The 57,671-nt window shown below is 62.7% G+C and carries 40 protein-coding genes and 1 tRNA gene (2 of these 41 cut by a window edge); 26 read left to right on the forward strand and 15 right to left on the reverse strand.

The genetic code is table 11. From position 1 onward, the window contains the following. Positions 1 to 296, forward strand: the final stretch of a protein-coding gene (locus BV071_RS27130; RefSeq protein WP_265594958.1) for a hypothetical protein. The gene continues 2,347 nt to the left of window position 1, outside the view; the window shows 296 of its 2,643 coding nt (coding positions 2,348–2,643); its start codon lies beyond the left edge, outside the window; its stop codon occupies positions 294 to 296. A 269-nt stretch (positions 297 to 565) separates the two neighbouring features. On the opposite strand, the gene BV071_RS27135 is transcribed toward BV071_RS27130, so the two are convergent. From BV071_RS27135 to BV071_RS27145, 3 genes are read right to left on the reverse strand one after another with little or no spacing between them, the layout of a single operon-like run. Beyond that, positions 566 to 2,113, reverse strand: a complete 1,548-nt coding sequence (locus tag BV071_RS27135) for a LamG domain-containing protein (RefSeq protein WP_081886261.1) — start codon at positions 2,111 to 2,113, stop codon at positions 566 to 568. After that, positions 2,110 to 2,661, reverse strand: coding sequence for a sigma-70 family RNA polymerase sigma factor (locus BV071_RS27140; RefSeq protein ID WP_035614087.1), 552 nt, complete (start codon positions 2,659 to 2,661; stop codon positions 2,110 to 2,112). Before BV071_RS27140 ends, BV071_RS27135 begins: the two co-directional genes overlap by 4 nt. 59 nt (positions 2,662 to 2,720) lie before the next feature. After that, positions 2,721 to 3,890 carry a substrate-binding domain-containing protein gene (locus BV071_RS27145; RefSeq protein WP_052573940.1) on the reverse strand — a complete coding sequence of 390 codons (1,170 nt, stop codon included), beginning with the start codon at positions 3,888 to 3,890 and terminating at the stop codon, positions 2,721 to 2,723. Between the two features lie 178 nt (positions 3,891 to 4,068). Here BV071_RS27145 and BV071_RS36100 point away from each other — a divergent pair, with 178 nt between their 5' ends. The 5 genes from BV071_RS36100 to BV071_RS27170 all read left to right on the forward strand — a co-directional run bounded on the left by BV071_RS36100 (position 4,069) and on the right by BV071_RS27170 (position 16,871). Continuing rightward, positions 4,069 to 6,963 (forward strand): glycoside hydrolase family 32 protein, encoded by a 2,895-nt coding sequence (locus BV071_RS36100; RefSeq protein WP_052573941.1) that lies wholly within the window; start codon positions 4,069 to 4,071, stop codon positions 6,961 to 6,963. A gap of 231 nt (positions 6,964 to 7,194) precedes the next feature. Beyond that, positions 7,195 to 10,638: a PQQ-dependent sugar dehydrogenase gene (locus BV071_RS27155; protein ID WP_035614089.1), complete on the forward strand. Its 3,444-nt coding sequence runs from the start codon at positions 7,195 to 7,197 to the stop codon at positions 10,636 to 10,638. 695 nt (positions 10,639 to 11,333) lie between these two features. Beyond that, positions 11,334 to 11,870, forward strand: a complete 537-nt coding sequence (locus BV071_RS27160) for a hypothetical protein (protein WP_052573942.1) — start codon at positions 11,334 to 11,336, stop codon at positions 11,868 to 11,870. A gap of 132 nt (positions 11,871 to 12,002) precedes the next feature. Further along, the gene (locus BV071_RS27165; RefSeq protein ID WP_052573943.1) at positions 12,003 to 15,404 is read left to right on the forward strand and encodes a hypothetical protein; all 3,402 of its coding nucleotides are present in this window, start codon (positions 12,003 to 12,005) and stop codon (positions 15,402 to 15,404) included. Positions 15,405 to 15,440: 36 nt separating this feature from the next. Next, a complete protein-coding gene (locus tag BV071_RS27170) occupies positions 15,441 to 16,871 on the forward strand; it encodes an MFS transporter (RefSeq protein ID WP_035614091.1) in 1,431 nt (476 codons plus the stop codon). A 362-nt stretch (positions 16,872 to 17,233) separates the two neighbouring features. On the opposite strand, the gene BV071_RS35875 is transcribed toward BV071_RS27170, so the two are convergent. The 3 genes from BV071_RS35875 to BV071_RS27185 form a co-directional block, all read right to left on the reverse strand. After that, entirely contained in the window at positions 17,234 to 17,389 is a 156-nt protein-coding gene (locus BV071_RS35875) for a hypothetical protein (RefSeq protein WP_265594959.1), read from the reverse strand. 61 nt (positions 17,390 to 17,450) lie between these two features. Then, positions 17,451 to 18,149, reverse strand: coding sequence for a response regulator transcription factor (locus BV071_RS27180; RefSeq protein ID WP_035614095.1), 699 nt, complete (start codon positions 18,147 to 18,149; stop codon positions 17,451 to 17,453). Between the two features lie 20 nt (positions 18,150 to 18,169). Beyond that, complete coding sequence (locus BV071_RS27185) at positions 18,170 to 19,513, reverse strand: sensor histidine kinase (RefSeq protein ID WP_265594960.1); 1,344 nt, start codon at positions 19,511 to 19,513, stop codon at positions 18,170 to 18,172. A gap of 185 nt (positions 19,514 to 19,698) precedes the next feature. Here BV071_RS27185 and BV071_RS27190 point away from each other — a divergent pair, with 185 nt between their 5' ends. From BV071_RS27190 to BV071_RS27205, 3 genes are all read left to right on the forward strand, one after another. Then, positions 19,699 to 20,403: a PRC-barrel domain-containing protein gene (locus BV071_RS27190; RefSeq protein ID WP_052573946.1), complete on the forward strand. Its 705-nt coding sequence runs from the start codon at positions 19,699 to 19,701 to the stop codon at positions 20,401 to 20,403. Positions 20,404 to 20,509: 106 nt separating this feature from the next. Further along, a complete protein-coding gene (locus tag BV071_RS35880) occupies positions 20,510 to 20,752 on the forward strand; it encodes a hypothetical protein (protein WP_265594961.1) in 243 nt (80 codons plus the stop codon). A 126-nt stretch (positions 20,753 to 20,878) separates the two neighbouring features. Beyond that, positions 20,879 to 21,310, forward strand: a complete 432-nt coding sequence (locus BV071_RS27205; protein ID WP_035614101.1) for a hypothetical protein — start codon at positions 20,879 to 20,881, stop codon at positions 21,308 to 21,310. Positions 21,311 to 21,372: 62 nt separating this feature from the next. On the opposite strand, the gene BV071_RS27210 is transcribed toward BV071_RS27205, so the two are convergent. Next, positions 21,373 to 22,419, reverse strand: coding sequence for a LacI family DNA-binding transcriptional regulator (locus tag BV071_RS27210; protein WP_265594962.1), 1,047 nt, complete (start codon positions 22,417 to 22,419; stop codon positions 21,373 to 21,375). Positions 22,420 to 22,631: 212 nt separating this feature from the next. On the opposite strand from BV071_RS27210, the gene BV071_RS27215 reads away from it, so the two are divergent. Next, the gene (locus BV071_RS27215; protein WP_035614105.1) at positions 22,632 to 23,912 is read left to right on the forward strand and encodes a glycoside hydrolase family 2 TIM barrel-domain containing protein; all 1,281 of its coding nucleotides are present in this window, start codon (positions 22,632 to 22,634) and stop codon (positions 23,910 to 23,912) included. Positions 23,913 to 23,950: 38 nt separating this feature from the next. Here the strand turns inward: BV071_RS27215 and BV071_RS27220 are convergent, their stop codons facing one another. After that, positions 23,951 to 24,391, reverse strand: coding sequence for a GNAT family N-acetyltransferase (locus BV071_RS27220; protein ID WP_052573947.1), 441 nt, complete (start codon positions 24,389 to 24,391; stop codon positions 23,951 to 23,953). 703 nt (positions 24,392 to 25,094) lie between these two features. On the opposite strand from BV071_RS27220, the gene BV071_RS27225 reads away from it, so the two are divergent. From BV071_RS27225 to BV071_RS27235, 3 genes are read left to right on the forward strand one after another with little or no spacing between them, the layout of a single operon-like run. Beyond that, positions 25,095 to 26,315: a hypothetical protein gene (locus tag BV071_RS27225; RefSeq protein ID WP_035614107.1), complete on the forward strand. Its 1,221-nt coding sequence runs from the start codon at positions 25,095 to 25,097 to the stop codon at positions 26,313 to 26,315. Between the two features lie 14 nt (positions 26,316 to 26,329). Next, on the forward strand, positions 26,330 to 27,334 hold the full coding sequence (locus BV071_RS27230; protein ID WP_035614110.1) for a hypothetical protein: 1,005 nt from the start codon (positions 26,330 to 26,332) through the stop codon (positions 27,332 to 27,334). Beyond that, positions 27,331 to 28,509 carry a hypothetical protein gene (locus BV071_RS27235; protein ID WP_035614112.1) on the forward strand — a complete coding sequence of 393 codons (1,179 nt, stop codon included), beginning with the start codon at positions 27,331 to 27,333 and terminating at the stop codon, positions 28,507 to 28,509. Before BV071_RS27230 ends, BV071_RS27235 begins: the two co-directional genes overlap by 4 nt. A 306-nt stretch (positions 28,510 to 28,815) precedes the next feature. Here the strand turns inward: BV071_RS27235 and BV071_RS27240 are convergent, their stop codons facing one another. After that, on the reverse strand, positions 28,816 to 29,856 hold the full coding sequence (locus BV071_RS27240) for a LacI family DNA-binding transcriptional regulator (RefSeq protein WP_035614114.1): 1,041 nt from the start codon (positions 29,854 to 29,856) through the stop codon (positions 28,816 to 28,818). Between the two features lie 185 nt (positions 29,857 to 30,041). Between BV071_RS27240 and BV071_RS27245 the strand changes: the two genes are divergently transcribed. Continuing rightward, positions 30,042 to 31,964 carry a hypothetical protein gene (locus BV071_RS27245; protein ID WP_035614116.1) on the forward strand — a complete coding sequence of 641 codons (1,923 nt, stop codon included), beginning with the start codon at positions 30,042 to 30,044 and terminating at the stop codon, positions 31,962 to 31,964. Between the two features lie 108 nt (positions 31,965 to 32,072). After that, positions 32,073 to 32,564, forward strand: a complete 492-nt coding sequence (locus tag BV071_RS27250; RefSeq protein ID WP_035614119.1) for a hypothetical protein — start codon at positions 32,073 to 32,075, stop codon at positions 32,562 to 32,564. Here BV071_RS27250 and BV071_RS27255 read toward each other — a convergent pair. Together BV071_RS27255 and BV071_RS27260 are read right to left on the reverse strand one after the other, a co-directional pair. Beyond that, positions 32,561 to 32,902, reverse strand: coding sequence for a hypothetical protein (locus BV071_RS27255; protein ID WP_265594963.1), 342 nt, complete (start codon positions 32,900 to 32,902; stop codon positions 32,561 to 32,563). The genes BV071_RS27250 and BV071_RS27255 overlap by 4 nt on opposite strands. Positions 32,903 to 33,005: 103 nt before the next feature. After that, a complete protein-coding gene (locus BV071_RS27260) occupies positions 33,006 to 33,209 on the reverse strand; it encodes a hypothetical protein (protein WP_035614123.1) in 204 nt (67 codons plus the stop codon). A 184-nt stretch (positions 33,210 to 33,393) separates the two neighbouring features. Between BV071_RS27260 and BV071_RS27265 the strand changes: the two genes are divergently transcribed. From BV071_RS27265 to BV071_RS27290, 6 genes are all read left to right on the forward strand, one after another. Then, positions 33,394 to 33,470: transfer RNA gene (locus tag BV071_RS27265), tRNA-Pro, on the forward strand. Between the two features lie 296 nt (positions 33,471 to 33,766). Beyond that, a complete protein-coding gene (locus tag BV071_RS27270) occupies positions 33,767 to 34,432 on the forward strand; it encodes a hypothetical protein (protein WP_035614126.1) in 666 nt (221 codons plus the stop codon). A 487-nt stretch (positions 34,433 to 34,919) separates the two neighbouring features. Further along, on the forward strand, positions 34,920 to 39,617 hold the full coding sequence (locus BV071_RS33795; RefSeq protein ID WP_052573948.1) for an RHS repeat-associated core domain-containing protein: 4,698 nt from the start codon (positions 34,920 to 34,922) through the stop codon (positions 39,615 to 39,617). Positions 39,618 to 39,648: 31 nt separating this feature from the next. Continuing rightward, positions 39,649 to 45,090, forward strand: coding sequence for a LamG-like jellyroll fold domain-containing protein (locus BV071_RS27280; protein ID WP_035614129.1), 5,442 nt, complete (start codon positions 39,649 to 39,651; stop codon positions 45,088 to 45,090). Between the two features lie 127 nt (positions 45,091 to 45,217). Continuing rightward, on the forward strand, positions 45,218 to 46,462 hold the full coding sequence (locus BV071_RS27285; RefSeq protein WP_035614132.1) for a GNAT family N-acetyltransferase: 1,245 nt from the start codon (positions 45,218 to 45,220) through the stop codon (positions 46,460 to 46,462). Between the two features lie 170 nt (positions 46,463 to 46,632). Then, positions 46,633 to 47,670: a L,D-transpeptidase gene (locus BV071_RS27290; protein ID WP_075091014.1), complete on the forward strand. Its 1,038-nt coding sequence runs from the start codon at positions 46,633 to 46,635 to the stop codon at positions 47,668 to 47,670. A 70-nt stretch (positions 47,671 to 47,740) separates the two neighbouring features. Here the strand turns inward: BV071_RS27290 and BV071_RS27295 are convergent, their stop codons facing one another. Then, a complete protein-coding gene (locus BV071_RS27295; protein WP_035614135.1) occupies positions 47,741 to 50,308 on the reverse strand; it encodes a patatin-like phospholipase family protein in 2,568 nt (855 codons plus the stop codon). A 98-nt stretch (positions 50,309 to 50,406) separates the two neighbouring features. Next, a complete protein-coding gene (locus tag BV071_RS27300; RefSeq protein WP_035614138.1) occupies positions 50,407 to 50,922 on the reverse strand; it encodes a cupin domain-containing protein in 516 nt (171 codons plus the stop codon). 156 nt (positions 50,923 to 51,078) lie between these two features. Here BV071_RS27300 and BV071_RS27305 point away from each other — a divergent pair, with 156 nt between their 5' ends. After that, positions 51,079 to 51,477: a hypothetical protein gene (locus BV071_RS27305; RefSeq protein WP_035614141.1), complete on the forward strand. Its 399-nt coding sequence runs from the start codon at positions 51,079 to 51,081 to the stop codon at positions 51,475 to 51,477. Positions 51,478 to 51,646: 169 nt separating this feature from the next. Here the strand turns inward: BV071_RS27305 and BV071_RS27310 are convergent, their stop codons facing one another. Then, positions 51,647 to 51,928, reverse strand: a complete 282-nt coding sequence (locus BV071_RS27310) for a hypothetical protein (protein WP_265594964.1) — start codon at positions 51,926 to 51,928, stop codon at positions 51,647 to 51,649. A gap of 331 nt (positions 51,929 to 52,259) precedes the next feature. Here BV071_RS27310 and truA point away from each other — a divergent pair, with 331 nt between their 5' ends. Together truA and BV071_RS27325 are read left to right on the forward strand one after the other, a co-directional pair. Continuing rightward, a complete protein-coding gene (gene truA, locus BV071_RS27320; RefSeq protein ID WP_035614150.1) occupies positions 52,260 to 53,030 on the forward strand; it encodes a tRNA pseudouridine(38-40) synthase TruA in 771 nt (256 codons plus the stop codon). 136 nt (positions 53,031 to 53,166) lie between these two features. Continuing rightward, the gene (locus BV071_RS27325) at positions 53,167 to 53,673 is read left to right on the forward strand and encodes a hypothetical protein (protein ID WP_035614153.1); all 507 of its coding nucleotides are present in this window, start codon (positions 53,167 to 53,169) and stop codon (positions 53,671 to 53,673) included. A gap of 3 nt (positions 53,674 to 53,676) precedes the next feature. On the opposite strand, the gene BV071_RS27330 is transcribed toward BV071_RS27325, so the two are convergent. Beyond that, positions 53,677 to 54,264, reverse strand: a complete 588-nt coding sequence (locus BV071_RS27330; RefSeq protein ID WP_035614156.1) for a pseudouridine synthase — start codon at positions 54,262 to 54,264, stop codon at positions 53,677 to 53,679. A gap of 217 nt (positions 54,265 to 54,481) precedes the next feature. Here BV071_RS27330 and BV071_RS33800 point away from each other — a divergent pair, with 217 nt between their 5' ends. Both BV071_RS33800 and BV071_RS27340 read left to right on the forward strand, forming a co-directional pair. Continuing rightward, entirely contained in the window at positions 54,482 to 55,540 is a 1,059-nt protein-coding gene (locus tag BV071_RS33800) for a helix-turn-helix transcriptional regulator (protein ID WP_052573949.1), read from the forward strand. Positions 55,541 to 55,636: 96 nt separating this feature from the next. Further along, on the forward strand, positions 55,637 to 57,671 hold the 5' portion of the coding sequence (locus tag BV071_RS27340; RefSeq protein WP_035614159.1) for a DUF1592 domain-containing protein. Its footprint extends 1,931 nt past the window's final position; only the first 2,035 of its 3,966 coding nucleotides appear in the window; it begins with the start codon at positions 55,637 to 55,639; the stop codon falls past the right edge of the window.

The following is a 57,671-nucleotide window of genomic DNA, read 5'->3' on the forward strand; positions in this document are numbered from 1 at the left end:
CACAGGCGGAGGCGGTACGGTCGAGCTTCAAGAGGGAGGGAGGCGATTTCTCCTCAGTGCTCGGTCGAGTGCGGGGCACCCTCTATGTCGGCCGAACCTCAGCGGGCGGGGAAGGGAAGGGGATCGACCTCGATGGCGATGGCAAAGACGAGGCAAGCTTCGAACAGAACTGCCAGTTCATCCTGCAGTTGAAGGACGGCAAGGTGATCGCGGTGGAGACGGATCGCGAAGTGAAAGGCCGGATCGGCGGGAAGGAGATTTCCTTCGCTGCCTTCCGGCCAGTGCATATGGATTAGGGTAAAGCGTCTTGTTAGATCGGCTGCGACTGCATTCCGGCCTTGCTTCGCTGCCTCGCCCGGTCCCACCCGGCGCGGGCGGCTTTGCGCGCGGTGCCAGTCGAGTCGCGAGCCGCCTCTACCGGCTTTCCCTCCTGCCTTTAATCCGTGCCCATCCGTGTCAATCCGTGGTTCCTCTTGCTTCCCGGCTTCGCATCACTTGAGACGCCAAATTGCGCGAAATCCCGGCTTGCGTGGACAAGCTGCGATGCGCAATTGCAGATCACCCCTTACTTCGGCACCTCGTTCCGCTCCATCACTCCGCGGATCTCCGTGGGTGAGAGCGCCGCGCCGAAGATATACACCTCATCCACGCCGCCGCGGAAGAAACGCCCGTGCTGGATCGAGGGAGACTCAGGCCGATCGGTGATATTCCGGCCGATCCACACGCCGTGGCTGGCGTCCAGATCGGTATCGATCATGCGCAGCGTGCGGCGGCTGATCTGCTCCATCTTGCCATCGATGTAGGCGATCACATGCGTGCCGATGTCCGGGCGCGAGCCACCGAAGAGCACCGCCGCGACATGGTGCCACTTGCCATCGCGCAAGTCCGTGTTGCCCACCAGATAGCCGAAGTGGGTGCCCACCCGGATGCGGCCGACCGGCCCCTCTTCCTCCAGCGGATTGATCGAGATTTGCCACACCCCGCCGGGTTTGGAGCTATCGAAGCGGCCCCAGGAGACGATCGCGAAGCCCTCGCGATTCGAGAGGTCTGCCGGTGCCTTCACCCAGAAGCACACGGTGCGCGGCGCGCCGCCTTCGATGCCGGGGAAGCCGCTCTCCGCGAAGGCCGACTTGCCATCGAAGTCCAGGCCACCTTTGAAGCGGCCACCGGTCCATTCCGGTTCCTTGCCGCCTTGATCGGCCATCAGCTTCAGATCGAAGGGACCGCCGGGCATCCCGCGGGAGTCGGCCTTCGAGCTGTCACCGCGGCCCTCGTCCATCGACCAGTGCACATAGGGTGCGGGAGTCTCCGCGCGCGGCGGCAGGGTGGTGTAGAAGGAGGCATCTTCCGTCGGTGCCGAGCCTAACAACAAAGTGTCGCCCTTCTTCACCGCCATGCTTTTGCTGCGATCTCCGGACTCGAGCGAGAGATCGCTGCCCATCGCCACAAACTCAAGGTCGGATTGCTTGCTCATCGCGAGCGCGTAGTCCTTATCCGCGCGGACGAAGCCCTTTGCGGTGGTCACCGTGTATGGTCCCTCCTTCCCGCTGGTTCGCACCACCATGCGGCCTTGGTTCAGGCGCGCCTCGTCAGCGGACAGCATCTCGAGATCCGCCGGACCTTCGACGATCATCGTGCTTCCCTTGGCGCCCTGGACTTCCAGTATCCCGGAGTCGAACTGAATCCGTGAGCCTGCCTTCAGGCCCGAGCCCTCTCGCAGCTTGCCGCCCTGCACCGTCTCCGCGCGAAGCACCGTGGCCACCGGCCGCGTGGCGACGTAGAACCAGCCACTGGCAAAGATCGTGATGGCGGCCGCCGCGGCGCTGATCCCGCGGTTCCAGTGCCGCCGCCCTTGCAGGCGCTGACGCACGGCTCCCACGAAGTTCTCCTGCTCCTGCTCGCGCAGGAACTTCATCGTCTCGTGCACGCTGCGCTCGCGGGTGAATTCGTCCTCCGCGGCAATGCCGAGCATGGCATCGATCGCGGCGAGATCGGCTAGGCACCGGGCCGCCTCAGGATTCATTTCGGCAACGGCGAGCGCACGGCGGATTTCTTCCTCCGTGCCATCGCCCGCCAGGATGCGGGCCAGGACTTCATCTTCCTTCTCCATCATCCCTCGGGAAGTTCCAGTTTACGGCGCACGCATTCCGCCAGCACTTCACGCAGGCGGTGAAGCTGCATAGTCAGTGCGGAGTAGCCGCGGCCACTCTCCGCCGCCAGGTCACGCACGCTCTTGCCTTCCACATAGCGCTCGTTGAGCAGCGCCCTTGAAGGTCCTTCAATCCGTCGCAGGCAATCGGCCAGCGCATCCAGAGAACCACTGCTGACGGCGATCGTGCCAGCGTCTTGATCCAGCAGACGACCCAGCTCCTCGCTGCCGCCCACGCATTCATCGCGGCGCTTGCGCACATGGTTGCGCAGGTGGTTCTTCGCGATCGTCTTCAGCCAGGGCTCCAGTTCGCCCTCACCGGTGAATTGGTGGATCTTGCGATAGGCCGTGAGGAAGGCCTCCTGCGCCAGGTCATCCGCCTCGCTCCAATCCGCCATCCGCGCCCGCAGATAGGCGCGCAGCCAGCCTTGGTGCCGGCGCACGATCGTGCTGAAGGCGTCCAGGTCGCCTTGGCAGCTTTTTTCCCACGCGATGCGGTCCTCAGGGTCCATCGTTCCGCCCCACTATGTAGTGAGCTCACCGATGTCTCACAAAAAAAGCGCCGGCTCGCTCACCCCGCCTTCCACAAACTCTCCCCAGCCCCCACCTCCGTCGGTCTCGGCAAATAGGCCCCACAAGAATCCCGGATCACCAACCTCGGCGTCAGCGAAAGGTGACAAGCCGGCAGCGTCGGGTCCGACAAACGGTCCATCATCGCCCGGAAGGCCGTCAGCGCAATCTCCCGGCAAGGCTGCTGCACGGTCGTCAGCGGCGGCGAGACCAGGGTCGCGAACTTCACATCATCGAAGCCCACCACCCGCACATCCTCCGGCACCCGCACCTTCGCTTGGTGCAGCTCGCGCATGAGCGTCGCCGCAGTGTGATCATTGGCACACACGTAGGCCTCCGCCCGCGCCGGGCCCGTCAAGTTCCGCACGAACTTCTTGTCCTCAAAATCGCCGATGTGAATCCAGTTTGGCTCCGGCCGCACATTCCAGCGAGCCAGTGCCTCGCGCACTCCCGCCATGCGGGCTTCCACGGTGGGTGCCGAGTGGGGCCGCGCGACGAAATGGATCCGCGTGCAGCCCAGCTTCAAGAGATGCTCACCCAGCAGATAGCCGCCCGCCACATTGTCGATCCCCACCAGGTCGAAGTCACTGCGGTTCGGGAAGGGCACCAGATCGCGGTCTAACAGAACCACCGGGATCCCCGCCTCGCGCAGGGTTACCGCCATCTCGCGGTTCGCGGTTTCCTTCTCCTTCACCAGCTCGTGCGGCGCGAAGAAGACACCCGCCACACGGCGGTCGATGAATTGCCCGCAGAGCTGCTCGGTCTGCTTCAGGCTCAGCTCGGGATCGAGCCGCGGCTGATCGGAGCCGCCCCACACCAGACCGTAGTCGTGCATCCGCGCCAGGCTCGCGATCTCGCCGCAGATCAGCTGGAAGATCTCGGTGTTCCCAAGGCCCGAGACCAGCAGCGCAAGCAGCTTGCTGGTGGCGGCCCCGCTCTTCACCCCCTGCCGGACAAAAGACCCGGAACCCGCGCGCCGCTCCACCAGCCCCTCGTCCGAAAGCACCCGCAAGGCCCGCGCCACCGTCGGGCGCGATACCCCGAAGCGCCGTACCAGCTGCGCCTCGCTCGGCATCCGTCCCTCCGCACCATAGCGGCCGGCAAGGATTTCCTCGCGCAACTGCCGGGCGATCTCGGGAAAGCGGACAACGGAATTGGAAGACTCGTCCATGATCTTGGGTTCCCATCAGTGACAAGTTTGCCGCCTACACTGTCAACGAGCTTTGCAGGTCGCCTGCCTCCTGAAATTATCAGGCTAGTCCACTTGTCATGACAGGAAAGGGCCGCTTCCGGGACAATCGACCTTCCGCGTCCGCGCCCTCTGGTCCCCATTGGAGTTCGCGAAACCCATGAAAATCAAGCCCTGCGCCCTTTTCCTCGGCGCTCTGCTCAGCCTTGCCGCCACGGCGGAGCCTTATCGTCCCCAGTTCCACTTCACTCCGAAGCAGAACTGGATGAACGATCCGAACGGCTTGGTCTACTACGCCGGGGAGTACCATCTCTTTTACCAGGACAACCCCTTCGGCATCAACCACGGCAATATGAGCTGGGGCCACGCGGTCAGCCGCGATCTGGTCCGCTGGGAGGAGCTCCCGGTGGCGATTCCGATGGCCGGCGGCGTGCAGATCTTCTCCGGCAGCGCAGTGGTCGATTGGAACAATTCCAGTGGCTTCGGCACCGGCAGCGAGCCACCGATGGTCGCGATCTACACCGGCGCGGGTGCCGTGCAGGACCAGCGCATCGCCTACAGCAACGACCGCGGCCGCACCTGGACGAACTACTCCGGCAATCCGGTGATCAATATCGGCAGTGGCGATTTCCGCGACCCGAAGGTCATCTGGCATCCCGCCACCCAGCGTTGGGTGATGGTGGTCGCGCTGCCGGGCCAGCGGAAGATCCGCTTCTACACCTCGCCCGATCTCAAGGCCTGGACCTTGGCCAGCGAGTTCGGCCCCGCAGGCAGCGTCGCTGGTGCTTGGGAGTGCCCGGACTTCTTCCCGATGAAGGTCGAGGGCACGCAGAACAACAAATGGGTGCTCACGAATAGCAACAGCTCCGGCGGCCCCGGCGGTGGCTCGGGCATCCAATATTTCACCGGCGACTTCGATGGCAGCACCTTCACCGCCGATCCCGCAGCACCGCTGCCGCCTTTGCCGAATGGCGTCCTGCTCGCGGATTTCGAAGGCGCGGACTACAGCGGCTGGACCGCGACCGGCACCTGCTTCGGCAGCGGGCCCGCCACTGGCACCTTGCCGAGCCAGCAACTCGTCAGCGGCTACCGCGGCAGCAAGCTGGTGAATACCTTCCTCAGCGACGATGGCAGCACTGGCACCCTGACTTCGCCAGCCTTCACCGTCACGAAGCCCTACCTGAACTTCCTCATCGGTGGCGGCAATCACCCGGGCCAGACCTGCATCAACCTCCGCGTGAATGGCACCATCGTCCGCACCGCCACCGGCGAGGACCGCGAGCGGCTGAACTGGCGGAACTGGGATCTAACAGAATTCTCCGGCCAGCAAGCGCTCATCGAGATCGTGGACAGCCACACCGGCGGCTGGGGACACGTGAATATCGACCACATCCTGATGGCCGATAGCATCGTCGCCCCGGAACCCGATCCCGCCCACTGGATCGACTTCGGCCCGGACCAATATGCCGGCGTCTCATGGTCGGATATTCCCGCGGCGGATGGCCGTCGTCTCTGGATCTCGTGGATGACCGATGTGAACTACGCGGGCACGATACCGACCAGCCCATGGCGCGGCAGCATGACCCTTCCGCGCGAGTTGGTCCTGCGCGACACGGCTGAGGGCCTGCGCATTGCGCAACTGCCCGTGGCGGAACTCGAGAGCTGCCGCAGCAATCATCTCAGCTACGGCGAGGGCAGCTTCGCGCAACTGAATACCTGGCTCGCCGCGCAGCAGATCCCGCAACTCTTCGAGATCGAACTGGAGCTGGAAGTCCCCGCGAATGAGATCGCCACCCTGAGCATCGGCGATGCGGCCGAGCACAGCGACATCACCTGGGACCGCCAGGCGGGGAAGCTATTGTTAGATCGACGCCAGTCCGGCTTGGTCAACTTCACGGGCGGCTTCGCGGCCGTCTTCAGCGCACCGCTGCAAGTCAGCGGCAATCGCCTCAAGCTGCGCGCCGTGATGGATGCCTCCGCGCTGGAAGTCTTCGGTGACGATGGCCTGGCCTGCCTGAGCTGCCTGGTCTTCCCCCAGACAGCGAACCGCGCCCTGTCCTTCACCGGACCATCGGGCGCGAAGCTGATCTCCTTCGATCTCTGGGAGATGGGCTCAGCCTTGCCGACGCCGTATTCGGATCCGCAGTTGCTCGGCCGCTGGAGCTTCGATGAAAGCACGCCCGGCACCTATGCGGAGGCCTCCGGCAGCTCGAGTGCAATGACCGTGATCAGCGGCCCCGCGCCCGCGGTCGCCCCCGGCGTCTCTGGGAATGCGATGGAGATCCGTAAGCTCGATCCCGGTGCCAATAGCGTGATGGGCGTCAATGCCGTCGCACCGCTGATGGCCGATAGCTTCTCGGTCTCCTATCACTTCAACCCGAAGGCGAATGACAACGCGAAGCTGCCGCAGCTCGGCTGGTCGAGTCCCGCCGGCCTCGCCTGGGGCTTCGAGATCCTCGCCAATCGGACGATGAACTTCTACGTCTTCGACTCGGACTCCGCCAACGATGTCCAGTCGGTCGCGCAGCTACCCTTCGAGGCCTACAACGCCAGCGGTGGCAATGCCGATAATCTCGACAACGATCCTGCCTGGCACCATGTCGCCGCATCCTACGATGCCACCACCGGCAAGCTCACGCTGTGGCTCGATGGCGTGAAGTCGGAGAAGACCGGTACCGGCCTTGCCGGACGCCCGCGCTACGGCACTCCGGAGCAGGGCGGGGGACTGCGCAGCGGTGCCGGCCTCACGATCTACGATGAGCTTCGTATTTACGGCGGCCTCCTGGATGATGACGACGTCATCGCCCTGCGCGGGAATCCCGCCTTGCCTCTGCCTGCCTCCGGCACCGGCTTGCCGCCCGGGCCCTCGCCTCTGCGAGTGACTCGCTCCGGCAACAGCAGCTTTGTCCACTGGCCCGCAGGGACCGGTTGCTCGCTGTGGAAGAGCCGCGACCTGCAACATTGGACCAAGGTCCCGAACAGCGAAGGTCTCTCCACCTACGGCAGCGTCATCTCCTCGGAGCCGCAATCATTTTTCCGTCTGGTTCCTCCCTGAGGTAACCATGGGTCGGGCGTCCGGCGGTTTTGGGTATTCCGCCGGGCGCTACTCCATCGATGGCAGGAGCAATTTTTTCCGTCCAAAGATGAGCTTCGGGTGATGCCCGTCCGAAGCTGATCGATTCCTGTCACATACGCGACCTTGCTGGACCCTTGGCTTGGGTTTACAATTTGACAGCTCCCCGGGACCTGTCGTTTAGTGCATAAAATTGCATCACCTGAGCCGCGCATGACTTCTCCTCGATTCTGGATCTTCCTCGGGCTGGCCCTCGCGAATTCCGCCTTGGCCGCACCACCCACCGGGGCCATCACCCGCCACGTCTGGACCGGCATTGGCGGGAGCGAGGTGCAGAATCTCACCAGCATCGCCGCCTTCCCTAACAGCCCCTCGCAGACCGGAACCTTGCCGAGCTTTCTCGCGCCACAGGACAGCGCGGACGACTATGGCCAGCGGGTTTTCGGCTGGGTGCATGCACCGGTCACGGGGAACTACCGCTTCTACATCCACTCGGATGACAGCAGCGAGCTCTGGCTGAGCACCAGCGAATCTCCCGACAACAAGCGCAAGGTCGCCATGGTCAATGGCTGGGGCCCGGCGGGCAATTGGACCAACTCGCCCGATCAGACCTCCGCGATCATCACACTCCAAGCAGGCCGCTACTATTACATCGAGGCCCTCCACAAGGAGGGTGGGGGAGGCGACAACCTCGGCGTCGGCTGGACCTATCCGGGCCAAGCGAGCATCACCTACACCCCCGGCTCAAACTTGAGCACCTGGCAGAATGTCGCGCCGATCCTCGCGAATGACAGCGCCTACGTCTACACCGGCTCCTCGACCTTGATCCGGGTGATGGACAATGACGTCGAACCCAACGGCAAAGCCGACTTCAATCTTGCCAGCATGGCGATCCAGACGCCCCCGACCCAGGGCACCGCGACCATCACCGCAAACAAGTCCATCCTCTACACCCACACCGGCAGCGGCACGGGCACGGATACTTTCACCTACCGTATCCAGGATCAGGCCGGTCTGATCTCCACCGCCACGGTCACGATGAACATCACTGACCAGATGCGCCTGCCGCTGAGCTCCGCGCGCATGCCCTCCGGTCCGCCGCCGCAGGCGCTCACGGCGATCAATGCCTTCCCTACATTGCCGGGTTTTGAGCAGCCGCTTGCGATCATCACCCCGCCTGGCGAGGCCAGCCGCATCTTCGTTGTTGAGAAAGGCGGCGACATCGAGGTGATCCCGAACATCAATTCGCCCGCGGTCAGCACTTTCCTGAATCTCGATGGCATCGTGAACGGCCGCGGGACCGAAAGCTTCAAGACCGATGGCGAAGCCGGCCTGTTAGGCTTGGCCTTCCATCCTCAGTATGCGAGCAACCGCCGCTTCTTCGTTTACTACTCCGTGACCATCGGCGCGAACTTCTACCAGCGTCTCTCGGAGTTCGCCTGTTCCGCGGGCAATCCCAACGTCGCCGATCCCGCCTCGGAGAAGGTCCTGCTCCAGATGCTCGACGAGTGGGACAACCACAATGGCGGCTGCGTCCAATTCGGCAATGACGGCTACCTCTACGTCAGCTTCGGCGACGAGGGCGACCAGAACGATGCCGGCGCGAACTCTCAGAAGATCACCAAGGACTTCTGGTCCTCCATGATCCGCATCGACGTCAACGTGGATCCCGCCAACTACGGCGCAAATCCGAATCTCGCGCCTAACCCGCATCCGGCCATCGTGCTCGACCCGGTCTCGAACAACCCGCGCTACAAGGTCCCCGCGAACAATCCTTGGGTCGGCGCCACCAGTTTCAACGGCCAGCCCGTCACGCCCTCGCAGGTCCGCACCGAATTCTGGGCGGTGGGCCTGCGCAATCCTTGGCGCTTCTCCTTCGATGCTCCGACCGGTGACCTCTGGTGCGGCGATGTCGGAGGCGGCAGTTGGGAGGAGATCAACAAGATCACCAAGGGCGGCAACTACGAGTGGGCCTACCGCGAGGGAATCACCGGCCAGGGCCCGCGCTGGAACGAACGCCCCGGCACATGGGCCGGTGGCAATCTTCCCATCTTCGCCTACGGCCATGGCTCCGGAACCCTGCAAGGAAACTCGGTCACCGGCGGCCTGATCTACCGCGGCACCCGCCTGCCCGCACTCACCGGCAAATACATCTTCGGCGATTACTCCTCCGGCAACATCTGGTCGATGGATCCCGCCATTGGCTCGGCCTCGGTGACGCGTCTCACCGGTGAAGGCGGCATCGCGGCATTCGGCACCGATCCTTCGAATGGCGATGTGCTGCTCGCCGATCTGGATGGGCAGGTCCGCCGCCTGGTCTCACAGGCGGTGGATACCGGCTTCCCGGCCACGCTCACGGATACCGGCTTGTTTGCCGATGTGGCCGCGCTCACTCCTGCATCCGGCCTCGTCGAGTATTCGGTGAACCTGCCCTTCTGGTCGGACAATGCCAAGAAGCGCCGCTGGTTCGGCATGCCCTCACTCACGCCGAAGCTCGGCTTCAACCGCGAAGGCGCATGGACAACACCGGAGGGCACCATCTGGGTGAAGCACTTCGACATGGAGATGACCCGTGGCAATCCGGCGACCAACAAGCGCCTTGAGACCCGCGTGCTGGTGCGCAATGCGGAGGGCTCCTACGGCGTCTCCTACCGCTGGAATGCCGCCGGAACCGAGGCAACCTTGGCCGCCGAAGCAGGCGAGGAATTCGATCTCAACATCAGCGTGAATGGCACCCCCACCACTCAACGCTGGCGCATCCCATCGCGCTCGGAGTGCATGAGCTGCCACACCCCGCAAGCCGGTCATTCGCTCTCCTTCCGCACCCGCCAGCTCAACCTGCCCGGAACCATCGGCTTGCAGAGTGGCAACCTCATCCAACTGCTATCGGACGCCGGTTACCTCGATGGCTTGAACGCTTCCCCCGCGACCCTCGCGAAGCATCCCGCGGGCAATGACTCGGCTTACTCGCTCGAAGCCCGCGCTCGTGCTTGGCTGGACGTGAATTGCTCCTACTGCCACATGGCCGGCGGCACCGCTCCCGCGAATTTCGATGTCCGTGCCCAAGTGCCACTCTTCTCCACCAATACCGTCGGCATCACCCCGACCAGCGGTGCACTCCACCCGGATGACAAGCTGATCTCACTCGGCCAGGAAGAGCGCAGCGTCCTGATTCACCGCGCCAGCGCCCGCAATGGCTACAGCCGCATGCCTCCGCTGGCCACCAGCGTGATCGATCCCGCGGGGGTACAACTTCTCAAGGACTGGATCGAGTCGATGAGCTCCAGCCGCCAGAGCCTCACCGCCTGGACTGCGGAAAAGCTCGGTGCTCTTCCTCCGGCCGACCAGATGGCAAATGCTGATCCCGATGGCGACGGCCGCAACAACCAGCAGGAATTCCTCGAGCATACCGATCCGCTCACCGCGGACCGCTCCAGCGCCCCCGGCGTCGCGCTGCAAAATGGCGACACCCTGCAACTTGAATTCCCCGCACTCCCCGGCCGCGGCCAGATCCTCCAAAGCTCGCCGAATCTCGCCGACTGGAGTGACTGGCCCTTCCCCGGAAACGACGGCCTCGAACGCTCCGGCCCATGGCAACTCTCCCTGCCCGCCACCGATGGCCAGCGCTTCTTCCGCGCCCGCATCGAGGAGCGGTAGGGGAGGGGGCATCCTCTCCTTCTTGAGTGCGGCGGGAGCGACAGCACTGGGTGCGCCGGCTTTAGCCGGCACGAGTGGTCCCGTGGCCTCCCACCTAGTGAGGCCGACTTAAGTCCAGTGCCTTTAAGGGCTGGAGGGCTTGCCCTCAAAGGCGCGGCGCAGCCGCCTTGGACTGCGTTGTAGCCTGCTACCGCTTTCCGGCAGGCAACCCTGTTGCCGTGAAGCGACCGGTCAAGCCGTCCTCGCCCCATGCCCCCGGGCAAGACATCTCCTCACGGCTTGCCGCTTCGGTCCGCGCATGACCCCGACGACCACGAGTCTTGGGAAAAGCGATAACTCAAAGGCGCATCGCCACGCCCACCGGCAAGCCGTGAAACCACCACCCTCGCGGGGGCTCCGGGGTGAGGAAAGCCATCCCCGTGCCTCACGACAGCAAGGCTGTCTGCCGGAAAGCGGTAGCAGGCTACACGCAGTCCAAGGGCTTCGCCGCCACGGGAAGCCCACTCTGCGGCGAATCCTTAAAGTCATTGGACTAAAGTCGGCGCACCCAGTGGGCCCTCCGGTCGGCAATATTCTCATGGCAGAATCACCCTTGGAATTGATGTGCAATTTAATGCAACAATCGCCTTGTCACATCCGTTTCCACCGTGGCACTCTTGCCTCGTAAACCAACCCGAACCCCGTCCGAATCCATCATGAACCCAAGCAAACTCGTCCCTCTCCTCGCCCTCACCAGCCTGCTTTCACTCCCCACCTTCGCTGAGGAAACCGCCAAACCCACCGAAACCCCGAAAAAGGAAGAAGCTCCCAAGGCCCCGGAAACCGCTCCCGCTGCCGCCCTCGATTTCGGTGACTTCGGCTCCGCCACCCTCACCACCAAGGCCTGGGAGGCCCTCAATGCCGGCAAGCACGACGCCGTCGACGGCTACACCTCCAAGGTCGTGGAACTCTATGCAACCAAGGCCGATGAAATGCAGGCCGGCCTCACCGAGGCCGCCAGCGCCGACAAGGCCCACGACTACTGGGCGCTGAACGACGTCGGCACCTGCTACTTCATCCGCGCCCAGTCCAAGGAAGCCCGTGGCGATGCCAAGGGCGCGATCGCCTACTACAAGACCCTCAGCGAAAAGTATTCCTTCGCCCAGTGCTGGGACACCAAGGGCTGGTTCTGGAAGCCCGCCGATGCCGCGAAGTCGAAGCTGAAGAGCCTTGAGTTCGACTCCTTGAAGTGAGCAGACTAACAGACTAGAAAGAACCGGATTCCCATTCCCTTGCCCGTTCCCGCCACATGCCCGGCGGGGCGGGCTCTTCCCGCGATGGGCGCTCCCGACCAAGCGCCCCCGCGGTTCCCCTGCCTGATTTCCATGCTCGTCCCCTCGTCCGAAGCTACCTCGCTGTCCTGCGACTTCCCGCCCGCCAACCGCTGGGCCTGTGAAGACGGCCAGGACTACGCCCTGATCGCGGGGCTGGAGGAAATGGCGCCCTTCTTCCTGAACATCGTCAGCCCGGATGATCACTGGATGTTCTTCGCCAGCAACGGCGCCCTGAGCGCTGGCCGCGGCACCGCCGACAACGCGCTCTTCCCCTACGATACGGCGGACAAGATCGGCGAGAGCTGGAACAGCACCGGCCCTTGGACCGCGGTCCTCGCCGGCGATGTCCTGTGGGAGCCCATGCGCCCCGGCACCTTGGCTGGCCCCGGCGTGACCCGCCGCCTGCGCAAGAACCTGACTGGCGATGAGGTCGTCTTCGAGGAAGAACACGCCGGCCTGAAACTACGTTTCTCGTACCGCTGGCAGTGCTCGGAGCGCTTCGGCTTCGTCCGCCGCGCCCGCTTGGAGAATCTTGGCGAGAAGCCCGTCGCCCTGCGCCTCGTCGATGGCCTCGATAATTTCCTGCCCGCTGGCGTCGACCAGCGGATGCAGAATCAATTCAGCTGCCTCGCGGATGCCTATAAGCTGAGCGAGCTGGAGGCAGGCGGCCGCTTGCTCGTCCACCGCCTCGCCGCCGGGATTATCGACCGCGCGATCCCGCTGGAGTGCCTTCTCGCCACCACCGTTTGGACCCACGGCCTCCCCGGCGCCCAGAGCTTCCTCTCCCGTCAGGAAGCGCAGGACTTCCTCCGCGGCCTCGAGCCGGAACCCGTGAACCTTTCCCGCGGCAGCCGCGGCGCTCTCTTCCTCGGTCGCGACTTCGAGCTCGCCCCTGGCCAGGCTGCGAATTGGCTGATGGTCGCGGAGCTGAAGCAATCGCAGGCCAAGGTCTCAGCCCTCCGTGAATTGCTCGGCGAGCCATCCAAGCTCGATCTCGAAGTCGCCGCCGATGTCGCCCGCGGCCGCAAGCGCCTCCGCCGCCTCGTCGCCGCCGCGGATGGCATCCAGCAGGGTGCCGACCGCGATGCCACACTGCATCACTACCACAATACCCTCGGCAATATCCTGCGCGGCGGCGTGCCACTTGATGGCTCGAAGATCCGCTCCCAGTCCTTCGCCGCCTACCTCGGCAAGCACAATGCCCCGCTGCGCGAGACCTTCCGTTCTTGGCTCAAGCAACTGCCGGAGCAATTGCCCCGCGGACGCTGGCTGGCAGAGGTTCGCGCCCTCGGCGATCCCGATCTTGAGCGCCTCGCGGTGGAATACCTGCCACTGGTGCTGAGCCGCCGCCACGGCGACCCCAGCCGCCCTTGGAACCGCTTCGCGATCCGCGTGAAGGATGAGTCCGGCGAGCCGGTCGAATACTTCGAGGGCAACTGGCGCGACATCTTCCAGAACTGGGAGGCCCTCGCCTGGAGCCATCCGGATCACCTCGCCGCCTTCATCACCAAGTTCGTCAACGCTTCCACTGTCGACGGCTTCAATCCCTATCGCATTTCCTCCGACGGCCTCGATTGGGAAGTGCCCGATCCCGAGGACCCCTGGTCTTCGATTGGCTACTGGGGTGACCACCAGATCGTCTACCTGCTCAAGTTGCTGGAGACCCAGGCCGAAGTCCGGCCGGACTTCCTCGCCACGAATCTCGATCGCGCCCGCTACGTCTTCGCCGATGTTCCCTACCGCCTCTGCCCATGGGACCAGTTGTTGGAGGATCCGCGCCATACCGTCGGCTTCGACCGCGAGCGTCATGACGAGTTGACTCGCCGCAAGGAGGCCATGGGCTCGGATGGCCTGCTGCTGCGCGATGCCAGCGGTGAGCTCTGCCGCGTCACTCTCGCCGAGAAGCTGCTGCTGCCCGCAGTGGTGAAGCTCGCGAACCTCGTGCCGGGCGGTGGCATCTGGATGAATACCCAGCGGCCTGAGTGGAACGATGCGAACAACGCGTTAGCCGGTTGCGGGCTCTCGGTCGTCACCGCCGGCTACCTGTTGCGTTACCTCGCTTTCTTGGAGAAGCATTTCTCTAACAGTCCCTCCCTGAAGATCTCCGCCCACCTTGCGGAGCTGATCGGGACCTTGGGCAAGCTCTTTGCGGATCCCCGCTGGCTTCAGGAAGGCGAGCTCGATGCTTCAGCCCGCTTCAAGCTAGTCGCCGCTGCCGCTCAAGCTGCCGCTCGCCATCGCGCCGCCGTCTATGAGGACGGCCCCGGCGCGCCACAGCTTGTGGGCCGCGCCGCCATCCTCAGCTTCCTCCAGGCGGCCACCGCTGCACTGCGCTGTACCCTGCGCCAGAATCGCCGCGCGGATGGCCTCTACCACGCCTACAACATTCTCGAGATTGGTCGCTCCGGCCAAACCATGGACCTCGGTCGCCTTCCGGAAATGCTCGAAGGCCAGGTCGCCATCCTCAGCTCCGGCCTGCTCACACCGCAGGAGGCGGCAGACCTGTTAGAGGCTCTCCCCCAGAGCCAGCTTTTCTCCGCACGCCACCAGAGCTACCTGCTCTACCCGGATCGCACGCTTCCCGGCTTCCTCGACTACAATCGGATCAAACCCTCCGTCGCGAAGTCGATTCCTACCCTCGCCGAGATGCTCGATCACGGCGACCACCGCATTCTGGTGCCGGATATCACCGGCGACTTCCGCTTCCATCCCGCGCTTACCAACGAATACGAACTCGCCGCGGCGCTCGATCGCATCGCGATGAAGGCGGACTTCGTCGACTCCGATCGCGAAGCCATCCGGGCCCTCTACGAGCTAGTCTTCCACCACCGCGCCTTCACCGGCCGCAGCGGTGCCATGTTCGCCTATGAGGGCCTCGGCTGCATCTACTGGCACATGGTGGCGAAGCTCATGCTCGCCGCGCAGGAGATTGCGCTCAAGGTCGCACGCCAGGGCGAACCGGATGCCTTGTCCTTCCGCCTCGCCGCCGCCTATTACTCGATCCAGCGCGGCCTCGGCTTCCGCAAGACGCCCCAGCAGTATGGTGCCTTCCCCGCGGAGGCTTACTCGCACAGCCCCGCGCATGCCGGTGCCCAGCAGCCCGGCCTCACCGGCTCGGTGAAGGAGGGCATCCTCTGCCGCCTCGGCGAGCTCGGCGTGAGCTTCGAGCAAGGCGGCCTCCGCTTCCGTCCCCATCTTCTGCGCGCCGCCGAATTTGCGACGGGCGAGTCCTGCGAGCGCTGCCTGCATTTCACCATCGCTGGCACGCCCATCGTCTATTTCTGCCGCGATTCGCTGAACGATGCCACGCTGACCCTGCGTTTTGACGATGGCACCGTGCAGACCATCGCTGGCTGCTTGTTGCCCCCGGCCCTCGCCGAGTCCATCATCCACCGTACCCGTCGCATTCATGCGATCGAGGTGGAGGTCCCGGTCTCCTGGCTGCTGCATTGAGCTTCCTGTCCGATAAATCCCAAAACCACGAACCCCTTGGACACATCCACCGCCAGACTCCCGGTGCGGGAGAAGATCGGCTACGGCTTCGGAGATGCCGCGTCGAATATCTTCTTCCAGACCGTCAACATGTTCCTGTTGTTCTACTACACAGACGTGTTTGGTCTCAATCCGGCGGTGGCGGGCACGCTCTTCATCCTCGCGCGCTTCTGGGATGCCCTGATCGATCCCTTCATTGGCGCGCTCGCGGACCGCACCCGTACCCGCTGGGGCAGCTATCGTCCCTATCTCCTGTGGTGCGCGGTCCCCTTCGGCTTGATCGGTTATGCCGCCTTCGCGAATCCGGATCTCTCGGACAGTGCCAAGATCGCTTACGCCTACGTCACCTACTTCCTGCTGATGACCGCCTACGCGGCGATCAATGTGCCTTACTCGGCCTTGATGGGCGTGATGACTCCCTCCTCGGCGGAGCGCACCTCGCTCTCCATGTATCGCTTCGTCGGTGCCTTCGGCGGACAGCTGCTCATCGCACTGGGCGTGATGCCACTCGTGCGGATCCTGGGGGATGGCGACAAGGCCCAGGGCTTCAAGCTCACCATGGCGATCTTCTCCGCGCTGGCCGTGGTGATGTTCATCGCCACCTTCCTGATGACCAAGGAGCGGATCAAGCCGCACCACGAGAAGCCCGACTTCCGCAAGGACTTCGGCTCGCTGATGAAGAACACCCCATGGGTCATCATGGTGGTCGCAGCCTTGCTCACGCTCTCCGGCGCGGCTGTGCGCTGGGCGGTTACCCCGCACTTCTTCAAGTACTACTGCGGCTATGATGACAAGCCGCTGTTCTCCTTCCTCGATCACACCTCCTTGTTCCTCACGCTCGGCAGCATTGCCTTCCTGGTGGCGATGCCCTTCACGCCCTGGCTGGTGCGGCGCTTCGGCAAGAAGAACTCGCTGATGGTCCTCACCCTTGCCAATGCACTCACGCTGCTGGCCTTCTTCTTCATCCCGCGTGATGCCTACTGGACGATGGTGGCCGTCAATGTGGTGGCCAGCCTCTTCGCGGGCCCGACCCCGGCCTTGGTCTGGGCCATCTATACCGACGTCGCGGACTACGGCGAATGGAAGTTCGGCCGCCGCACCACTGGCCTTGCCTTCGCCGCCGCCATGTTCGCTCAGAAGTTCGGCATGAGTATCGGCGGTGGTCTTGCCGGCTGGATGCTGGGAATCTACGGCTTCAAACCGGATGTCGCGCCTTCCGAGGCCACCTTGCACGGTCTGCAGATCCTCTTCTCCATCCTGCCCGGCGTCTTCGCCGTCGCGAATGGCATCGTCCTCATCTGGTACCCGCTGAAGGACGAAATGGTCGCGCAGATCGAAGGCGACCTCGCCGAACGCCGCGGCGCCGCCGCCCGCGAAGCCGAGCCCCACATCACTCCCACCGTCCTCGGCGAAGCCGCGGAAGGGTAGGGGCGAAGATCGCCGCGCCCCGGCCTTCAAACTTGGACTGCTGCGCTTGCCGCAGCCTTCCGGCAGGCAGCTTGCTGCCGTGAAGCAGCGAAAGCAGCCTCCCCTCCATATCGGAAGCCGCGCCTCCTTTGGGTGGAGTAAGAGGCGATCTCCCAACGAACAATCTTGCGCATCGTCTCGATCAGGGCCTCGTCCAGGGCGGGGCCGTCCCCGGGAAGCGCGAGCAATTTGTCCCCATCACCAGGATGCCCGCAATCGCCTCGCACCTTTTGCCGCGGGCCTTTTCGCCGCATGCTTCGAAGATTCCTTCCAAGTCCTTCACATTCCGCTGGCACTCCTGCCCTTGAAGACGGATTGGCCTGCTATCCTCCGGCCAAAGCGTTCGCCGGGATGATGCATGACTCGTGGCCGGGGAGGGGGGAACCCTTGCCACCATGCATCATCCCGGCTGATCCGCTCCGCGCCCATGCTCCGGTGCCGTAGCCAGGAGTGGCGTTGGCGAGCGCGGGGCGTTTCATGTTGAATGATACGCAAGCGGTCTCCGGATCGCCATGGGGTGTAGACCCCAAAACCGGAACACTAGGGCTGAGAGCGGCCTGGCGGCGGAACGACAGTGGCTTGAACGCTGCTTTCGATGATGCCGATGGCAATCGCATGCCGGGTGAGCCCGGCAGTGTCATGGATGTCCAGCTTGTTCATCATGCTTTGGCGATGCTTCTCCACGGTCTTGATGCTGATGTGGAGTTCCGCTGCGGTCTGCTTGTTGGCTTTCCCTTCGGCAATCAACTGGAGGACCTCCATCTCCCGCGGGGTTAGGCGCGCGGAATCCTTTTCCGCCGCTACTTTGCCCGGGTCCACCAGTTGCTGATGATCGAGACGTCGCGCGATCACCGGGCTGAAGAATCTCATCCCGAGCCACACCTTGCGGATGGCCTCGCCAAGCACGTGCGCCGAGGTCTGCTTGACGAGATATCCGGAGGCACCAAGCGCCAGGGCCTTCTCCACATACGCATCGTCGCTGTGGGCGGAAAGTATCAGGATCTTGGTCTTGGGATGGGCCGCCAGGATCTGGCGGGCCGCCTCCAGTCCATTGAGGAGCGGCATGCCCACGTCCATCACGACTACGGAAGGCCGGAGCTTTCGCGTGAGGGCGACCGCCTGCCGGCCGTTCTCCGCCTCGCCAACGATCCGCAGGTCGGTTTCCAGTTTCAGCAAGGCCCGCAACCCCTCGCGCATGATCATGTGATCTTCGACGAGGAGGACAGTGATGGTTTTCACGGGCGTATGCGGGGACAGCCTCACGGTGCTTTAGAGGGGGCCTGCTTTGCCCCGCGAGATGCTTGCGGAAAATCGACACGGAGCGTTGTCCCTTTTTTCAGTGCCGAGTCTACATGAAAGGTGCCCCCGATCATCTCCACGCGCTCCCGCATGCCGAGAAGGCCGAGGCGCTCGCGGCGCATGGACTTTGTGGGGCTGTCCAACCGGAAGCCGCGCCCATTGTCTGTGATCTTCATGTGCACACCGCTGGCGTGGGCTTGGATCACGATCTCAGCGCGGCTTGCCCGCGCATGGCGCGCAATATTGGCGAGCCCTTCCTGGACAATGCGGTAGAGCACGGTAAGCCGGGTATTGTCCAGTTTCTCAATCCGGGAGGAAGCGGTGAAATCGACCCGAATGCCGGTGCGCGCGCTGAAGTCCTTGATATACGAGCGCACAGCGGGAAGCAGGCCGAGATCGTCGAGTACGGATGGCCGCAAATCGAAGGCGAAGCGGTACACAACGCCCATCGACTTTTCGAGAAGGCGCTGGGTGAAGGCGATCTTCTTCTGGAAGTCCTTCGCGCCGGCGGTCGTCTCAAGCTTCAAGGTGGCGAGCCGCACATTGATGCCGGTCAACGTCTGCGCGATCACGTCGTGGAGCTCCCGGCTGATCCTCTTGCGCTCTTCCTCCTGGGCGACAATGAGCCGGCGGGACAAGTAGCGGAGTTCTTCCTGCATCTCACGCGACTTTGCCAATAGCTGGCTGGAAGTGAGCTCACTGGTCCGCAGGGAGTCCTCAACTTCCTTGCGGCGGGAAATCTCCTGCCGCAGTTCCTCATTCGCGGCCCCCAGTTCGTCGCTACGCTGGCTGAGGGTTTCCACCGCTGCCTGCAAGCGCGTATTCGCCTCCGCAAGCCCGCCTTGGGAGTCCTCGATCGGCTTGACCGCGGCGGTGAAAAAATCGGCGGCCCGCTGGACCGCATTTTCACCACTCTCCGCCGGGTAGCGGATCAGCCCGAGGGAGGCGAGCGAGCGCTGGTGGACTTGGGCGACCCCAGGGGTGGTAAGCCCGCGCTTCAGGGCTAGGATCCCGAGCTTTTCCGCCGCACGCTTTCCTTCTCTGGAGCCAGGGGCATGCTTGATATGGCGTCGTAAGGCCGCCAGGTAACCATGGAGGAGTGGTGGAGGGTGAGATTTCATGTCCATATCAGGCAGCGTTGGCGGAACGCCCCGGCAATCGTTCATTGTCCCCCGCAGCGAGGTGTTTGGCGAACTCTTTCGTGGAACTGCGAACGGGGAATGTCGTTCGCCACCGCAGCAAATCCCATGGGGTGTAACCCTACCTGCCTGAGCTCCGGCGTACCTATGCCAGTCGGCACGCATCGCTACCATGGGTGCCAGCCGCCGCTTGCTTCAGCTATTGTGACCGTCTTCCGCAGCGAAGCTTAGGAGGAGTAAAGTAGAACTATACCCCATGGGATATGTGAAGGGCCCGTGATAGGATCACTCCACGGTCAAGCAGGCTCTTCCGTTCCTCCTTACTGGCAGAATCGCGGTCCGCTCATCCCATGCTCTACAACATCAAATCAACCTACGGGCGCAATCTTGCCGCCTCCGACGGCGACATCGGCCATGTGAAGGACTTCTACTTCGAGGAGAAGTCCGGAGCCATCCGCTATATGGTCGTCGATACCGGCCTGTGGCTCATGAAACGGCTGGTGCTGCTCTCCCCCCATGCCTTTGAAAGGGTACAGCCTGATGCAAAGGCCCTCTCCGTAAAACTCACGCGGAAGCAGATCGAGGAAAGCCCTCGCATCGACTCGCGCCACATGGTCTCGCGCACCTTCGAGAAAGACTACTACCGCTACTACGGCTGGCCACCCTATTGGGATGGTGCTGATATCTGGGGTATCGTCGGTTCACCGGCCACGCTCCCCGGGGAGGTGCTCGCGGGGGAGACGCCGGCCCCGCGCCATTGCCACGAGCATGTCCAGCTCAGCAGCACCCGCGGAATTGTTGGTTACGATGTGCTAGCCAGCGACGGATCCATCGGCTGCGTCAGCAGCTTTCTGGCCGACGATCAGACCTGGGTCATCGGCGAATGGGTAATCGACACGGGTAACTGGTATGACGGCAAACAGATCTTGCTGCCTTCCTCCGCGGTGACACTCGTCAACCACGAGAAGTCGAAGGTCTTCCTCAACGTGGCCAGATGGGACATCCAGCGCAAAGGGGCGCACATCCTCCCCAAGGTTACCGCGCTCCACCCCTGAAACCTCCGCTTGCTGCGGACCATCTGCTCGATCGGCAGCGCTACCAACCTCCCGTGAACCCCTCCCCGTAGCGCCGCCGGTCGGGCCCCTTTTTCAACCCGATCTCATGGATAACAACGCGTCTCAAACCCTGCCCGGAGATGACCTTCGCCCGCCGCCGCACAAAAGCCGGGACCTGGTCTATGCCCGAACCCTCCAGCTTGCCCTGAATGCCGGGCGATATGCCCACGAGATATCAAAAGCTGATTATGATCAGGCAATGAGGGAGGTGACAGGTGAGTCGGACCGGATGCGCCAGGACGCCATCTTGGATTCGGCAGAACGCCGGCTCCTCGCGCGCGTGGCTTGATGCCAGGAGCCTTTGTTTGACTGCAGGAGGGTACCCGGCATCGCCACAAGCAAATCGGCGTCGAAGATCTGGTTGACCTCACTTTCATTTCTCATTTCCACAGCCGCTTTCGCGGCCCCCCAACGCATGAGCAACGTCGTTCAGCCCGGCGATGTTCCCAAGGCAGAAGAAAAGCGGCCCGAACTGCCAGCGGCATTCCGGAAGCATCTCCACCTCTATTCCACACAGCTCGCAGAACTGTACCTGGAAGTTCCGCCACACTCCGGTGTCAGGCGGATGAGCCTCAGCCAGGAGCCTCTGGTGTTCGTGCTGCCTGTTCCCTCGTGTAAGCTTAGGGTTACGAACCTCAAGACAGGAGTTATTCTCCACTTGAAGGCATTCTACCTGGAACTGGGCATCCTAATCCTCACACTCGGTATCGTGGGCTCCATCTTGTGGTCCTTGGCCCGGGACGGGGCAAGCGCACCGCCCGCCATGCCTCAAACATTGGAAAGAGCCAAGTCAACCGGGCCGAGCTCCGGGAACCTGCCAGAAGTCTGGGCGATCGGCTACCAGTAGGAAACGGCAAGCAGCGCCAGCAAGCGAAAGACTCTTCAAGCTGGCATCACGCGTCTCGCGGTCTACCCCCGCACCGGCCCCACCGTATTCCCCTCGCGCAAGCGCCCGGAGATATAAACGTGCTGCGACTGGTGAAACCGCTTCTTCAATCTCGCTGCCAGCCGCTGCGTCCCGCTCGCGCCGATCTCCCGGAAGGGAATCTCGATCGTGGTTAGCGCCGGCCGGTTGCCGCGTCGCTCGATCCCGTCAAAGCCCGTTACCGAGACATCGTTCGGCACCCGCAGGTCCCGCTTCTTCAGTCCCAGGATCAGATCGTAGGCCTGGTGGTCCGCCGCACAGATCCACGCCGTCACCCCGGCCTGCGTCCGCGCCGCGGCCAACTCAAAGCTCTCCTCCAGCCCCACTTCGGGCCGTGGGAAGACCCCGATGACATCCTGCGGGTCCACCTTCAGGCGCAGTCGCGTCATCTTCTCGATGAAGGCGCTGTAGCGGCGGAAGGACCAGCCAGCCTCCACCTGATACTTGCGCGTGTAAAAGCCAATCCGCTGGTGACCCGCCTCCACGAGGTGATCCACCAGTGTCGAGACCCCGTGGAAATGATCCACATCCACACAATCGATCGCATTGTGCTCGTACTGGTCCACCAGCGAGACCAGCGGGAAGCGCTCGGCCAGGCCCTCCACCACCGGCTCGGGGAAAGGATAGATCAGCAGCACCCCGTTCGCCTTGCGCTTGGCCAGGCCCGTGATGCGCTGGAACTCCGGGTGATCGAAGCTGCCGACATCCGGCGGGATCAGGTGCATCTCGATCCGCGCGCCATGCAATTGCGCGTACTCCGAGACCCCCTCCAGGATCTGCGCCCCGGGGCTCTCGTAGCCGCCGCTGAAGTATTCCTTGGTCTCCGTGCAGATCAGCACGCACAGGTCCATGCGCCCCGGCGGCAGCTTGCGCGTCCGGGTCCGCGTCTCCATGTGCGCGTAGCCCAGCTCCGCCGCAATCTGGAAGACCTTCGCCCGCGTCACCGGGCTGATGCCGGCATGATTCGTAAAGCACCGCGAGACCGTCGCCCTCGATATCCCGAGTCTGTCCGCGATCAATTGTTGGTTCACTTCCGCCACTTCTCTTGTGCCCTCAAGGATTTGCGCGGATCATGAACTCCCGTTTCGCCGGTGGCAAGAACCGCATGTACCAGCATCGATCCCGGCTCCGGCTGCCTTTCGGGCCACTTGGACGCCCAATCACGGGAATACCACTTGCCCGGAGTTCTCCAAAGTGATGTAATTTTATGCAACAAGAGCCGTAGCCTTTCCTCGCCCATACTATGAAAATCCTACCCCTCCTCCTCACCCTCCCCCTCCTCGCCTCCGCCGCCGATACTCCCGGCCGCATCACCATGCGCCGCGCCGATTCCGGCAATTGGGAGCTCTTCCGCGATGGCAAGCCCTTCGTCTTCCGCGGTGTCGGCGGCCAAGGCCATCTCGATGTCCTCGCCGCCGCCGGTGGCAACTCGGTCCGCACCTGGGGCATCGACGCCTTGGACGCGAAGAGCGACGGCAAGCCCCTCGTCGAAGAAGCCCGCCAGCGCGGCCTCAGCATCGCTGCCGGCATCTGGGTCGGCCACGAGCGTCACGGCTTCAATTACTCCGATCCCGCCCAGCTCGAGAAGCAGCGCCAGCAAGTCCGCGCCGCCGTCGCGAAGTGGAAGAAGGAGCCCAGCATCGGCATCTGGGGCCTCGGCAATGAAATGGAAGGGCCTGCAGGCGACGGTAAGGATGACCGCATCTGGAAGGAGATCGAGGTCCTCGCCAAGATCATCAAGGAGGAGGACCCGGACCGCCTGGTCATGACCGTTATCGCCGGTGCCAATCCGAACAAGGTCAAGGGCGTGAAAGCAAATTGCCCCAGCATCGATATCCTCGGTGTGAATGCCTACGCCTCCGCCGCCGGGGTGGGGAAGGCCGTGAAATCCGCCGGCTGGGACAAGCCGCTCCTTCTAACAGAGTTCGGTCCGCAGGGTCACTGGGAAGTGCCAAAGACCTCTTGGGGCGCACCGATCGAGCCGACCAGCCGCGAGAAAGCCGCGAACTACTTCACCACCCAGCAAACCGTCACGGAGGAATCCGCCGGTCTCTGCGTCGGCAGCTTCGCCTTCCTCTGGGGCCAGAAGCAGGAATGCACCGCCACCTGGTATGGCATGTTCCTCAGGAGCGGCGAGAAGCTCCCGCCCGTCGATGCCATGGCGCGCGCCTGGACTGGGGCTTGGCCCGCCAACCGTTGCCCGCGCGTCGAGACCTTCACCTCGCCCGCCATGGCCAAGACCATAGCTGCTGGCGAACCAGTGCCCGTGACCCTTGATGTCGTCGATCCCGAGAACGACAAGGTGCAACTCGAATGGAAGATCGCCGCGGAATCCACCGACCGCAAGGAAGGCGGCGATGCGGAGAAGGCCCCCGAGGAAAAGGTCATCAACCCGAAGTCCACCGGCTCTAACATCTACACCTTCGATCCGCCGTCCAAGCCCGGCAACTACCGCCTCTTCCTCATCGCCCGCGATGGCAAAGGCGGCGCCAGCGCCGAGAACTTCGCCTTCCAAGTGAAGTAAGAAGCAGGATCCGTGGTTCGGGAGGATTGGTGATTTCCTCACCAGACCTTTTCCATCCGCAAATGCGGCCTGCCCACCTCGGTGAAAACATCACCCACCACCTCATACCCGCAGCCCGCGTAGAAGCCCACCGCGTTCTGCCGCGCGTGAAGCACGAAGTGACGGTAGCCCTCCAGCCACAGCGTCCGCTCTACCGCGTCTAACAGATACTTGCCGTGTCCTTGCCCTCGCAGCTCCGGCAAGATCCACATCTGCCTCAGTTTCGCGGATGCCGCATCCAGCAGCACCGCGATCAGCCCGCCGGAAATGCTGCCTTCATCCCTCAGCGCGAAGTGCCGGTGGACCTCCTCACCGACGATGTCTTCCGGGTTCAAGCGCAGCCCGATCGGTTGGCGCAGGTGGAGATCCCGCAGCCTCACGAGCTCCAGATAATCGGCACTTCCATGGGCGACCTCTTGGATCGGCATCGTGATCGTCATTCTTGGAGTGTCGCCGATTTCTCGCCACCTTCAAGCGAGAGGCCCCACCGGAATCCGATGGGGGCATAGGCCGCCTTGCCGAACGCCTTCTGCGTCAACTAACGATGGCCACCTTTGGAGTCCTGTCTCTCCGGTGATGTGGTGGGCGTCTCCTCTTTTGAAACGCGCGTTCCCCCGGGCGCAGTATAGGAATCTCCTGTGGCCTGCTCCTCTGATGGGGAAGGGGAGTTGCGTGCCCCTCGCACTCCTGGCCTCAGCTTCCGCTGGAAGCCGCCTCCCCGCTGCTCCGCGCGATAGACCTCCTCCTCTGTCGCTCGCCAACCGTTCAGGCTCAGCAAATCCACCAGTCGCGTCAGCTTCGCCGCATACCATCGCGCCAGCCCCGACAGGAGCTGCCGCCACCTGCAGGAGGAGTTGCTGGGACTTGGGCTCGTAATCTTCATGCTTGGGAAAGCCTTACCCTCGCAGGCTAGCACAGCGCACATTAGAGCCCGGTTAACGCTGGCCTGAATCATCCCCCCTTAAGGAGTAGGGGGCATCCCTGACGGCTCTTGTCCGGCCCGGAGCGGCGGACCTCGTTTCTCACAACTTCTCCCCATCTTGACGCGGCCTGGCTTTTGCCCCAGCAAATCCAATGAATACGAGCGGCGATTCCAGTGTCCAAGCCGACTCATGAAGTCTGCACCCCGGAGCCCGAGATAAGATGAAAACCCGCTGGTGGCTGCTTGCCTTGATCCTTACCTTCGTCGCTGGTTGGTTCATCGGCCGCACTTCCCCGCAGCCCGCGGGGCCGCCGCCTCTTGTTAGCCACGATCCCGTGCCGCGGGATAATCGTGCCGAGCCCTCCCGCGAAACCACCCGCAAGCGCTGGGGGGAGAAGATCCAGGAACGCGATCGCGAGGACCTCGGCGGCTTGATCAATGAGATCCCTGCCAAGCACCGCGGCGCCTCGATCGAGGCATGGCTGGCGTCACGGGGCATCGGTGGACTCGATGGCGAGGCCAAGGAGAAGCTGAGGGAGCTGTTAGATTCGTGGGCCGCGGCGGATGTGGACGGAGCATGGCAATGGGCCAGCGAGCTTCGCGATCCCGGCCTGCGTGAGCTCGCCATGACCGGTGTCGCCGGATCCTTGGCAGGCAGCGATCCAAAGCGTGCCTTCGAATGCCTGGTCGCCCTCGGCGAGTTCCACCACGATCTCGATGACTTCCGCCTCAATAGCCTGATGGAGAAGCTCTCCAAGGAGGCCGCCAAGCAGAGTGCCGCCGCCGTCGTGGATCTCTGGGCACGCTTGCCGAAAACCGCCGGCTCGGTCCGGACCCGCTATGGCGTCTCCCTTGAAATGGATGCCTCCACCGACTTCCGCACGCTCATCGATGGGATGAACCACAAGCTCGGCCAGCGCAACGACCTGCCGATGTTTCCCTCCGGCATGATGGAGTCATGGATGCGTCACGATCCCGATGGCGCCACCGACTACATCGTCGAGCGTGTCGCCGCGAAGGAGAACTTCGCCAACGAGTGGTGGGAAATGCGCAGCGTGGTGGGGAAGGACAACGCTCCCGCCGCTGATCGCTGGACCGTGGAATTGCTCCGCAGCCTGCCCGAGGGGCAGCATGGCGCTTTCTTCCAAGGCACTAACATGGTGAACGATCCCGCGGGGACGGTTGCGCTGTTGCAGGGCAATGCGACCGAAGCGGAGTCCACCCGATGGCTCGGTGAAACCGCCCAGCGCGTGATCGAGGGTGACCAAGCAAGCTGGCAGCTCCCGAATCTCCTGAAGGAACTCCCCGTCGAGCAGCGGATCGAAATCGCCAAAACCCTCCGCGGCCAAAATGCACTCTCCGCGATCAACGGCATCATCGCCGACTGGAAACTCTCCGATGCCCAGGTGCAGGAGATCCGCAACACGATTCACAGCCCTTGAGAAATCCTTCCCCCATGCGCCGCTCCCTCTGGATCATTCCGCCTTTGCTTGGCATCGCCGCCTACTTCGCGGCGGCGGCCAAGAGTGGAAGCGGCGATGTCCCGCCTTTGGCGACTCCCGGCAAGTCCCAAGAGCGCCGAGAGGCACCTACCCGCGGCGACGTCTCGGCAGCCCTTGCCGAATTCAAGCAGGAGTGGGAGGTGCAGCAGAAGCAGAGGGCCAGCGAAAATGCCACGCTTTCTGCGGCAGTCCTCCGGGACAAGATCCTCGCCCTGAAGCGGACCTATGAGGCTCTGCCGGAAGACACCGATTGGGATACCTCCGAAGACTTCCAGGCTCGCATGGCTGCCGCTGCTCACGAACTGGGCCGGCTCCAGGGAGGCGATGCGGCAGCTTGGATTGAAGGCATCGATCCGGAGCTTCGCTTCGCAGTGATGGCTGGCTGGGCGGAGTCGGATCCGGACGCTGCGTTCAAGGCAGTGACTGCCAGTGAACGTCGCGGGCCATGCGCTATCACTACACTGATGGAGCTCTTGCAAAAGAAAGCCGGTGCCGGCAATGCTGCGCTCGCCCTAGCTTGTAGTGAGGTATCATGGGAGCTGTTCCGCGATCTCCCCGGCGATCCCTTCGGCGAGAATTCACTGGAGATCGCCGTGACCGCGGATGCCGCACCATGGATCGAAAGCGGCGCTGCGCGGGCACTCGCGGAACAAGGGGTCCGGATCGACAATCTATTCACCCGTTGGGCGGGGACGGATCCCTCCCACGCCTTGGTCGCTGCCTTGGATTGGCCGCGCTCCTCCGATTCCGAAATCCTGAAAGTCCTCGGCGTGGGCCTCAAGGATTCGGCGAAGTGCGACGAAATCCGTAGGTCTTTGGAAGGCTTGCCGCCGGAGCAGTTCGCCCAGGCCGCTGCGGCAGTGAGCAAGTACTGCAAACGTAATACTCAATTAGGCAGCAATCTGGCGTCCTCCTATCCCATGCTCATCTCCGCGGACAGTGCGGAGCCGCCGCCATGAAGCCCGCCACGGAAAAACTCGTCGTCGCCTTGGCCTGTGCCGCTGCGCTGGCCGCCGGAACGTTTCCGGGTTCCGGCCGATCCCCGCAAGCCCTTCAGGCGGCAATGACGACCGATGGGCCGAATTTGACTCCCGGACAGCAAGGTTCCGGATCTGCCCTTGCCAAGCGGGAGTCTATGGATCCCATCACGGCACCGGGCGCGCGGATGATCTTGCTGCGGCGCACGCTGGCCGCCTGCACGACCGATGCCCTCTGGCAATGGCTGGAGGAAGAGCCAAAGGACGGAGCAAACATCCGCGGCGTGGTAGCCGAGGAACTCATTGATCGTATCGGCTGGCGCGCCTGGGAGCAAGCACTCGCGATTTCCGATCCCGGACTCCGCGAGCGCATGGGCGATTCGATCTTGTACGCATTTGCCTGCCGCGATCCATGGAAGGCCCTTGCCGAATGGCAGCAGCACCGGGACATCTTCCAGAGCAAGCACGCCGGCGTAGGGGTGATCTCGCAATGCATCCTGGCCTCTGCGGCCATCTCCGCGGACAAGACGATCGAGATGTTCCAGCAGATCCCCTTGGAAGAGTCGCAAGAGATGATGGTCGTCGCCTTCGCGAAGGACTTCGACTTCCGCAAGGTGCTCGACCATTTGGTCACGGACGGGAAACAGCCTTACACTGCGATCGAGGACCTTGTTCCCGCATGGGCGGAGCGCTCCCCGGTCGAGGCCGCTGAGTGGCTGGCGGCTCATCCGGAGTATCTGGAGAAGGAGTATCGCGAGAGCGAAGTCAGCGGCACTCTGCGCGCCATCGCCAGAGCGGAGCTGGATGAGGCCTCACGCCGCAGGGCCCTCGAAGCCTTGGCCACGCTGAAACCCGAGGCTCTGGATCAAGCCTGGTTCCTGATCGGCGATGGCAGCGACGGCAAGCTCACCGCCTCCGTCCTCCAATCCGCGGATATCACCGGCCAGCGCGACGAATATCTGCGCTCCGCTCTTCAGGATACCCGGACCGCCGGCAAGATCGATCCTTCATGGGAGCAAGTCCCGCTGGCCGAACGCCAGCAAGTCCTCGCTCTCGTGGAGCAGGAGTGGGCGCAGAGCAAGCCCTCACCCGTCGATGCCAAGGCCCGCGCGCGCTGGGTCAAGATGGTGAAGAGCGCTTGGGGTATCGCTCCCTGAGGATTTGAGCGAGTGCGACCCTGCCCTTGCTCCTTATCCCATATCTTCCATGTGCGAGGCTGGAGCAGCCGACATGTGCGCCGCCCCTTCATCACCCCGTCGGGCTTCTCACCGCAGATTCCCAGAGCGAGAGGTGGCGCGGTCTCTCCAGAGCCGCGACTGTGTAACTGTACCCATTCCCCGCGGGACTTCTCAGCGGGTGAGTTCCCCCGATCCTCCAGAAAGCAGCACGCCGGAGCTTTCAAAGCTGCGGCGTAAGTGTGGATTCTCCCGGTCGCGGCTCTGGAGAGGCCGCGCCACTTCCAATCACCCCTTCGCCGCCCCCGTGCTCTGCCTTGGCGTGTAAATCGTCGCGAACACCTCCTGCCGCGCCGGCAAGACCTCCGCACCCTCGATCCGCGAAATGAGCAACTCCGCCGCCGCCTTCGTGATCGCCTTGTAGCGCTGCCGGATCGAGCTCAGCGTGATCGGCAGATAAGAACACAGAGGCACATCGTCCACCCCCACCACCGAGAGATCTGCCGGGATCTCCATCCCCGCCTCGATCGCCGCGCGCATCGCCCCGATCGCCGCCAGGTCATTCATCGCCAGCAGCGCGGTCGGCCGCTTGTCGCTGCGCTTCTTCAGGAAGCCCGCGAAAGTGTCACAAGCACTCTCCACCGTGTGCCCCGTGCGCAGGATATCGATGTTCGCCGCCGGGATGCCCCGCGCTGCCAGCATCTCTTGGAAAAGCCTCGGACGATTGCCGTCCGCCTGTCCCTCCGCCAGTGCGCTCAGGAAGGCGAAGCGCTTGTGACCCAGGCTGCACAGCGCATCCACCGCATCGGTTAGACCCTGCGTGAAATCCGAGAGCACTGCATCCACCGGGATCGGCTTCTCCGGGATACCATTGCCCAGCACCACCACCGCCCGGTTCGCCTCCGCCATCTCCTCCAGCTCCGCGCGGAAGACCTCATTGTCGGAGAGCCACAGCACACTGCCATCCACCTCCAGGTCATCCAGATCCGCGAAGAGATGCTTCTCCCGGACCAGCGAGGACCGGCAATTCTCCACCAGCAGATCATACCCGCGCTCCTCCACCGCCGACTCCAGCTCATCTGCCAGCGTCGAGAAGAAGGGATTCGTCAGGTCCTGGATCAGCAGCCCGATCGTATGATAGCGCCCGGAGCGCAGCGCCCGCGCCGTCTTCGATGGGCGGTAGCCCAGCTCGCTCGCCGCCTGGAAGACCCGCGCCTCCGTCTCCTTCGACGCCCACGAATTCGGCCGCCGGTTCAGGATCGTGGAGGCCGTATTCACTGCCACTCCAGCCCGCTCGGCCACGTCCTTCAGACGGATGCGCTTGTTCATATAGGAACTTTTCCTATCAGGTCTTGGAGGGGTAGGAAGAGTTTCTTGTGTCGTGAATTGTCGCTTGAGTCTCAGGCTGCTTCTACCGTTCCGCTTTGGCCACCGTGAATATCCGGTGAAGTTGGTATTTCGGTGTTCTCGCGGCGCCTGTCCTCAGGCATCTTGCTCCCGCTGTCACTGTCGCAATGTTGCCCACCCGTCTTCTCTTCACAGCCACCTTTCTCCTGATTCAGGTCAGCGGGCTCATGGCGCAATCGCCGCAGATCCTAAACCCCGGGTTCGAATCCGATTCCTTCAACGCCGCGCCCGGCTATGCCTCGGAGAATGGCGGCAGCATCACTGCCTGGAGCCACACCGGCAGCGTTGGCCTCAATCCCACTGCGGGCGATGCTTCCTACGCCAACAACGGCGCAATCCCGGAGGGTGGGGGAGTTGCCTTCCTGCGCAGCAACGGCGCGCCCGCAACTCTCTCGTCGAACATCACCGGCCTCATTCCCGGCACACGATACACCGTGCGCTTCCGGGCAAACTGCCGAGACGGGCAAGCCGGTGCGCCCGTGGCCTCCTGGTCCTTGAATGGCGGCCCCTCTGCTTCCTTCCGCGCTGACATTCCGGTGGGCGCGGCGAATCCTTATCGCATCATCACCGGCAGCTTCGTCGCCTCCGCAGCTACCGCACAGTTGGTGGTAAAGAATGATAGCGGCACCGCGGACAGCACCCTGCTGCTGGATGATTTCAGCGTGGCCACCGATGCGGATGCGTCCTCCGGCTGGAGCATGCGTCCATGGACGGATGACGCGAGCCTCGGCCTCGATCCAGCGCGGACGCTGTGGGTTGTTGATTCCGGGGAGATGGGATCGCCCATCGTTGGTCCCGGAACTTTTCCCATCGAACCCGAAGTCTGGGGAAAGCTTGCCCAAAGCGGATTCCGGGGAACACGCGACGACCAGAATGAAATTCTCTCGAACTACTATGCGGATCCGGTTTTTCCCTTGGGTCAGAGCTACTACCTCGCCGCCCGCTGTTGCTATGGCTATGACCCGGTGAGTCTCACGCTCACGGGTTTGGTGGCGGGAAGGCGCTATCGAGTTACCTTCTACGGCAGTAGCGAGCTGTATGGGCCTCCATCCCAGCCTTATACCATTTGTGATGAGTCCGGGTCCTTTGTCTTGGATCAGAACCTTTATGGGTCCGGCAAGTCTCTCCGCATCGAACGCGACTTCATAGCCCGTGGCCAGACCCATGCCTTCCTCATTGTGCAGCATCTGGCAGCCGATCAGTCCTTCCATCTCAACGGAGTTGCACTGCAGGGCTACGATTCCTTGGTGGAAGTCACTCCTGCCACGATCAACTCGATCTTCGTCTCACAGGTGCTGAATGCCCCAGCCACCGCACGGACGGTGGCGATCCGGAATCCCGGTACTGAATTACTACGAGTCTCGTCGCTGGCGATGGAAGGGCCCCATGGATCCAATTTCCGCCTCAGCGCGGGAACTCTCCCTGCCGATCTGCCACCCGGCGGCGAGATGCCCTGCACGATCACCTACCAGCCTTCCAACTACGGCTCGCATCCTTCAGCATTCCGCGTCGTGGTCGCGAATCCTCCGGGGGCGAATATCGAGATCACCGCCCTTCCCCTCAAAGCCTTCGCTTCGGAGTCCTTCGACGGGTGGGCACAACGCCTCTTCGGCCCGGATGCCACTACACCCGCAATCGCTGGCCCGGACGCCGACCCCGACGGTGATGGCTTGAGCAACTTGCTCGAGCACGGGCTGCGTATGGATCCCCGGGTCCCCGGCATTTTCCCCCCGATCCTGCCGGTGCCCGCTACCGCATGGAATGGCAAGCTCTCGCTCCGCTTCACCCTGCCGCTACCTGCAAAAAATCACAGGCTGAGCACCACTCTTCAACACAGCAGCGATCTCAAGGTCTGGACCAACGTCTACAAGATGGGCACCTTGCTCACCACTGGCGAAACCAGTGCATCGGCGGAGATGCCCAACGTGTTTACCGTCCAACGCCTTTCCGATAGCATGCAAGTGGATGTCACTTCCGACAATCCGCTGATGCAGGCCCGCCCCGGTTTCTGGCGTCTCAAGGTGGAGTAGAAATCCCGATCTTGTCGCTCGCCCCGCGATCAGAACCGACAGGAATCCTTGCCGCGATTCCGCCTCGGGACATATCTTATCCGCGTTCGCCCGCCCTGCGTTTCACCCATGCCTACCGCTCCTCTTGCCACGGGTATCACCATGCCCGAATTGCTCCGTGCAGCCCTCGAAGAAGCTGGCATCCAAGAGGTCGACCGCTGGTGGCGGGACGATCTCGATGACGACAGCCGCTGCCAAGTGCTGACTCTTTGGCGGGACTGCGCCCAGCACCATTTCGGCCCAGGCCGCGGCTGTGATCGCCCGATGGAAATGCGGGTGAAGGGAACGCGTCAGAAGGAAAAGGTGGAGACCTACGAGGGCTTTTGGAACCACCAGTTCTACGACTACCTCGTCAACCACGAGGCCTACTACTTCGAGGAGGAGATGGTCCACATCTGCACCGCGGAACTAGCGGCACGTGAGGCGATCGAATCCGGCATCCTGCCCGCCGATTTCAAGTGCGGCATCCCTTCTGAATCCTGCCCCATCCGCCGTCGCGTGGAAGAAGCCGGAGGGAACTCCATCCGGCTGAGCATCACCTTCGTGCCGAAGCTGGCTTAAGGCTCCCCCGTGAATTCCACGAAGGACAACTCACTGGGATTCTCCGGATTGTAGTGGATCGGCACGTGCCCACTTGGCTTGAAGCTGCCTTTCCAGTCCAGCGGTTTGATTGCCCGCGATTCCAAGAAAAAGGGGAAACTCCTCTCTCCTTCTGGATTCGGGTAGCGAAGTTCGCCAGCGACGGTGGTCCGCACCCCGACGCTTGTCGAACTAGATACATCCGACATCACGATTTGCGATTTCAAGATGGTGGCGTCTGCTACGGGCCAAGATTTGACCTCTTTGGCTCGCGCTGCCTTTTGCCAATCTATCGCACCAAAGCACAGGATCGCGAACATCAGAATTCCGAATCCACCCCCGGCGAACACGTAGCTCGATGAGTGGAAAAGCAGATGCGCGCGGACCTTCCTGCTCAAGCTCATGGCAGCGGCCGGACTGCCACTAGCGCCGCACGCGGACGCGGACCGGGCAGGGCTTCCTCTCCGGGGCCTGCCGCTGTAAGAGCACGCCGAACCCGGCAATCGCCAACAAGCCGGCTGCGAGGCTGGCCGGCCAGAAAGCTTTGAATTCTTCCACCCCGGCTGCGCCCATCAGGGCTGGGAGCAAAAGCGTGCCGGAAGCGAGGTAGGGAACTGCGTGTTTCATCGTTTTTCGGTGCCAAGTGGCTGCGCCATAATAGCCCTAAACCGCTTCGCTGCTTTTACGATTTCCCGGAGTGCTTGGAACCCTTCCCAGATTTCACTTGCAGGTTGGCCGAAAATCGCGAAAAAGCCCGCCCGCCTTTCTGCCAGAGGAGGGCGGCATTCGCAAGAATGACCCAATCAATCATCGGGGTGTGGCGCAGTCTGGTAGCGCGCTTCGTTCGGGACGAAGAGGCCGTGGGTTCGAATCCCGCCACCCCGACCATTTTCAATGGTTCTGATGATGGCCCGCGCCTCCAATGAGGGGGCGTTTGCTCCATCCAGCATTTTAGGGCTGGATGTGTATGCAGGGTGACACGGCCTTTCGGGCCGCAATGGGTTCCGGTGTGAGAGCAAGTGCCTTTCCCCGGTTGCAGTCGGCCAATGATGCCGCTGCCCAAACCCTGCGCGTTCACCCGATACGATCACGGGCGATTCGTGTGATTTGCCGCGGCTATCGGGCCCCGGGCGTCATCTACCGACAGGGGAGGGTTGATCGCCAATCCAACCATGAAAGGACCTATGAAATCACAGAACATTACATTGAATCAACTGCTGGAGCGATCCGCAGAGCTGGCCTGTCGGCTGGCTCTCATCATCGGACAGGAGTTCCAATCATCGAACTCTCGTTCCAAGGTAGTCCACGACCTTTGTGTTCTCGCCGAGGAGCATTCGAAGAGTGTCAGACTGCTACTCGGGAGCGAGAATTTCAACTCGGCTACAGCGCAGCTGCGCATACACTATGAAGCCGTCTTGAGGTCGGTGTGGATCCACTTCTCCGCACCGAAATCGGCAGTGAAGAAATTGATGGGAGCACTGTCACAAGAGGATCTGGCGCGCCGCGCCGACAACCTGCCCACGGCCAAGGAAATGCTGGATCAACTCGAGGCAAGTGGGAAAGTCCCGTGCCTTATCCTCCGCCCGTTGCTCTGCTTCAGGGCTGAGATGCTGAAAGAATCGAACGCAGCCGTCCACAGTGGTCCCCATGCGATCTACCTCCATCGATCTGGCTATCCCGAGCCTTTGCTGGTGCAACGGATCCAGGCATCGAACGATCTTCTCGTGGCAACCGCGCGTCTTCAGGTAGCTCTGTCTGGAAGCCGGGCACAGCGGGAAGAGCTTGCTTTGATCGGGGTGGAGTTTGCGAGCTGCTTGCCCGCCGTTCAGAACGGCTGCATGAGGGTCTGAATGCGAAAAGGAGACCCGAGGACTCATGCTACGCTGTGTCTTCGGGTCTCTTCATTGCAGGGAGAGATGAGACCATGAGTTCGACCGCCGGTCTGACCCGACCTCCCACGAGGATCTGGGATGGGTGAGGGGATGGCGCTTTGCGTTTTGCCCGCCACCCCGGCCATTAAAAATCAGGGGTTTGGTCCTGATTGCTGGTGGAAATCCGGTCAGGGTTTACCCCAGCTGCGGGTGACTGAAAATGACTACAGGCACATCACGCAGTGCGCGCTCTACTGTAGTAATTTACTCGATCAGGATTTTCCTTTCCCCGGCCACTTCTGGGTATAGTTTACACTTTCGCCTAAGGTCACTTGGGCTCTCGCCAGCGAGGTTTATGAAAGTGAAATTGATTCTCCCCCGGGGTCGTTTTCTAGTTGGGACGATCGCAGCCATCCACCTTGGTTTAGGGCTTGCTTCAAAGGGTGCCACCCCTCCGCAGACGGCCGTGGATGAACTCCATCCGCTGACGGGAGAGGTGAACTTCACCGTCCCCGACGTCACTCCGGCCCCAGCCGCGCTCGTCTTTTCCGACAGTCCCACCGAAGCCGAGATTTTCCGCAGCCGGCTGTTCGAGGAGCCGCTCGTTCCCGTGGGTGGACAAGCGGGCGCCAGTGAAAATATCGCGCTCGTTGCGGCCATGCGGGCTTATGCGGAGCGCACGATCCCGGACGATTTCTCAAGCCTCGATGGCTTTCTCGCCTCGCATCCAGACAGCCCATGGCGTGCCGCGCTGCTGACCAATCTCGGCCTCGAAGCTTACCGCACCGGACGCTACTCGCGCACCATCGGCTCATGGACCGAAGCGTGGCGGCTCGCCAAGGACGCAAGCGACGCTCCCGCCCGTGCGCTCGCCGACCGCGCCGCAGGAGAACTTGCATCCATGCACGCCCGCTTGGGCCACATGGCCGAACTCGACGCACTGCTGCGTTCCGTGGAAGGCCGGGCATTTACCGGCGCGGCTACCGAACGCATCACCGAGGCCCGTGAGGGGCTCTGGATGATGAATCACGATCCGGGCATCTCCTTCCGCTGCGGTCCGCTGGCACTGCAGCGGATCCAGGTCGCGATCGATCCGCAGCACGCGCGCACCGACCTGGTGATGAAGTCGGCCTCCACGCAAAATGGATTTTCCCTTCCTCAGGTGGTGAAGCTCTCGAAGGAGATGGGGCTCAACTATCGCGCTGCTTTCCGCGAACAAGGTGCCCCATTCGTCGTTCCAGCGGTGATTCACTGGAAGGTCGGCCACTACGCCGCGCTGGTGCGCGAGGAAGGTGGACGCTTCCTGGTGCAGGACCCTACCTTCCGCAACGATCTCTGGATCACACGCGCCGCGCTTGAGGCGGAGAGCAGCGGCTATTTCGTCATCCCCGCCGGCGAACTGCCGGCGAACTGGCGGAACGTCGATGATGAGGAAGGCGAAAAGATCTGGGGCAAGGGCAACGTCGGCGGCCCGGATCCTAACAACGGCAAAGGCAAACCCAAACCGAAGCCCAAACCGAAGCCGAAGCCAAAGCCCGATCCCAAACCCCAACCTTGCGGACCGAAGGGGATGGCGGTGCCAGATGTGGATCTGCTTTTCGTCTCGCTCGAACTCGCGGACGCACCGGTCGGCTACGAGCCTCCAGTGGGACCGGCGGTCAGCTTCGAACTGACCTATAACCAGCGCGAAGCCGCCCAGCCCGCCAATTTCTCCTATTCCAATTTTGGTCCCAAATGGACCTTCGACTGGCTGTCCTACATTCAGGACAATCCGTCGACTCCCAGCGCCGACGTGCAGTTGTATCAACGTGGCGGCTTCACCCGCAATTTCTCCGGCTTCAATCAAGGCACGCAATCCTTCGCCCTCCAGGTGCTCGATCTCACTGCGCTTACCCGGACTTCAGCGACCAGCTACGAGTTGGTCTCAAGTGATGGCTCGAAGCTCGTCTTCAATAAGTCCGACGGCTCCGCTGGAACCTCGCGCAAGATCTTCCTGACGCAGATCATCGATCCTTACGGCAACGCGCTGACGCTTACCTATGATGCCAGCCTCCGTGTCGTCGCCATCACCGACGCCATCGGCCAGGTGTCCACGCTGGCTTACGATTATCCGACCGACATCTACAAGGTCACCAAGGTCACCGATCCTTTCGGACGGTTCGCGACCTTTGAATACGATCTGGCGCATCGCCTCAAAAAGATCACCGATGTCATCGGCATCACCTCGGAGTTCGTCTACACCGGCAGCACCGACTTTATCGAGGCGCTGATCACTCCCTACGGGACCACGAGCTTCATCAAGGCCGAAAACGGCACCACCCGCTCTCTCGACACCATTTACCCGGATGGCAACCGCACGCGTGCGGAATTCAATCAGACCACCACGCTTGGCATCCCGCTCTCGGAGCCGGCAGCACTCGTGCCTGCCGCGGTGGCCACGCGGAACGAATACATCTGGTTCCGCAATACTTACTATTGGGACGAGATTGCCTATGCCGCTGGTGCGGGCGACTACACCAAGGCAAAAATCTACCATTGGCTGCATTCGCCGAATGGCACCAGCGCCGTCCGGATGCTGGAGAGCGAGAAGCAGCCGCTGGAGAACCGCGTCTGGTATGACTATCCGAATCAGGTGGGCGGGCCGATCTTCCAGGGCAGCACCAACACGCCGACTCATATCGGCCGCGTCCTGGACGATGGCACGACGCAACTTTACACCTACGAATACAACAATCCCTTCGGTCAGGCTACGCGCATGATCGATCCGCTTGGCCGCACCTTCAGCTACAGCTATGCGGCGAATGGCCAGGACCTTCTTGAAATCCGCATGACCCGCGGCGGGGCGAACGAGTTGCTTTCGAAGAAGACCTACAACGCCAAGCATCAGCCGCTGACGGTCACGGACGCTGCGGGGCAGACCACCACCTACACCTACAATGCGCGCGGCCAGGTGCTCACCATCACCAACGCCAAGAACGAGGTCACCACCCATGTCTATGACCCCAACGGCCGGATGATTTCGATGGATGGGCCGCTGCCGGGCCCGGCCGATACCATCCAGTGGACTTACGATGTGGTCGGCCGCATTCGGACGATCACCACCGAGAGCGGCTATACGCTGACCTTCGACTATGACGCCCTCGATCGCCCCACGCGGACTACCTACCCCGATGGCAGCTACGAAGAGACCGTTTATAGCCGGCTGGATCAGATCCGCACTCGGGACCGCGCCGGCCGCGAGACGAACTTCGAATATGATAGCCGCGGCCAGGTGATCAAAGAAACCGACCCGCTGAACCGCGTTACCCGCTACCAATGGTGCAAATGCGGCGATCTGAAAACCCTGACGGATCCCATGGGGCGCACCACCACCTGGCGGCACGACATCCAAGGTCGACCGACGGCAAAGATTTACGCGGACGGCTCCCGCGTCACTTGGGATTACGAGAACACTACCAGCCGGCTCAAGCAGCAGGTCGACGAAAAGCAGCAGGTCACCCAATACATCTATGCGGTGGATAACAACCTCACTTCCACCCAGTATTCGAACGTGGTAGTGGCGACTCCCTCCGTGACCTACACCTATGACGCCAACTACAACCGCGTCACCTCCATGGCTGATGGCAGTGGAACCACGGTGTACGCTTATGTTCCCATCACTTCGCCCCCGGCCTTGGGGGCAGGGGACTTGGCCAGTATTGACGGGCCCTTGCCCAACGACACCCTCACCTATTCCTACGACGCGCTCGGCCGCTGCGTGGGCAGTGCCATCGGAGGAGATTCGCGCCAGGCGACGATTGACCCCGCCGGTCGCGTGACTGGCATGACGAATGCGCTCGGTGCCTTCACTTTCGGCTACGACGGGGCGTCGGGGCGGGTGATTTCCGCAGCATTCCCCAATGGCCAGGCCATCGCCTATGGCTACGAGGACAACACCAAGGATCGGCGGCAAAACCGGATCACGAACACCCGCGCGGGCACCCCGATTTCAGAATTTCTCCAGACGCATGATGTCGCGAACGACCGGATATCGGCTTGGTCGCAGCAGGCCGGAGCGGGAAACCCCGTGAGCTTTGCGCTCGGCTACAATGCCGTCAATGAACTGACCTCCGCCACCGCGACACAGAATGCCGCGGTGGTGAAGACCTACGCCTACACCTACGACTCCGGGCGGAACCGCCTGAGCGAGCAAATCGACGGAGGCCCGCAGCGGGTGGCGAGCCACAATGCGCTCAACGAGCTGACCGCAGTTAGCAATAACCCTGTCACCCCCGCCACCTACGAATGGGATGCGGCCCAGCGGCTGGCCGCAATCAACCGCGGGACGCTGCGCACGGAGTTTACCTACGACGGATTGGATCGCCGGGTGCGCATTCGCGAACTCAACAACTCGGTCGAGACCAGCGACCGTCGCTTCGTCTGGGGCGACGAAATCCGCGAGGAGCGGACCGCCGCGGGCACCGTGGTGAAGCGCTTCTTTCCTCTGGGTGTGAAGGTGGAGACTGGTCCCTCAGCGGGAAACTATTTCTACACCAAGGATCATCTCGGCTCGATCCGCGAACTGGTGGATGGAGCAGGAAATGTGCGCGCGCGTTACTCCTATGAACTCTACGGAGCACGGACCAAGGTGAGCGGAGATCTGGACACCGACTTCGGCTTTACCGGCTATTTCACGCACGCTGCGACGGGGCTCTGCCTGCCTTGGTATCGGGCCTACGATCCGTCCTTGGGACGATGGTTGTCCCGCGATCCTCTGGAGAGTGCCGAACTTGCGGAAGGCCCGAACCTCTATGCGTATGTCGCCAACAATCCCGTGAACTCCGTGGACCCGCTGGGCCTTGAAGAAGATTGCTGCAAGCCAGAGCGAGCGGCAGTGGACAAGCTGGCGAGAGCGCACCGGGACTGCCAGAATCTCAGGGACGTGGGCAAAGAGCCCGTGACGCCGGACGGCAAGGCGGTGTGCACCATCATCTGGAACTCCTATAAAAGAGCGGTAGAGGCTTTGAATAAATGCGAGGAGAAGCCCTGCAAGCCACCGCCGCCGCCCCCCCTCCGCCCCCGCCAAAGCCTCCCAAGAACCCCAAGCCCCCGCCGAAGCCTCCGTGCCCCGGCAAGAAGTAGCATAGAATCCACATCTTATGCTTTATTCCATCCGTCGATCTAGCGCTCGTTGGGGGGCTGCCCTTTCTCTGCTCGTGGCGGTTACGGGACCGACTGCGGCGCAGGAGTCGGCCTTCACTCACGATGCCAGTGGCGATCTGATTACCAAGGCAGGCGCTGCGGCGCTGGCTGCACCGCAGATCGTGGGGCAGCCCGTCAACCAAGTGGTGGGCCTCGGTGATGTCGCCGCCTTTTCCGTGGTCATCGCTGACACACGCGGCGTGACCTACCAGTGGTTATACAACGGCGGAGATATCGTGGGGCAAACCGGGGATAGCCTGGTTCTGGTCAATGTGTCCGCATCCCAGGCGGGGCTGTATTCGGTCAGAGTGACAAACAGCGTCACCAATGTGGTCAGCAACAGCGCCTCGCTCCTGATCGATAGCGACGAGGATGGCCTGCCCGATACTTGGGAAACCGCCTTCTTCGGTAATCTCGCCCAAGGAGCGACGGGCGACTTCGATGGTGATGGCATCAACAACATCAACGAATATCAGGACGGCACCAGCCCGGCCAGCAACGCGGCTTATCGCCCGCGACTGACCGTTCTGACCGATGGCGGCGGCGTGGTGAACGTGACACCCCTCAAGCCCAGCTACGCCCTAGGTGAAGTTGTTACCCTAACCGCGGTGGCGAACCCGCTTCAAGCCTTCCGTGGCTGGAGTGGTGCCCTCGCTTCGCAGACCAGTCCGGATACGATCACGATGACTGCAAGCAAGGCGGTGAAGGCCCACTTCATCCGCACCCCGATCCCGACCGGGGTCGTCTCATGGTGGCGGGCGGAAAACGATGCCGTGGATGCAATCGGGAACAACACCGGTACCCTGCTCAATGGGCTTGGCTTCGCGCCTGGAGAAGTAGGACAGGCATTCGATTTCACCGCGGCCAACCAGCAGGTGAAAATGGATGCTTCGCCGACGCTGGCTGTGGGTCCGGGCAGCGGGCTGACCGTCGAGGCATGGATCAAGCCGGCAGATCTGGCCGAGAGGCCCATCGCCGAGTGGAACACCGGTTCCGGGACTGGCTGGGGCGCGCATTTCTGGATGAGCACCAGCTTCAGCGGCCTGGGTGGGGCGGGCTGCCTCTACACCAACCTCAAGGATATCAATGGCGTCGACCACTTCATGTTTTCGCCCGCCGGTCTGGTCACACCGAATGTGTGGCAGCATGTGGCGGTCACCTACGACCGCGCCTCGGGCACCACGAGGTTGTTTCGCAATGGCGTGGTGGTGGCGGCGGGGAACTTGGGCGGCTTCATTCCGCAGACAACGACGAATTTTTACCTGGGTCACCGCCCGGGAACGACGACCTATTCCTTTGCCGGCCAGATGGATGAGCCGGCGCTCTACAATCGAGCCCTGACGGCGGATGAAATCTTCTCCATCAATGCCGGGGGCCCGGCGGGCAAGGACGCGACGCCCTATTTGACTTCGCCTCCGCAACTGCAGGATGCCGTCATCAACACCTCGTATTCGCAGCAGCTCACCAGTAACTTGGGCACGGCTCCGTTGACCTACTCCGGCGGCTTCGGCGCCTTGCCGCAGGGTCTCTCGCTCTCGTCCACGGGGCTCATCAGTGGATCTCCCTCCACGGCAGGAACCTATTATTTCGGGTTGCGGGTGAGCGATGCCATCGGGCGGTCGAGGGAGCAATCCTTCAGTCTCATCGTGCGTGCTCCGGTGCCGCCGCCCGCGGGCACAACCGCTTGGTGGCGCGGCGAGAACAACGCCCAGGATTCCATCGGCACGAACCATGGCACCGTGAACGGCGCTACCTTCACGACGGGCAAGGTGGGACAGGCGTTCGATTTCAACGGGACCAACCAATATGTGCTCGTGCCGGACAGCCCGGCACTCCATTCGCAAACCTTATCCGTCGATGCATGGGTTTACCCCCGCACGGTCGGCACCTTCAATGACTCCCAGGGCGGGATCATTTTCACCAAGGACTTGGGGAGCACGCCGGGCTCATTCGCCTCATACGCGCTCTTCAGCCTTGGAAACGGTGGCCGGTTCTCGTCCTTCATGCGCTTCACGGACGCCACATCGCTTTCCCTCCAGACCTCGGGCACCTATGCGTTCAACCAATGGTACCACGTCGCCATGACCTGGGATGGGAACGCGCTGAACATGTACGTAAATGGCAATCTGGCCGCGACAGTGATGGTGCCCGTTCCCAAGACGGTCAGCTATTCCAGCGACAGCGCAGCCATTGGCCGCCATTCCTTTGTCGCCCGGTCGAGCGATTCCATCATCGATGAGGTTTCCTTCAACAATCGAGCGATGACCGCGACCGAAGTCGCAGCTCTCTTCAATGCCGGCGCGGCGGGTAGGACCACTGCGGGACCTATCATCAACACACCAGGAGTGCTGGCGGACGGGTATGTCGGGCAGGCTTACTCGAAAACGCTCTCTGCCCTGCGGACCACAGGTGGGACGACCTATTCTGTCACGGGTAGCTCTTTGCCTCCGAACCTCAACCTCAGCCCGGCTGGAGTTCTCAGTGGTAATCCGACAACGGCGGGAAGCTACAACTTCACGGTTCGCCTGGCGGATGGCTCGCCGGCTTTTGCCGAGCAGTCCTTCACCCTTGCCATTTACGCACCGCCGCCACCCTCCGCGGGATTGGTCAGTTGGTGGCGCGCTGAAGGCAACGCGAACGATGCCATCGGATCGAATCACGGAACCCTCACGAACGGCACCTCCTTTGCACCAGGCAAGGTGGGCCAGGCTTTTGCCCTCGATGGCGGCAATGATTACATCAGCATTCCCGATTCCGCGTCCTTGCAGCCGACCTCGCTCACCTTGGAAGGTTGGTTCAATTTTTCGGGGGGCGGTGGCAATCCCCATCTCTTCGCGAGAACGGTGGGAACGGGTACCGCCGACTCATTCGTCATTTGGTTGAACGGCCCAACTCTCCGGGCGGGAGTGGGGGACGCCGTGGGAGGTGGGAACGGGGTCAGTGTTCCGTTCACTCCGGTGGCGGGCCAGTGGTATCACATCGCGTTCACTTTCGATAACGATGCCCAGAGGGCCTCGCTTTACCTGGATGGGGCCCTCATCGGTACAAATGTCGCGGCGGGGACAGTTGCCTATGACAATCACCCGGTCCTCCTGGGTGCCGACATCGATAACGGAAATGTGGGGAATTTCTTTTACGGGCGCATTGACGAGGCCTCGATTTACAGCCGTGCGCTGAGCGCCGCGGAGCTTGCCTCGATTTACAATGCGGGTTCGGCGGGAAAAACGCCTGCCGGGCCGTATTTCGACATCGCGGGCACGCTGCCGGAGACAATCCTGCTCAGCCCCTACTCGCAAGCGATGACTACCTCGCGTGGGACCGCGCCGATCACCTTCTCATTGGTGGGGGGCGCCTTGCCTCCGGGAATCACCTTGAACACCAGTAGCGGACTGTTGAGCGGGCCCCCGACCACCGCGGGCAACTTCACATTTACCTTGCGCGCGACGGATGCCGCCAGCCTTTCGTCTGATCAGACCTTCACCCTCCATGTGCTGCCGCTCGTGCCTCCGCCCGCGGGCATCATGGGATGGTGGCGGGCTCAAAACGACGCCCAGGATTCCATCGGCACCAATCACGGCACGCTGACGAACGGAGCGACCTTTGCCGCCGGGAAAAGCGGCAACGCCTTCAGCCTCGATGGCGTGGACGATGTGGTCACCGTTCCCGCGATCAACGCTGGCACCAGGTTCAGTGTGGAGTTCTGGCTCTTCCCGACCCGGAGCGTCGGCTATGAGCATCTGGTTTCTAACAATGGCGGCAGCGCCAACTACGGCGACCTCTATTTCAGGGACAACCACATCGAGTATTGGCAGGGCGGCGTACAGCGGCTGGGTTCCGCGACCAGCACGATTCCCTTGCTTTCGTGGTCGCACGTCGCAATGACCTTCGAGGGCGGAATGGACCGGCTTTACATCAATGGAGAGCTGGCGGCGGCGAGTGCCATCCATGCGGAAACATTCAACAACCCTCTGGCGTTTGGGTATACGAATTCCCCGAGCAACAATCGCTTCAAGGGACGTATCGACGAGATTTCACTCTACAATCGCGCCCTCAGTCAGGGGGAAATCAGCGCGGTTTTTGCCGCCGGATCGGCAGGGAAAACAACGAGTGGGCCTTACATCAACGTTGCACCATCATTACCCGATGGAACGGTTGATCTCGCCTATTCGCAGGCCATCACGTCGCTTCGCGGCACGGGCCAAGTGACCTACTCGCTTCTCAGTGGCACCTTGCCAGCCGGTTTGAACCTGAACTCAATCGGTCTTTTGAGCGGGACGCCCACGGCCTCCGGCACGAGCACCTTCGTCATCCGGGCGCTGGACGCTGCTGGCCTGAGCGCCAATCAGACCTTCACCCTCGCGGTGTATCCTCAGTTCCGCCTGCCTCCCGGCGCGGTCAGTTGGTGGCGGGCCGAAGGCAATGCCAACGATTCGCTGGGAACGAATCACGGCACGACGGTGAATGGCGCCACCTTTGGCAGCGGAATCAGCTCCCAAGGTTTCCTGCTCGATGGCGTCGACGACCACGTTACCTTCCCCGACACGCCGTCGCTGCGTCCGACTTCCTTCACGATCGAAGGCTGGTTCCTTTTCGAGCAAGCGACGGGAATCCAGGTCATGATCGCCAAGCCGATCCTGAACAGCAACCGCGACTCCTTCGCGGTTTGGCTTCAGGACGGCGCGCTCAACGCGGCGGTCATGTCTCCCGGGGCGGAGGGACCGCGGCTTCAGTTTCCGTTCACCCCCTCGCTTGGCCGTTGGTATCACATCGCTTACACCTTCGACAACGCGACCAAGCAGCAGATCTTGTTTTTGGATACTACAGTGGCCGCAGTCGGAATCGGGACCATCAGTCCCGGGTGTGATGCCAGTCCGCTGGTCATCGGTGCGGACCGCGAGAACAACAATCCCGCATTCTTCGTCAAGGGAGCAGTCGACGAGGTGACCCTCTACAATCGTCCTCTGCTTGCGAATGAGATCGCCTCCATCTACCAGGCGAGAAGTGCCGGGAAGCGACCGCTCTTCCCCCTCGAGGCATGGAAACTCGCGAACCTGGCTGATCCTGACGCATCGAGTACTGGCGACCTCGATCACGATGGAGTCGCGGCCTTGATCGAATATGCCTTCGGAATGAGCCCAACTGTCTCGGATGCCGCCCTGCTGCCGCAGGTTTCGCTATTCAACTACCAGGATGGCCGGCGCCTGCGCGTCATCTTCCCGCGGGATCCGGCGAAGAATGACATCAATATCGAGGTGGAGGTCTCAGGCGATCTCGGAGGTGTGGGAGGCTGGACGACGATTGCCAGCAGCGTCCATGGCGCGCCGACGACGGGTCCGGGCTATGTGGGTGGCGATGGGGCCGGGGCAGGCATCAAGCAGGTGGAAGTCCGCGATATTGTGAACGTGAACGCTGCTTCGGCACCGCACCGGTTCGTACGCTTCCGCGTCTCACAATAGATTCGCAGAGAACCCTGTGACAGTGTCTACGGCTGCGCCGCCACGCAGGACTTGGCCGAACATCTTTACTTTTAAGGATGCTGGACTGGTGTTGAGTCCGGCCGTGGCATCTGTCAGAAAGTCATCCATGAATCTCATCCGCAAGGCGCTCGCGGTGCGCGACGTGTTGGCCGAGCGCAAGCGGCTGCGGGGCCCTGCGGAACTCCAGTATGCCATCGCCGACCGGATCGGGATGCTGGATGCGGAGACTTGGAATTCGCTGACAAAAGACGCGGGGTTTTTCATGTCGCGCGCTTACCTGCTGGCTCTTGAAGGCGTGCTGCCCGCCAACATCCAGCCTCGCTACGCGATCATTTCCGACGCCGGACAAGGGCCGCTCGCCGCGGTTTGCATGCAGCTCGCCGACATCGGCGTCGGCCAAGTGCGGAAACGCAAAGAGCCCGCGCCGGGAGCGCCTTCGTGCGCGGCGCTGGAAAAGCTGGCGGGCAAGGTGAGCCAGCGGGTGCTGACCTGCGGCAACCTGCTGAGCTACGGGCAGCACGGCGTCGCCTTCGCGCCGGATTTTCCGGAGGAAACCATTTGGCATGGCGTGGCGGAGGTTCTCTACCGGGTTCGCATGGCAGACAAGCTGCGCGGCACTACCCACTTTGTCCTGATCAAGGACGTCCACGAGCCTTTCCAGAAGGGCGTCTCGTCGCTGGCGAACTTGAGCTACCGCTATGTCGAAACGGAGCCTAACATGGTTCTCGCCATCGATGCCGCGTGGAAATCCCACGACGATTACCTCGCCAGCCTCTCGTCGAAATACCGCGCCGGGATCCGCAACAATGTCTTCAAGCCCATCGAACAGACGGGCTGCACGGTCGGACCTCTTCCGGAAATCGACGCGCAGCAAGGCCGCATGCACGAACTCTATCGGGCGGTGCAAAGTAACGCGGACTTCCGGCCCTACGAGCTGAGACCGGAGTATTTCCCGGCATTGCAGCAGGCCGCCGGCGACCGCCTGCGCTGCAGCGGGATCAAGAGAGGAGATGAACTGCTGGGTTTCCTGATTACCCTTGCGGACGGAGAAACCGCGTTCGCCTTTCACATCGGATTCGACCGCCAGGCCGCGGCCGGACTGCCGGTCTATCTTCGGCTGCTGCATGCCGGGATCGCCGATGCCATCGCGCTGGGGTGCAGGCGGGTTTCCTTCGGCCGCACGGCGCTGGAGCCGAAGGCCGCGCTCGGCGCGAAGCCGGAACCCTTCGGCGTGATGCTCCGTCACCGGCAACCGGTGCTCAACACGCTGATCAAGCGACTCTTGCTCTGCGTGGAGCATGACGAGGCGCCGGAGCGGAATCCCTTCAAGAGCGCGGCGAAGTCCGGGTGATGGCAGCACGCTTGGGTTTTATGATACCAAAGCGGTACTCGCCGCCAGCACTCCATCCTTGAACCGGGGTCCTTGCTTGCCTAGCACCATACCGTCCCCAGCCCTTGATGGCGGCACCATCGAACCGTCACGCCGTGGGAAAAGTTCCGAAGCCCTATAGGAAGCGAAACATGAGAACCCGAATTCTGAAGCCATTCGCGCTGGCATCGCTGGTCGCCCTTTCCTCCTGCTCCACGCAAAGCGGAGGGGATCTGACGAAAAGCCAGACGGCGACGAAGACCGGTGCGATGGCGCAGCCGTCCTTCCATACCAAGGGCTCGCCCACCGGCAAGCCGACCGGGCCGCTCAAGCCGAGCGAGTACTGGTGGAATCCCCAGATCTCGCCATCGGGACCAGTGGTGGTGCTCGTCAGCCTGCCGCTGCAAACCGCCAGCGTGTATCGCAATGGCATCCTGATCGGTCGCTCCTCGGTTAGCACCGGAACGAAGGGGCACGAGACGCCTTCCGGGGTCTTCACGATCCTCGAGAAGAAGCAGACCCACTACTCCAGCACCTACGATGATGCGCCGATGCCCAATATGCAGCGCCTGACTTGGGAAGGCATCGCCATGCACTCCGGCAATCTTCCCGGCTATGCCGCCAGCCACGGCTGCATCCGCATGCCCTATGACTTCTCCACGCTGCTCTTCTCCATCACCGCACGGGGAGCCACGGTGGTCATCGGCAATAGCAAGAATCAGCCCTACCTCGCGGCGAATCCCGGCCTGATGCTCGCACCGAAGGACTTCAATACCGGGATGCTCAAGCCGCTTGCCAAGGGTGAATACGACTGGAATCCCAAACGCAGCACCAAGGGTCCGATCACCATCATGGTCAGCTCCGCGGATCAATCGATCTATGTCTATCGCAATGGCCAGCCCATCGGCCGCGCCGCGGTGCAAGTGAAGGGCCGCTTGGGAGACCACGTCTTCACCTTGCTTGATGGTGTGAGCGGCGGCAGCAGCCCCTTTGCTCCGGGCCGGGCTGCCCGCCGGTGGATGAGCGTCAGCGGTAGCGGCAGTTCGCCCCATGAGCTCGCGTCCAAGGTGAACTTCTCTCCGGACTTCGCGCAAAAGGTCGATGACCTGCTTTCTCCTGGCGCGACCGTCGTCGTCACCGACCGGCCGGCGACCCGCTCGTCGAACGAGCTGAACATCCTCACCAATTGACGAAAGTCATCATGCTCCCCGGTGGGCATTGCCGCGGCAATGCCTCACGGGGAGTTGAGCCCCTTTGGTCCTACTCGTAGTTCCAGGAAATCTCGTGCTCGTAGCCGGGGTCGAGCGATAGCAGCTTGAAGGCGAGGATGCTGTGATCCTTGGCCAGATACTGCGTCACGAAGCGCTTCTCCTCCGCTGTCTCCGGCTGGTCCTTCTGGTAGCGGATGTAGCGGAAGCTTCCATGCTTCCGCTTCACGGGCATGAGCACCCACTGGGAGAGTTCCGCGGTTTCGGCTTCGATGCTGAAGCTCATGCCGGTGCTCGATTCATTGCCACGCAGGAAGATGCCGGGCGATTGGATCTCCGTGATCAGATCAATCGGCACTCCGGCTGGCGCCTTGGTAAGATCGAAGACCGCGTCCCAGCGATACCTCTTTCCATCGGCCAGCAAGGTCTTCACCACCTTGGCAGGGTTCGGCTGCGTGGGGAAACGCACCTCACCTTCCGCACCAGCCAGAATCAGGCGGATCGGGAAGAATGCCGGCCCTTTTAGCTCCGGCAATTTCACCACCGAGACGCGCCGGTAAACATAGACGCGGGAATCTGGGTTCACCGTCCCGACGGCAGCGGGGTTCCAAGCGCGAAGGTCGGTGATGCGTGAGTCGGACAGCACCTTGAAGCCGGTCAAATCCGGTGCGGCGGCAGCGTGCCCTTCTTCACTCGGCACGCCCTTCCATGGCTTCATCGGCTCCCCGTCAAGCATGCGGTCCAGTTGCGCCAGGTCCGGACTGCCCTGAGCATAGGACAGCGTGAGGTTGTTCAGCCGCACGAATCGCTTGTAGTAGTGATACGAGATCGAGGGCAGGCAGAACAGGAGCGGCACGATAACCGGGATGTAGAGGAAGGACACCCAGTCGCGCCGGTCGAAGAAGCGGCTCCAGACGCGCCGGATCGCCGCTGCCTGGAGTGCCCTCGCCTCGGCTGTGACGGCCGTCTGCCCTCGAGGCGGGGAGGGGACTGGCGCGGATTTCGCCGCCACGGACGAGGGTTCCCAGGGTGGGCCCTCCGGCAAGTCCTGGCCAAATACCTCCGGGCGGCTCCGGCACACCTTCCGGCCCACGCAGTAGCCGTGGCGGATCAGGCTGCTGATCTCGAGCGGAGAGAAGCGGTCCAGGTCGGTGCGGATGCTGCCGAGGTGCCTCTGGAGCTCCGGATGCAGGGCGGTGGGGTCTTCCTCGGGCTCGACCCTATCCGTCACGCGCGCGAAGACGAATTCACTGGAGCCCTTGAAGGTCTCGTTCTCGAGTTGCCACACCCGGTTCATGAGAATGTCGCTCGCCCGCAGCGCGCTGCGGATGAGCCCTCCGCCCTGGCCCTTGACCACCTGCATCTGGCGGCCCACGTCGCTGACGAGCACACAGTCGAGACCGCTGTTCAACCGTGTGAAGCAAGCCTTGCCGGTAGCTTCGTGAAAGGCGGCGTCCAGCAGGTGGCGGTTCAGCCAGAGCTGCTCGCCCGCATCGATGTGGTGGAGACCAGCCTGGCTCGCCTTGAGAAGCTTGGCCACGGCGGGATCGGCGGGAATGAGGTGGGCGAAGAGCGGCTCGTGCTGGAATTGATAGTGGCACAGCGCCCCCGCGAGCCGCGCAAGAATCTGGTCCACGTTGTTAGGCGCGCGACGATCGCCAAGGTCCGTGCCACCCTCGGCATCGGCCGCGAGCTCGGACTCGAATTGTTGCGGATGCCGCAAGGCCTCCTCCAGCACCACCGCCAGGCCATGTAGCGGCGTGTCCTCGCTGGAGCGCTCGGCTTCCGCGAGGATCTCCATCAGGCGGCGCAGGACTGTATCCTCCGTGGAGACACTGGCCGCGCGGAGGGCTTCAAAGGCCGCGCGGATGTCCAGGAAGTCGCCGCGCGTCAGCGGCTCTTCCATTAGGATGTTCTGCTCGAGGAAGCGGAACATGCGCACTCCCAGGTTATCATAGACACCGCCGTCCGTGTAGGCCTGCTTGCCAAAGTCGCCATCGGTCATGCCGACATCCGCGCCGGTCAGCTCCAGCGGCGGGAAGAAACCGGGAAAGGCTGAGGATGCTGCAACGGCCATCGAAAGGGTGGCCAGGCCGGTGTTGAGCGTGTCTAGTTGGAAGCGCCCGTGCGGCTGGCGCCGCGCCATCAGCAGTCCGTCGCGTTGGAAGGAACACAAGCTGCCTTCGCTGATGTTGGTGGCCAGCACGTGCAGCTTCGGGGTCTTGGGCAGCTCGAAGAGACTCACATCGCCATAGAGGAACTTGCGGTAGTGGCGCTCCAGCAGGCCGGCGCGGGTCATTTCGCGGCTGGATTTTCCGATCAGGCGCCGCAAGCGGCCCAAGGCCATGCTGAAGGGGAAGCGGCGCAGGATCCGGTTCCGGACGTCGAGCTGGATGAAGTTGACCAGCTCCGCTGCAGCCTCATCGAACTCCGCTTCGCTGCCGGTATAGCGCTTCCAGTGGAGGACCAGGTGCGCCGCCATGATGCTGCCGCCCGATACCGAAGTGATGTGCGTCACCTGGGAGAGCAGCCCGGCGTCCCGCAGGAAGCGGATCAGCCCGAGGTGATAGAGCGTCGCCCGAAAGCCACCGCCGGAAAGAGCAAGACCGAGTTTTTTCATCTAAGTGACAGCACTAGCCATCACTTTGATGGTCCGCCCCCCGGGGCATCAAGATCGTCCTTGCTCTATACACCAAAGGTTAATGCCCGGCCGGCCCCTCAGCGCCAGAACTCCATCACAGGACCCTCCTCCCCATACACCGGATCTCTTTCGGGCAGCGGCACCTTCTCGATCCGCCCCCGCGCGGCATCCAGATTGCCCTCGCTCGGGCGGATAAGATCCACCTTCTCCCCACGCGGATAAGCCCCCACCACTTGGAAATCCTCTGAAGCGCTCAGGCACATGTGGCCGTAGCCAGCGGGCAGCACCAGCACATCGCCCACTGCCACCCGAAACTCTCCACCCTCTTCACCTCCGAGCATCAAGCTCGCCGAGCCCCGGGCAACTCCTAACACCTCGTGATTCGTGCTGTGGAAGTGCTGATAGGAATAAACTCCCCAGCGCCAGGTGCTGCCCCAGCCATTGGCAGCATAGCGTTCTTCAAACCACTCCGCCGGATCCTCCGCATCCGCAGCCTCCGTATGCCGCATCACAATCAAGGGCAGCGTTGGATGATTGGGCGTCCGGCCATCATCCGGGAAAAGGCGCGTTTCGATTTCGGCGGAGCGAGACATGAGAAAAGGGAAGCAAAGCATCTATCGCGCGCTGGGGAATGAGCAAAGTTGGGGAAGGGATTCGCATGGTCCTTGCGAAGAAGCTCGACGTAGACCTCTTGCCGGACCCTGTTGGGACCGGATCAAACGTTCGCGGATAGAAACCGGCGCCTAGTCATGAATATACCACAAGCGCAGGAATTGCTGGAGATGGGCATGTTTGCCGAGGCTGGGGATGCCTTGGAGCAATTGCCGGATGACTTGAAGCAAGCGCCGGCCGCGCTCCGCATCCAGATGCGCGTGGCGGCCGCTTTCGGGCGCTGGGACATGGCACGCGGGATTGCCGATACACTTCGTCACGGGACCCCTGCCGACCGGGAAGATGCCGCATCCTGCTACCAATCGGTGGCCGCCGAACACTACAAGCACGGTCGCGTGGAGGAAGCCCGGACCTTGCTCCGCAGGGCCATCGGCACATGGTCGGGCCTGCGCGCCCAGATTCTCGTCGACAAGCGCTTCGCCACGAAATTCATCGAGCAGTTCAAGGAGAAGGAAGAACGCCGGGAGGAATTCTAGCGCTTACCCGAGCCGGCCGGGCTCCATCCCGCCGCAATCTGCTCCTTGGTCGGTGTCCCGTTCCTCCGGCTGGAGATCTCCACATGCCGCCGGTATTCCTCGCCGGTAGTGCAGGGGCAGTGGCGCGGGAATCCCAGCTAGGCGCGGACCGTCTTCAGCCAGCCTGATTTCAGTCCCGGTTCTTCTTTCGCCAGTGAACCTTCGCTGGAAGCGGATCGCGGGAGGTGGGAATATCCGCGATGTCCAACTCGCGGCGCCGCAGCTTGCCACCGTCATTCCTGTCCGCGAGGTGAGCGGGGTTCTGCGCGAAGCCGATGAGTTCCTCCGAGTTCTTGAAGTAGCCTTGGAGAACTCCCGAAAGGCAGGAGCCGCTTACCACGCGATCGGGATGCACTGCGGCGATGGCGGCTTTCAGGGCTTCAAGTCGTAGGGAAAGCGCAAGCGCCACCATGCTTCCTGGCCCCGGAGATAGGAGAATACCCCGAGTGCCAGCAGAGGTAGGAAGGGGGCAACCAGGATGCCTCCGATGACGGCAAGACATCGGAGAGCAAGTTCCGCACCGGACGCTTTTTCGAGCAGGGAGCGCAGCACCCGCGAAAGCGGCTTGCCGTCATCGGTAAGATGGAGGTGCCGCATCTGCAGCAGGGGACGCGTGGGGAACTCATGTTGCCGGACTACGGCTCTCTAGCACAGTAGCGTCCCTTGCGAAAGTGGAGGGGAGAGTTGTAGCGGCGGCACATGCGGGGTTGCCCTGCCTCCGTATTCCCCGCCACCCTCCGCCCGTGCGCCTGAAAATCACCCTCGCCTACGACGGCCAAACGCTCGACGGCTGGCAATCCCAGCCCTCCGGCAACACCGTCCAGGATCTCGTCGAAAAGGCGATTGCCGAGACCGCCAAGCAGCCGGTTCGCCTGCACGGCTCCGGCCGGACTGATGCCGGCGTGCATGCCCTTGCCCAAGTCGCGCACTTCGATGCGCCGGAGGAGATCAACATGAACCCCTTCAACTGGGTGCCAGCGCTCAATACCAAGCTGCCTGCCTGCATCCGCGTGATGGAGTGCGAGGAAGTCTCCGCCGACTTCCACGCCCGCTATGGCACTAGCGGCAAGACCTACCGCTACGACATTTCCACCGAGCCGGTGCTCTCACCCTTCCGCGCGGGCCGCGCTTGGCACCTGCCGCGCCAGCTTGACCCCTACACCCTCCGCGAGGCCCTGGATCTCTTCGTCGGCCGTCATGATTTCGAAGCCTTCGGCGCGAAGCGGGGGTATGAAACGGAGGAAACCAGCTACGTCCGCACCATCACCGCCGTGGAACTCCTACCCCTCGAGTGGGGCTGGCGCCTGAGCTACAGCGGCGACGGCTTCCTCTACAAGATGGTCCGCCTGCTCACCGGTACCGCCATCCAGGCCGCTCAAGGTCGACTCGGCCTCGACCCGATCCGGGCCTTTTTGGCCCAGCCTCCGGGCCCATCGCGGTCAAAGTCGTCTCATTGTGCGCCCCCGGATGGTCTCTATCTGGAGCGGGTGGAATACGCTCCGCAGCCAATCTGAAAGTCAGGCCGCCGGAGTTGGGTAATCTCTCCGCATCTCTTCCCGCTGCGGCGGGTTTCCACCTCCAGTGTGGCCTCGATTCTTGCCGGAATCAGCGCTGGACGGTCCGTCACGAAAAGTTATCTTCTCCGCCCTCATGACTTGTAAGACTGCCATTGCCGCTTGCAGCCTGCTTTTTGCGGGGCTCCTTCCGGCGGCTCAGGCAGCGGATGACTACTTCGATTGGGCGGACGCTCACGGCTTGGTCGGCGTGTTCGCCGATCCGCAGGCGGACCTTGATACGGATGGCATCACCAATCTGATGGCCTATGCTTTTGACCTCGCGCCGGTGAATGATCCGGACGCATGGGAAAAGCTGCCGACCCTCGCATTTGTCGGTGATCCACCGGAGCCGATGATCACCTTCGTGCTTCCGGCCGAAATTCCGCGCGATGTTTCTTACATCGTCCAAATGGTCACGGAAGAGGGCAAGCGCGTGGAGATCGCCCGCAAGGACGGCCGCGATGCTTGGCATGGCACTGGCGACATTTCCAAGCGCAAGCTGGACAACGGATGCACCGAAGTGACGGTCTTCATCCCGATGTCCGTGGCTGTTCCGGATGTACCCAAGCCGCTGAGGCTGAAGGTTGAATTCACGGACTAAGCACTAGCGGCCGGTAATTTTCTGCCGCTCCGCGGGGCCCAGCTCCCGCCAAGTCCCGGGCTCCAGTCCTTCCAGCCCTAGGCTGCCAATCCGTACCCGCACCAGTCGCAGGGTCGGATGTCCCACCGCTGCGGTCATGCGCCGTACTTGACGGTTCTTGCCTTCGGTGAGGGTCATCTCCAGCCAGCAATCCGGCACGCTCTTGCGGAAGCGCACCGGCGGGTCGCGCGGCGGGAATTCCGGGGCCGGGTCCAGCCTCTGGGCGCGGCAGGGGAGGGTGCGGTGGCCCTTGATGTCCAGTCCGCCGGCTGCCAGTCGCTGGAGCGCTTCTTTCTCGGGAAGTCCCTCGACTTGAACGTGGTAAGTCCGCGGGTGACCCTTCGATGGTTCCAGCAGCCGACTCACCAGTCCCGGCTCATTGCCCAGCAGCAGCAGGCCCTCCGAGTCCTGATCCAGCCGCCCGATCGGGAAAACGTCCTTGGGAAATCCGAATTCGGCCAAGGTCCGCTGCCCCGGCTGGTCCGGGGTGAACTGGCTAAGCACCCCGTAGGGTTTGTTGAAAGCGATCAGCATCCGCAGCCCGATTCCCATAAAATGAATGGCCCCGCCAGCCACAAACGGACCGGCGGGGCCATCTTTTCCCCCCCCAGGGAAATCTTGGAAAACTTGCGTTCTGCAGCGACTGGGGACTACCAAGCGCTGCCGTAAACGTGTGACTCTAATGCCACAGACCCGCCCTCCCAACAATGCGTGTTGATACTTACGGGAGTTTACGTATTCTTCGGGGGAAAGCCGAACCACCCTGCCTGTGCTTGGAAAATCTTACTTCGATCTAGCCCAATCCATCTACCGCGCCACTAAATTCGAGGACGTGGTGGATCTTTTGGTCGCGAAATTACCGCATTTGATCGGGGCAGACGAGGTTGTGATCATGGATTCGTCGCCGGTCCACGGGATGCGCACGATTATGGGCCACGGGGCCTTCGCGGAGCATTTGGCCTCGCGGGTGGACCTGATCAACAAGCTCTCGTCCTCCCATCCGATCTACAAGCAGGTGGATTTCAGCAGCCCGGGCGACCTCGGCTTTGCGATGAGCGACTACGTTTCGCCCGCGGAATACCGGGACAGCATTTTCGTGAAGGAGGTCTTCGGCGAAATGGCGATGAACGATGTGCTCTTCGGCATGCTGGTCCAAGGCAAGCGCCGGAGTGCCTATGTGAATTGCTACCTTTCCACGCGGACCTTCGCCTTCCAGGCGCGTGAGCGCTTCGATGCGATCCTGCTGACGGTGCGCGGCGTGCTGGACCGCATGGAGGCCCACAATGTGGAGCAAGCTGTGCGCCAGCGCCTGCTGGGCGGGAATGACAACAGCCACATGGCGGTCTTTTCGGTGATGCCGGGCGGCGAGATCTGGGCGCTGAATCACGCTGCGGACAGCCTCACGGAGGGCTGGTGGAAGGAGGAGGCTACCTTCCAGCTCACCCAACAACGCGTCGTGCAGTTTGGGAAGGAGCTGGATGATTCCTTCGAGAATCCGGTGACCGCCCGCTGGACCGATGTGGTCATGGACCTGGGCGGTGGCGATATTCATTTCGCGGCGCTGCCGAAGCTGAGCGGCGAGACGATCCTGATGCTGCGCACCGGCGGCGATGAAGGCAGCGAAGAGGCGCTGTCGATCCTGACCCGCCGCCAGCGCGAGATCATGGACTGGATCGCGGAGGGCAAGACCAGCGCGGAAGCGGCAATCATCCTGGGCATCAGCCCGCGCACGGTGGAGAAGCACTTGGAAGCCGTCTTCCAGCGCCTCGGCGTGGAAAATCGCATCGCGGCGATGCGGCGCTATCTGGATTTGAAGCGAGGGCTTTGAGCGAAGCCGGGTCGAGTCCCTGTTGTCTTTCCGACAAAACGCCTGCGTCTGCCGCGTATCGTGCGGGATGCAGTCGACCCTCGCGATATCCCGTTCATGAAGGCGATGGCTGCCATGCCGTGGCTGCTGGGCGGGATGCTCCTCCCGGGATTCGCCGCGCGTGCGGATGAGGCGGCGTATGCCGGGCAGATCAAGCCGCTGCTCAAGGAATATTGCCTGGGCTGCCACTCCACGGAGAAGCAGAAGGGCGATCTGGATCTGGAGCGCTTCGGGACCCTGGAGGCCGCACTGCGCGAGCCGAAGGTCTGGCAGCAGGTGGTCGAGCAGATCGAGAATGGCGAGATGCCGCCAGCCAAGAAGCCGCAACCTTCCGCGGCACAAAGGCAGGAGCTTCTCACCGGGGCGAAATCTTCTCTAGCAGAATGGGCGCGCGCCCATGCCGGCGATCCCGGACCGGTGGTGCTGCGGCGGCTTTCGAATGCCGAGTATGCCTGGACCCTGCGCGATCTAACAGGCGTGCCGGAGCTGAATCCCGGCCGCGAGTTCCCGGTCGATGGCGCAGCGGGCGAGGGTTTTACGAATGCCGGTGCCGCGCTGGTGATGTCGCCCGCCTTGGTCGGCAAGTATTTGGAGGCGGCGAAGGAGGTGGCGGCGCATGCGGTGCTACTGCCGGATGGGATTGCCTTCTCCGCCAGCACCACCCGCCGCGATTGGACGGAAGAGCGGCTGGCGGCGATTCGCGCGATCTATGCGCGCTATGCGGTGCCGGGAGAGGGCATGGCGCTCAACCTGCAGGGCCTGCGCTTCGATACCTTGGATGGCGGCGTGATTCCGTTGGAGAAGTATTTTGCGGCGACGCTGGAAGAGCGCGAGGCGCTGGCAAGCGGCAGGAAGGAGATTGGAGCGCTCGCGAAGGAGCGCGGCTTGAGCGCGAAGTATCTCGGGCTGCTGTGGCAGACGCTTTCGTCGTCGGAGTCGTCGTATCCTCTCGATGAGATTCGCGGCCGATGGCAAGCGGCCAAGCCGGGAGATGCTGCCGCGCTGGCTGCAGCGGTGAAGCAGTGGCAGCGCGGGCTGTGGCAATTCCACAGCATCGGACAGATCGGCAAACGCAATGGCCCGAAGTCCTGGCAGGAAGCGGTGAACCCGGTGGTTGCGGAGCGCGAGCTGCGGCTGAAGTTGCCCGCGGAGCCGAAGGGTGAGCTCACACTGACTTTATCGGGAGACCAGGTCCGATGGGAGAATGCGCGCCTGATCCGTGGCAACGCAGCGCCGCTGCCGCTGGCCGGACTTGAGGCGATTGGGCGCAATCTGGAGGCATTGATGGCCGCGGAGATCCCGCGCACGGCGGAGTACCTGGATGCGCTGGCACAGGGCGGAGCTTCGCTGGAAGCGGTGGCCGCGCAGCACGGGCTGAATTCCGCGCTGCTGGCGAAGTGGTCGGCGCTGGCAGGTATCGGGCACTCGGAGACGCCGGAGATCGGCGGGCATTTTACGGAGAAGCTCTCCAACATCGCGGGCAATCCGCTGCTGAGGGCCTGGGGTTCGCCGCAGACACCGAGCATGACGGTGAATGCCTCCACGGAAGCAGTGCGCTTCAGCACGATCAACGCGCCGGCACGCAGTGTCTTCTTGCATCCCTCGCCGGTGATGGAGGCGGCGATCGCATGGCGCAGCCCGATCAGTGGCAGGATCCGGGTCTCCGGTGAAGTGGCGGATGCGGATGGCACCTGCGGCAATGGCGTGGCCTGGCGGGTGGAGCTGAAGACGCGCCGTGGCCCGCTGGGAGTGGCAGTGGGTGTGATAGACAATGGCGGGCGCGAGGCCTTTGCATCGGAGGGTGAGCTCGTGGTGCAAGAGGGGGATCTGCTGGTGCTCGGAATCCAGCCGCGCGATGGCCAGCACATCTGCGATACCACGCAGGTCAGCCTCGATATCAAGGAGGCCGGTGGCGGACAGCATTGGAATCTGGCGGATGAGGTGGTGGATCGCGTGCACGAGAGCAACCCGCTGGCCGATCGCGCGGGACATCCGGCGGTGTGGCATTTCTGTGCGTTGCCGCTTGATGGCAAGGCCGCGCCCTTGCCGGGAGCTGGCACGATGTTGGCGAAGTGGCGGGATGCGGTGGAAG

The organism is Haloferula sp. BvORR071 (assembly GCF_000739615.1).
In the GTDB taxonomy this organism is placed as follows: domain Bacteria; phylum Verrucomicrobiota; class Verrucomicrobiia; order Verrucomicrobiales; family Akkermansiaceae; genus Haloferula.

What these genes read in the sequence shown, in the direction of transcription:
- BV071_RS27225 (WP_035614107.1), top strand. Translation starts at nt 25,095, where the DNA reads ATGAAAACCCGCTGGTGGCTGCTTGCCTTGATCCTTACCTTCGTCGCT.
- BV071_RS27330 (WP_035614156.1), bottom strand. Translation starts at nt 54,264, where the DNA reads ATGGGAATCGGGCTGCGGATGCTGATCGCTTTCAACAAACCCTACGGG.
- BV071_RS27295 (WP_035614135.1), bottom strand. Translation starts at nt 50,308, where the DNA reads ATGAAAAAACTCGGTCTTGCTCTTTCCGGCGGTGGCTTTCGGGCGACG.
- BV071_RS27235 (WP_035614112.1), top strand. Translation starts at nt 27,331, where the DNA reads ATGAAGCCCGCCACGGAAAAACTCGTCGTCGCCTTGGCCTGTGCCGCT.
- BV071_RS27305 (WP_035614141.1), top strand. Translation starts at nt 51,079, where the DNA reads ATGAATATACCACAAGCGCAGGAATTGCTGGAGATGGGCATGTTTGCC.
- BV071_RS27145 (WP_052573940.1), bottom strand. Translation starts at nt 3,890, where the DNA reads ATGGACGAGTCTTCCAATTCCGTTGTCCGCTTTCCCGAGATCGCCCGG.
- BV071_RS27165 (WP_052573943.1), top strand. Translation starts at nt 12,003, where the DNA reads ATGCTCGTCCCCTCGTCCGAAGCTACCTCGCTGTCCTGCGACTTCCCG.
- BV071_RS27135 (WP_081886261.1), bottom strand. Translation starts at nt 2,113, where the DNA reads ATGATGGAGAAGGAAGATGAAGTCCTGGCCCGCATCCTGGCGGGCGAT.
- BV071_RS27190 (WP_052573946.1), top strand. Translation starts at nt 19,699, where the DNA reads ATGCTCTACAACATCAAATCAACCTACGGGCGCAATCTTGCCGCCTCC.
- BV071_RS27255 (WP_265594963.1), bottom strand. Translation starts at nt 32,902, where the DNA reads ATGTTCGCGATCCTGTGCTTTGGTGCGATAGATTGGCAAAAGGCAGCG.
- BV071_RS27245 (WP_035614116.1), top strand. Translation starts at nt 30,042, where the DNA reads ATGTTGCCCACCCGTCTTCTCTTCACAGCCACCTTTCTCCTGATTCAG.
- BV071_RS27260 (WP_035614123.1), bottom strand. Translation starts at nt 33,209, where the DNA reads ATGAAACACGCAGTTCCCTACCTCGCTTCCGGCACGCTTTTGCTCCCA.
- BV071_RS27185 (WP_265594960.1), bottom strand. Translation starts at nt 19,513, where the DNA reads ATGCGTGCCGACTGGCATAGGTACGCCGGAGCTCAGGCAGGTAGGGTT.
- BV071_RS35875 (WP_265594959.1), bottom strand. Translation starts at nt 17,389, where the DNA reads ATGAAACGCCCCGCGCTCGCCAACGCCACTCCTGGCTACGGCACCGGA.
- BV071_RS27155 (WP_035614089.1), top strand. Translation starts at nt 7,195, where the DNA reads ATGACTTCTCCTCGATTCTGGATCTTCCTCGGGCTGGCCCTCGCGAAT.
- BV071_RS27300 (WP_035614138.1), bottom strand. Translation starts at nt 50,922, where the DNA reads ATGTCTCGCTCCGCCGAAATCGAAACGCGCCTTTTCCCGGATGATGGC.
- BV071_RS27270 (WP_035614126.1), top strand. Translation starts at nt 33,767, where the DNA reads ATGAAATCACAGAACATTACATTGAATCAACTGCTGGAGCGATCCGCA.
- BV071_RS27140 (WP_035614087.1), bottom strand. Translation starts at nt 2,661, where the DNA reads ATGGACCCTGAGGACCGCATCGCGTGGGAAAAAAGCTGCCAAGGCGAC.
- BV071_RS27325 (WP_035614153.1), top strand. Translation starts at nt 53,167, where the DNA reads ATGACTTGTAAGACTGCCATTGCCGCTTGCAGCCTGCTTTTTGCGGGG.
- BV071_RS36100 (WP_052573941.1), top strand. Translation starts at nt 4,069, where the DNA reads ATGAAAATCAAGCCCTGCGCCCTTTTCCTCGGCGCTCTGCTCAGCCTT.
- BV071_RS35880 (WP_265594961.1), top strand. Translation starts at nt 20,510, where the DNA reads ATGGATAACAACGCGTCTCAAACCCTGCCCGGAGATGACCTTCGCCCG.
- BV071_RS27205 (WP_035614101.1), top strand. Translation starts at nt 20,879, where the DNA reads ATGAGCAACGTCGTTCAGCCCGGCGATGTTCCCAAGGCAGAAGAAAAG.
- BV071_RS27160 (WP_052573942.1), top strand. Translation starts at nt 11,334, where the DNA reads ATGAACCCAAGCAAACTCGTCCCTCTCCTCGCCCTCACCAGCCTGCTT.
- BV071_RS27290 (WP_075091014.1), top strand. Translation starts at nt 46,633, where the DNA reads ATGAGAACCCGAATTCTGAAGCCATTCGCGCTGGCATCGCTGGTCGCC.
- BV071_RS27250 (WP_035614119.1), top strand. Translation starts at nt 32,073, where the DNA reads ATGCCTACCGCTCCTCTTGCCACGGGTATCACCATGCCCGAATTGCTC.
- BV071_RS27230 (WP_035614110.1), top strand. Translation starts at nt 26,330, where the DNA reads ATGCGCCGCTCCCTCTGGATCATTCCGCCTTTGCTTGGCATCGCCGCC.
- BV071_RS27215 (WP_035614105.1), top strand. Translation starts at nt 22,632, where the DNA reads ATGAAAATCCTACCCCTCCTCCTCACCCTCCCCCTCCTCGCCTCCGCC.
- BV071_RS27285 (WP_035614132.1), top strand. Translation starts at nt 45,218, where the DNA reads ATGAATCTCATCCGCAAGGCGCTCGCGGTGCGCGACGTGTTGGCCGAG.
- BV071_RS27310 (WP_265594964.1), bottom strand. Translation starts at nt 51,928, where the DNA reads ATGGTGGCGCTTGCGCTTTCCCTACGACTTGAAGCCCTGAAAGCCGCC.
- BV071_RS27220 (WP_052573947.1), bottom strand. Translation starts at nt 24,391, where the DNA reads ATGACGATCACGATGCCGATCCAAGAGGTCGCCCATGGAAGTGCCGAT.
- BV071_RS27240 (WP_035614114.1), bottom strand. Translation starts at nt 29,856, where the DNA reads ATGAACAAGCGCATCCGTCTGAAGGACGTGGCCGAGCGGGCTGGAGTG.